The organism is Methylobacterium oryzihabitans (genome assembly GCF_004004555.2).
Classification (GTDB): Bacteria; Pseudomonadota; Alphaproteobacteria; order Rhizobiales; family Beijerinckiaceae; genus Methylobacterium; species Methylobacterium oryzihabitans.
The window spans coordinates 56,852-105,274 of the sequence record NZ_SACP01000020.1; the positions used below are offsets into that span (position 1 = coordinate 56,852).

A 48,423-nucleotide genomic window follows, 5' to 3' on the forward strand; every position below is an offset into this window, starting at 1 on the left:
GCGCCGTCGAGACCGAGACCAGCACCGCGACGAGGACCAGCACCTGGGTCAGGGTGCGCCGGTGGTCGACCCCGAGCGCGACCGCGCAGTCGCGGCCGAGCAGCAGCACGTCGAGCCGCGGCACGAGCCGCCGGACCGCGAGGCAGGCGGCCAGGACGACGAGGGCGGCGAGGGCCAGCAGCTCCGGCCGGACAGTGTTGAAGCTGGCGAAGAGGCCGCTCTGGAGCACGACGAACTGGTTCGGGTCGATCATCCGTTGCAGGAACTGCGACAGGCTGCGGAAGAACACCCCGCACACGACGCCGACGAGCAGCAGCCGGTGCAGGCCGTGCCCGCCCCGGTCCAGGAGCCCGCGGTAGAGCAGGAGCGCGAACAGCACCATCGCGCCGGTCTCGGCGAGGAAGCGCAGCCGCGGGTCGCCGAAGCCGCCGGCCCCGAACCCGAAGACCAGTCCGGTCTGGATCAGGCGGTAGAGCTCGTCGAAGCCCATGATGGCGGGGGTCAGGATGCGGTTGCCCGACACCGTCTGGAACAGCACGGTCGCGGTGGCGACGGCGCAGCCGACGAGCAGCATCGAGGCGACCCTGGTGCCGCGGAACGGCAGCACGAAGCCCCAGCGGCCGTTGGCCCCGACCGTCATGTAGGCCAGCACCGCCGCGGCGGCCGCGAGGGCGAGCAGCGCCAGCACCCAGCCGGGGCCGGGCCGCGCGGACAGGTCACGCACGGCGGGCATCCCCGCGCAGCAGGAGCGTCAGGAACAGGCCGCTGCCGACGACCCCCATCACGGTGCCGACCGGGATCTCGAACGGATAGCGGACGAGCCGGCCGAGCACGTCGCAGAGGAGCAGGAGCCCGGCGCCCGAGGCCGCCACCAGCGGCAGGGTCCGGCGCAGGTTGTCGCCGGCCGCGAGGGCGACGAGGTTCGGCACGACGAGGCCGAGGAACGGGATCGTGCCGACCGTCGCGATCGTCACGGCGGTGATCGTCGACACGATGGCGAGCGCCAGCGCGACGACGCGGCGGTAGTCGAGCCCGAGATTGACCGCGGCGTCGCGGCCGAGGCCCGCGATGGTGAGGCGGTCGGCGAGCCCGTAGGCGAGGAGCGTCAGGACCGCGGCGAGCCAGAGCAGCTCATAGCGCCCGCGCAGCACGGTCGAGACGTCGCCCGCCTGCCAGGTCGCGAGGAACTGCAGCATGTCGGTGCGGTAGGCGATGAAGGTCGAGGCCGCCCCGACCACGCCGCCCAGCATGATTCCGACCAGCGGGACGGTGAGCCGGGCGCGCAGCGGTATCGCGCGCAGCACCCGCAGGAACAGGGCGGTCCCGGCCAGTGCGCAGGCGGTCGCCGCGAGCATCTTCACGACGACCGGAGCCCCGGGCGCCAGCAGGGTCACGAGCAGCATGCCGAGCGTCGCCGATTCCGCGGTCCCGGCGGTCGAGGGCTCGACGAAGCGGTTCTGCGCCACGAGCTGCATGATGACGCCGGCGACCGCCATGCCGGCGCCGGCGAGGATCAGCGCGAGGGTGCGGGGGATCCGGCTCGCCGCCAGCACCTCGGCGCCGGTCAGGTCGCCGACGCCGACGAGGAGGCTGGCGGCGGCGAGCGCGAGCAGGGCGAGGCCCGCGAGGGCGCCGCCGGCGCGCCGGCCAGCCCGGAGGGGACGGTCCGGCATCGTCACCGGGCGCCGTCGAGGGCCGCCGCGGCGCCGTCGAGGGCCGCCGCGACCCCGTCGACGGTGGTCCGGAGCGCGTTCAGCCCTCCGGCGGCGAGGTACCAGGCGGCGGCGTCGACGTAGACGACCCGTCCCTGGCGCCACGCCGTCGTCTGCCGCACCAGCGCGTTGTCGAGGAGCTGGCGTGCCGGCTGGCCCTGGGCGCCGATCGCGGCGTCCCGGTCGAGCACGAACAGCCAGTCGGGATTGGTCCTGGCGACGAACTCGAACGAGATCGGCTGGCCGTGGATGCCGGCGCCGAGGCCCGGCGCCGCCGGCCGGAAGCCGAGGGCGCCGTGCAGCAGCCCGAAGCGCGAGCCGGGGCCGAAGGCGCTCAGGCGCCCGCCGGTCGAGAGGACGAACAGCGCCGTGCCGGCCTTCTCGGCCCGGGCCCGCACCGCCGCGATGTCGGCCTCGATCCGGGCGAGCCGCGCGTCGGCCTCCGTCTCCTTGCCGAACAGGCGGGCCAGGGTCCGGATGTTGCGGATCTCGCTGCCGAGCGGGTCGGCGGCGTCGCTCGACAGGTCGATGGTCGGGGCCATTCTGGCGAGGGCGTCGTAGCGCGGCCCCGAGCGGCCGCCGACGACGATCAGGTCGGGCTCGGCCTCGTTGACGGCCTCGTAGTCCGGCTCCCACAGCGTGCCCATCCTGCGGTAGGCGGGCCCGTTGTAGCGGGCGAGGGAGGGGGGCTTGGCCCCGCCCGCGACCCCGAAGACCGGCACGCCGAGGGCGTCGAGGGTGTCGAGCGCAGCGAGGTCGAACACGACGACGCGCCTGGGCACCCCGGGCAGCACGGTCTGCCCCCGGGCATGCGACACCGTGATCTCGGCCGCCGCGGGCGCGGCGCCGAGCAGGGCCGCCAGGAGGGCCGCGGCGGCGAGCCGGACGGTCCCGGACGACAGGACGCGACGGGTCATGCCGTGCCACCCGGCCGGTCGTCGGCGGAGCGGTCCGGGGCGGCCTGCGCCGCCGCCGTCGTCGCGGGGCTCCACACGATCTCCAGCGTCTCGCGGAACGCGAACCGTTCGAGATGGCGCACGAGGACGCCCTGGAAGTCGGGCAGGCTGGCCGCGTCGTCGGTGGCGAGGTCGATCGTCAGGGCCTCCGGGCCGGCGGCGAGCCGCGCCTCCCCGAGCGGCAGCGCGATCCGGCCGTGAGTCGGATCGAACTCGGTCTCGAACGTGTGCGACCAGTGCTTGCAGAGCTGCTGCAGGTAGCGGCTCGCATGGGCGGTGCCGACGACGGCGCGGGTCCGGATCAGGGGGGCCTCCATGGTGGCTCGGAACCGGCGGCTCAGAAATCGACCGTCGCGGAAACGATGACGGTGCGCGGCGCGCCGACCGCCAGGAAGCCGCGGGCGGCCGAGGCCCAGTACGAGTTGTCGAAGATGTTCTCGACGATCGCCCGCATCACCACCGGCTTCCCGTTCACGCCCTCGAAGGTGTAGCGCAGGCCGGCATCGAACCGCGTCCAATCGGGCACCGACTGGGTGTTGGCCTGATTGTAGAACTGCCCGCTGGTGTAGATGGCGCGGCCGGTCAGGGTCAGGCCCGGCGCCAGCCACGGCGGCAGGTCGACCTCGCCGTAGAGGTTGAAGGCCACGTCGGGGACGCCGGGCGCGACGTTGCCGTCGAACTGGCGGTTCAGCGTCCTGGCCAGGCGCCCGTCGATGAAGGTGACGCCGCCGATGAGCCGCACGCCCTCGACCGGCTCGCCGAAGGCCGAGAGTTCGAGGCCGCGGTTGCGCTGCAGGCCGCTGACCGAGAACACGTTGGTGCGGGAATCGGTGAAGGCGTTGGGCTGCTCGATCTGGAACAGCGAGGCGGTGAGCGCGACGGTGCCGAAATCGTACTTGGCGCCGATCTCCTGCTGCCGGCTGACGACGGGCGGGAACACCTGGTTGGCGTTGACCGCCGTGACCGGCGGCGCCGGCCCGGGTTCGAGCGCCTCGATGTAGTTGCCGTAGAACGACAGGTTGTCGACCGGGCGGAACACCGCCGCGATCGCCGGGCTGAACCGGCCGCGCACGTAGGTCGAGGCGAGGTTGCCCAGCGTCGGCCCGGGGCGGGTGTTGTAGCTCTGCTGGTCGATCTCCTGGAACCGCCCGCCGAGCGTCAGCAGGAAGCGGTCGTCGCCGAGCGACAGGGTGTCGGCGATGCCGACGCTGCGCGCGCTCAGTTCCGCGAACAGGGGCCGGTCGTTGGAGCGCGGCAGCAGCAGCGTGTTCACCGAGCCGCGGGGCAGGTGGACCGGATCGTAGATGTTGGTCTGGAAGATCGGCAGGACCGGTGCGGTGAAGCCGCCGCGGTAGTTGCGGTTGTTGGCCTCGACCGCCGAGACGGTGAGGAAGTGGCCGAGGAAGCCGGTCCGGAACGTCGAGCGCAGGCCGACCTCGCCGGTCATCCCCTGGATCTCCTGGGGCTGGATGGCGAGCGTGTTGGTCGCCGCGCCGTTCACGCCGGTGACCCGGTAGGACGAGGTGAGGAAGTCCTCGTTGTAGCGGCTGACGCCGCCGGCGGCGTAGACCGTGGTGTCGGGCAGCACGTCGTACTCGACCCGGCCCGCCGCCATGTTGTAGCGGCTGTCGATGTATTCGAGCGAGCTGGCGGTGTTCAGGCGGTTGTTCGGCGCCCGCGGCACCGGGATGTTCGGCGCGACGGCGTTGAACAGCGACGTCGGCGCGGTGATGTTCTGGCTGTTGTGGACGAGGTCGAGCGAGGCGCGCAGGCGCTCGCCGCGGTAGTCGAGGCCGAGCGTCGCGACGCCGACCTCGATCGCGTTCTTGTCGAGCGGCGTGTTGCCGTTGCGGTACGAGCCGTTGAAGCGCACGCCCCATTCCTTCGACGCGCCGAAGCGGCGGCCGATATCGGCATGGGTCCAGATCTGCGAGTCGCTGAGGTAGGTGGTGGTGAGCCGCGTCAGCGGCTCGTCGTAGGCGCGCTTGGGGATGAGGTTGATGGTGCCGCCGACGCGGCCGGTGCCGCCGTTGAGGAGCGCGGTCGGCCCCTTCAGGATCTCGACCCGCTCGATGCCCTCGGTGAAGACGCGCCGCGGGTTGGCGAGGTAGAACAGGCCGTCGAAGCCGACGTCGAGGTTCACGACGGTGAAGCCGCGGATGAAGAACGAGTCGCGCTCGCTGAACGGCGGCGCGTCGTTGCGCACCGACGAGTCGTTCAGCACCACGTCGGCGAGGGAGCGCGACTGCTGGTCGTTGATGAGCTTCTCGGTGTAGCTGGTGACGTTGAACGGCGTCGTCAGCACCGAGCGGTTGCCGAGGAAGCCGATGCGGGCCCCCGTCGCGACCTGACCGCCGGCATAGGGCGGCGGCGGCTGGCCCACGGTTCCGGTCGGCGGCGGCAAGCCCGCGGCGACCGGGCCGGTCGGCCGGCCCGCGACCACGACCTCGTCGAGGGCCACCGTGCCGTCCCGCTGCGGACCGAGCTGGACGTAGCGCGGGTTCACCAGGGTGACAGTGGACGGGCTCACCGGGCGATAGGTCAGGCCGGTCCCCTCCAGGATCCGGCCCAGGGCCTCGAGCGGCGGGAACTCGCCCTCCACCCCGGTCGTGGTCAGGGCGTCGGTCATGTCGGTCGGATAGACCAGCTTGACCCGGGCCTGCTCGGTGAAGCGGACCAGCGCCGGTTCGAGCCGTCCGTTCGGGATCGACAGCGCGACGGTGTCGGCGCCCGCCCCGGAGGCGGCGCGCGGGGCCGCCCGGTCCTGTGCCGCGTGGTCCTGGGCCGCCGCCGGCATCATCGCCAGCAGCGACGCGCCGGCCAGGGCCATCCCTGCCAGCCGTCCACCCGCAAAACCACGCTCCCGCGCCGCCATCCGACCACCCCGTCCCTCTGCTCGCAAGGGGCGGCGCATCGCGCGCTCTCGTCCCCTCACCGCTTCAGATCAACGGGGCGCCGATCTCCTGACGTCGGATCGGGCACGATCGCGGATTTTTTTCACGCCGGCCCGACCAGGGCGACGAGCGGGGTGATCCGCACGACGCGCACGCCGAGGCTCGCCGCGATCGCATCGAGGGCCTCGTCGGTGTGGCGCGGGTCGAAGGCGCCGGTGACGCGCCGCTCGCCGAGTGCCGCGTCGAGCAGGAGGATGCGTCCGCTCCGGTAGCGCCCGAGTTCGGCGAGGACGTCGGACAGGCGCTCGCCGGAGAAGATCAGGCGCCCGTCGCGCCAGGCCATGGCGCGGCCGACATCCGCCTTGACGACGGAGACGGCGTCGCCGTCCTGGCGGCGGACCGCCTCGCCGGCCGCGACCTCCAGGTGCCGGCCCGCGGCGGTGACGTCGACGCGTCCCTCGGCGACGCCCACCGGCTTCCCGGCGGCGTCGGCGCGCACGAAGAAGACCGTGCCGACCGCCCGGACGCTCAGTCCGCCCCCCTCTACGACGAAGGGCCGGGCCGGGTCGGGCGCCACGTCGAACACCGCCTCGCCGCGCAGGAGCGCGACCCGGCGCTCCGTCCCGGTGAAGCGGAGGGCGAGGGCGGTCCCGGTGTTCAGGTCGACCCGGCTGCCGTCGGCCAGGGTCGCGTGCCGGATGTCGCCGGTCCCGCTCCACAGGTCGCTGCGCAGCCAGTCGGTCAGGCCGAACTGATGGGCGAGGACCGCCCCCAGCACGGCCGCGGCGGCGAGGCAGGCGGGTGCCTTCGGGATCCGGCGCCGGCGGGCGTCGGGCACGCGGCCGAGCCTGTGCCACAGCGCGTCCAGCTCCGCATAGGCCTCGGCATGGCCCGGGTCGGCGGCGAGCCAGGCGTCGAACGCCGCATGGTCGCGCTCGGTCGCGTCGGACGAGGACAGGCGCGCGACCCAGCCGGCGGCGGCCTCGTAGACCGGATCCTCGCCGTCCGGATCGTGCGCATCGGTGCCGTCGCTGCCGGCCACGGTCGGGCTCCCTGCGGGTCCCCTCGCGGACCGGACGGACCGAGGATGCACCCCTGCGCTCTCAGATCAACGAGGCGTCGAACTCCTGACGTCGATCCTCAGGCCGGATCGCCGCACCGGCGGCGGCAATGCAGGAGGGCCTTGATGAGGTGCTTCTCGACCATGTTGCGGCTGATGTTCAGCCGCGCCGCCGCCTCGCCGTTGGAGAGCCCGTCGATGCGCACGAGAAGGAAGACCTCCCGGCAGCGCGGGGGCAGCGCGTCGACGGCCGCCGCGAGCCGCCGGAGTTCCTGCCGGGCGATCGCCTGCCGCTCCGGGAGCGCGTAGCCGTCGGCGAGGGCGGCCCAGTCGGCGTCGCTCACCGGCTGGAAGATCGTCCCCTCCAGCCGCCGCCGGTTGCGCATCCGGCGCGCGACGTTGTGGGCGATCTGGAACAGGAAGGCGGAGGGCTGCTCGACCGTCGTGCGCGACAGCGCCGCGAGCATCAGCAGGTAGGTCTCCTGATGGGCGTCGGCGGCGTCGGCCGGGTTGTCGAGCAGGCGCGTGAGAAAACGCCGGAGCTTCACGCCGTCGCAGCGATGCAGCGCATCGATCGATATGGGCTGCATGCCCCGACTCCGAACCCCTCTCGACTGTCTCAGGACGAAACCACCTCGAGTACGAGCGCGCAAGCACCATATCCCTGAAAGTCAGGATCCATATTTTGTATAATTATAAACTGAGCACACCAACACAGGGTCAAACCCCCTGTGTCGTCATCGAAATACCTTGTCCGGCCGACCGGCCACGCCGATGACGCGGGGCGAGCCGGATCGTCGACTTTCCCGCACCATGGCAAGGCTGCAACACCGACGATCCTCGATCATCGCATCCGGCCGGGCCGGCACGTCCCCACTGCCTCAGTTCAGCGCCTGGCTCGCCAGGGCGTAGCTGACCGGCCCGTCCGGCGCCGGGGCCGGCCAGGACCGGCCGAGGGACATCGTGGTCAGGGTGTCGAACACGGCGAGGCCCGACCGGGCCAGGAACGCCGCGAACGGGCCGTCCGCTTGCCGGGTGTCGAGGCGCAGGAACCGCCCGGCCTGCGCCTCGACGTGGGGCCGGCCGACCGCAATCGCGTCCGCGTCGCACGCGGCGACGAGGGGGCCGACGACCTGCCCGCGGCCGAACGGCCGGCGCAGGGCATACGCCTCGATGCGGCCGGCGCGCGCCAGCACGGTTCCGGCCCCGGCCGCGAGCAGGTGCGCCAGCAGGGCGGGCCGCGGCGCGCCGAACGCCCGGGCGTCGAGCCGCACCAGGGCGTCGAGGTCGGCGGGCTCCGCCGCCCGCAGCGTCGCGCCGGGCGGCAAGGGCGCGTCCTCCGGCGGCAGCGCCCGGCCCTGGCGCTGGTACAGCGTCGCCTCGTCGACGAAGCCGAGGGACTGGTACAGGCGGTGGGCCTCGCGCGTCGCGTTGAGCCCGAAGGCCCGCGGGCCGGCCGCCGCGAGCACCTCGTCCATGAGCCAGCGCCCGGCGCCGTGGGCCTGGAGGCGCGGCGAGGTGATGACCATGCCGATTGTCGCGAAGCCGTCGGAATAGGGAAACCACATCGCCGAGCCGACGGCGCGGCCGATCTCGTCGACCGCGGCGATGCCCCGGCCGGCCGCGAGCAGCGTGCGCCAGTCCGGGACGCGGTGCGGCCAGCGCACGCCGACCGACAGCGCGTGCAGTTGCTTCGGATCGACCCCGGCGATGTCGACCGTCCGCAGCAGGAAGCTGTCGAGCACAAGGGTCCTGATCGGCGGCATCGCGCGCTCGGCCTCGGAAATCCGCAATCGCCACGGGCGGCCCGCGCCCGGCGGGACGGAGGCGTGGCAGACCGGGATCGTAGCCCATCCCCGGCGACAGACTGCGCTCGATCGGTGCCGTTTCGCGGTACTTTCCACCGCGGCCGGCCCCGCGACCGGCCCCATCGGCCGGCGCGTGCCTGGAGAAGGCGGGAGAACAGCGCGATCTGCCGCCCCGCCGCGCGGCTTCGGTCCATCCTGCCGCCCGCCGGCCGCCATTGTCGCGCGGTGCCGCCCGACGAAGGGACCCGTGCCGAGATGACCCTGCTGCTCACCCTGGACGCGGCGCGCGCCGCGGTCTTCGCCGAGGCGGTCGCCCGCGCGCTTCCCGACCAGCGCGTCGCGATCGGACGGGACGCCTGCGACCCCGGCGAGGTCCGCTACCTCATGACCTGGACGCTGCCGGAGGACATCGCGCGCTTCACGCGGCTGGAGGCGCTGTTCTGCATCGGGGCGGGCGTCGACCAGATGAACCTCGACCGGCTGCCGCCCGGGCTCAAGGTCGTGCGGATGGTCGAGGAAGGCATCGTCCGCATGATGCAGGAATACGTGACCCTCGGCGTCCTGGCGCTGCACCGCGACCTGCCCGGCTACCTCGCGCAGCAGGCGGCGGAGACGTGGCGGGCGCGACCGGTGCGGCAGGCGGCGCAACGCCGCGTCGGCGTGCTCGGCCTCGGCGCCCTCGGGCAGGCGGTCCTGGAGCGGCTGGCGCCGTTCGGCTTCCCGCTCGCGGGCTGGAGCCGCTCGCCCCGCGCGATCCCGGGCGTGGCGTGCCACCACGGGCGCGACGGGCTGGCGGCGTTCCTCGCCGGGACCGACATCCTGGTCTGCCTGCTGCCGCTCACCGCCGAGACCCGCGGATTCCTCGGGGCCGAGCTGTTCGCGGCCCTGCCGGCCGGCGCCGGCCTCGTCCATGCCGGCCGCGGCGCGCAGCTCGATGCCGGGGCGCTGATCGCCGCCCTCGATGCGGACCACCTCGCCGGCGCCGTCGTCGACGTCACCGAGCCCGAGCCGCTGCCGGCCGGGCATCCGCTGTGGCGCCACCCGAAGGTGCTGCTCACGCCGCACGTCGCGAGCGTGACCCAGGCCGAGACCGCCGCCGTCACGCTCGTCGAGAACCTCCGGCGCCTCGCCGCGGGCCATGACCCGATCGGCCTCGTCGACCGCGCCCGCGGCTACTGATCCGCGCCCCGCAAGGCCCCCTTCCCCAAGGACCTCTCCCCCAAGGAACCCTCCTCCATGTCGCTCCTGATCCGCCTCGACCCAGCCCCGACCGCCGCGCCGAAGGAGACCCGGGCCGATCCCGCCCGCCTCGTCTCGGGCGATCCCGCATTCAGGACGTGGGCGCAGGACGAGTCCCGCGGCGGCGCGGTGCGCACCGGGATCTGGGAGGCGACGCCGGGCGAGACGCGCTCGATCAAGGGCGAGACGTTCGAGTTCTGCCACATCCTGCAGGGCGTGGTGGAGATCGCCGAGGACGGCGGCGACACGCGCACCTTCCGGGCCGGCGACAGCTTCGTGATGAAGCCCGGCTTCACCGGCCTGTGGCGGACGATCGAGACCGTCCGCAAGATCTACGTCGTGGTGTCCTGACCGTCCGCGAGCGCGCCATGCCCCCGAGCCCCGACGCCACGAACCCCGACACCAGGAGCTTCGACCCCGACCGCCTCGCCCTGCCGTCCGGGCACTTCATCGCCGGGCGGTTCGTGCCGGCGCGGGGCGGGATCCCGCTGCACCGCCCCTCGGACGGCGCGGCCTTCGCCGATTGCCCGGTGGCGGAGCCCGCCCTCGTCGACGAGGCGGTGGCCGCGGCGGCCAAGGCCGTGCGCGAGAGCGGCTGGGGCGAGCGGCCCCCGCGCGAGCGCGTCCGGGCGCTCCACCGCTGGGCCGACCTGATCGAGGAGAAGGCCGGGGTCCTGGCGCCGGTGGAGGCCGTCGCCTCGACGCGGCCCGTGGGCCAGCTCGCCGCCGGCGACGTCGCGGTGACCGCCGAGCAGATCCGCTTCTTCGCCGAGTTCGCCGACAAGGAGACCGACGACCTCGTCCCGACCGGCGCGGGCAGCCTCGGCCTCGTGATGAGCGAGCCCTACGGCGTCGTCGGGGCGATCACGCCGTGGAACTTCCCGCTGTCGATGGCCGGCTGGAAGCTCGGCCCGGCGCTGGCCGCCGGCAACGCCGTGGTGCTCAAGCCCTCCGAGATGACGCCGTTCTCGACCCTGCTGCTGGCCGCCCTGTCGGTCGAGGCGGGGCTCCCGGCCGGGCTGGTCAACGTCGTGCTCGGCGACGGGCCGACCACCGGCACCGCGCTGACCGGCCATCCCGGCATCGGCAAGGTCAGCTTCACCGGCTCGACCGCGGCCGGGACCGCGATCATGACGAACGTCGCCCGCACCGGCGTCAAGCCGATGACGCTCGAACTCGGCGGCAAGAGCCCGCAGCTCGTCTTCGCCGATGCCGACCTCGCCCTCGCGGCTCGGGCGGTGGCCGGGAGCCTGCTCGCCAATGCCGGGCAGGCCTGCGTCGCCGGCACCCGGCTGATCGTGGCCGAGGCGGTCGCCGACGCCCTGGTCGAGGCGATCGGCGCACATTGCGCGGGGATCCGCCCCGGCCCGACCTGGGACGCCGCCACCACCTACGCGCCGATCATCTCGGAGCGCCAGATCGCGCGGATCGAGGCGATCGTCGGCGCGGCGCTCGCGGCCGGGGCCGAGTGCGTGCGGGGCGGGACCCGGCTCGACCGGCCCGGCACCTTCTACGCTCCGACGATCCTGCGCCGGGTCGGGACCGACTCGCCGGCCGTGCGCGAGGAGATCTTCGGGCCGGTGCTGACGGTGCAGACCTTCCGGGACGAGGACGAGGCGCTGGCGCTCGCCGAGCACCCGACCTACGGCCTCGCCGCCGGCCTGTTCACCCGCGACCTGTCGCGGGCCCTGCGGGTGACGCGGGCGCTCCAGGCCGGGACGGTGTGGGTGAACCGCTACGGCCGCTCGCGCGACCATATCCTGCCGACCGGCGGCTACAAGCAGTCCGGCATCGGCAAGGATCTCGGCCGCGAGGCGTACCTCGCCAACCGGCGCAGCAAGAGCGTGCTGGTCGACCTGTGATACGGTCTTCGGACGATTCGTTCCGAAAACCGTATCACCAGCCCGCGCGGCGCCTGAGCGAAGCCGATTTTCGCATCGCGAAGCGATCGATCGAAAATCGTATGACGGGGGCCCGGCCGGCGCCCGCTCTCCGGGAGCGGGCCGGCGCCTACCGGAACCGGTCGAGCAGGCCGTAATAGAGCCCGACCATCGGCAGGAACCACGGCTTGCCGTGATGGCCCGGGATCGCCGGCCACGCCATCGCGGCCAGCGGGTTGCGGTCGGCGCGGCCGAGCAGGATGTCGGCCATGACCACGCCCATATGGGTCGAGAGCTGCGCGCCGTGGCCCGAATAGCCCATGGCGAAGTGCACCCCGTCGACCACGCCGGCGCGGGGAAAGCGGTCCTTGGTCATGTCGACGAGGCCGCCCCAGCAATAGTCGATCTCGATGCCCGCCAGATGCGGGAAGGTCCGGGCGAGGCTCGCGCGCAGGATCGCGCCGCTCCTGGCGTCGGAGCGCTGGTCGGTGCTCGCCGAGAACCGCGCCCGGCCGCCGAAGATCAGCCGGTCGTCCGGCGCGAGCCGGAAGTAGTTGCCGATGTTGAGCGAGGTCACGTAGGTGCGGTGGCCCGGCACGGTCGCGGCCACCTCCGCCGCGGTGAGCGGGCGGGTCGCGACGATGAAGCTGCCGACCGGCACGATCCGGCGGCGGAAATAGTCGAACGGCTTGCCGGTGTAGGCGCCGGTGGCGAGCAGCACCTCCCGCGCCGTCACGCTGCCGCGCGGCGTCGTCAGGGTGTGGCGGTCGGCCCCGCGCCGGTGCCCGGTGACCGGCGCCCCCTCGTGGATCGTCGCGCCGTGCCGCACCGCGGCGTCGCCGAGGCCGGTGACGAACCGGCCCATGTGCATCATCGCGCTCTTCTTCGAGAGCATGCCGCCGTGGAACCCGTTCGAGCCGATCTCGCCCGCGAGGTCGGCCTTGCGCAGCAGGGCGGTGTCCGGGTCGACCTCGGCATGGACCGCCTCGAAGTTGCGGGCGATCGCGTCGAGATGCGCGGGCTTCGACGCGAGCTTGAGCTTGCCCGAGCGGCGGAAGGCGCAGTCGATGCCCTCCTCGGCGACGAGCGCCTCGATCGTGTCGACGGCGGCGTCGAGCGCCCGGTAGAGCGCCTTCGCGCGCTCGGCCCCGAGTTCGGCCTTCGCCGCGAGGTAACCGTGGGCGAGGCCGTTGTTGAGGTGGCCGCCGTTGCGCCCGGAGGCGCCGGCTCCCACCGTCGCGCCCTCCAGCACGACCACGCTGGCCCCCGCCCGGGCGAGGTGCCGGGCGGCGGAGAGGCCGGTGAAGCCGCCGCCGACCACGGCGACGTCGTAGTGACCCTCGACCGGGCCGGCCGCCGCGCCGGTGAAGCGCGGCGCGGTGTCGTGCCAGTAGGACGCGAAGCGCATGGGGGCGAGCCTCAGAGACCGACGATTCCGGGAAGGTCCGCGATGCTCTTGATCTCGGTGTAGCCGTAATACGGGTTGGCCGGCTCGTGGCCGCGATTGACCCACACCTTGTTGGTGATGCCGAGGTCGTGGGCCGACATCAGGTCGTAGCGGAACGACGACGAGCAGTGCAGCACGTCCTCGGGATTGCAGCCGAGCTGATCGAACATGTACTCGAACGCCCGGAACCGCGGCTTGTAGGCCCCGGCCGCCTGGGCGGTGAAGACCGCGTGGAACGGCGCGCCGAGCTTGGCGACGTTGTGGTGGATCTGCTCCTCCATGGCGTTGGAGAGGATCACCAGCGGGATCTCCCGCGCCACCTTGGCGAGGCCCTCCGGCACGTCCGGATGCGGGCCCCAGCCCGGCACCCGCTCGTAGATCGCGCGGGCGTCCTCGGGCCGGAAGGCGACGCCGTTCTTGCGGCAGGTCCGCTCGACGGCGTTGTGGATCACCGCGTCGTAGGGCTTCCAGTCGCCGAGGATCTCGTCGAGGCGGTAGGCGGCGAAGTTCCTGATGAACTGCGCCATCCGGGGAGCGTCGAGCTCGGCGCCGTAGATGTCCTGCGCCGCCTCGGCCATCTGGAAGCGGGTCAGCGTGCCGTAGCAGTCGAAGGTGATGAATTTCGGCCGAAACGTGCTCATCGCGCGGATCCTCGCACCGGCCCCCGGCGGGCGCCCTCTTGCCCGGCGATGATAGGAAGGCCGGTCCGGCGGGATCGGCGCAATCCCGCGCGGGGGGAAGCAGAATCTTCCGTATCGCGGCGCCCGGCCGGCAGGGCGTTGTGCCGGAGCAGCGGGCGTTCCGTTCCTGGCACCCGGCCGGCGCGGACGCTCCGGCATAAGATGCGGCGGCTCCGCCGGCGAACGGCGCAAGATGTCGTGGCCGCCGCGAAGTCGCGACCATCCGCTTGCGCACCGCCTCTACTCCTGTCGGCGAGGCGGCGTGGACGGGCGGGACCGGGATGGCGGGGATCGAGTTGCGGGACTTCGCGCCCGGGCACCTGGACGAGGCGGCCGCCCTGTCGCGGGCCGCCGGCTGGCCGCACCGCCGCGAGGATTGGGCGCTCGTCCTGTCGCTCAGCCGCGGCAGCGTCCTGCTCGACGGCGACCGGGTCGCCGGGACCGCCCTGACGACGCCCTACGGCGACGGCGACGCGACGATCAACATGGTGATCGTCGACGAGGCGCTGCGCGGGCGCGGCCTCGGCCGCCGGCTGATGGATGCGGCGCTGGCCGCCGCCGGCGATCGCGCCTGCCGCCTTGTCGCCACCGAGGACGGCCTGCCGCTCTACGAGAAACTCGGGTTCCGGGCGACCGGCGCGGTGGTGCAGTCGCAGGGCGAGGCCCGGCCGCACGACGCGATCCCGGCGGGCGAGGTGGCCTGGGCGGAGGCGCCCCCGGTCGCCGACCTCGTCGCCCTCGACCGCGCCGCCTGCGGCATGGACCGCGCGGCGCTGATCGGCCGCCTCGCGCAGGTCGGCCGGGTCGCGCTGCTCCGGCGCGGCGGGGCGGTGCGGGGCTTCGCGGTGCTGCGCCGGTTCGGCCGCGGCGAGGTGATCGGCCCGGTCGTCGCCGCGGGCCCCGACGACGCCCGGGCGCTGATCGGCTTCGTGATCGCCACCCGCCCCGGCGCCTTCCTGCGCATCGACACGCCGCGGGAGCGGGATCTCGCTTCCTGGCTCGCCGGACACGGCCTCGTTCCGGCCGGCGGCGGCATCGCCATGCGGCGGGGCGGCGACATCCCGCCGGTCGCACAAGTCCACACCTCCGCGTCCGCCGCGCAGGCCCATACCTTCGCGCTCGCCGCGCAGGCTCTCGGCTGACCCCCCCCGACACCCGGAGAGCGCCATGCTCAGCAACTCCCTGATCGAACTCGACCGCGCCCACCTCGTGCATCCGGTCGCCTCCTATCGTGGCCACGAGCGGATGGGCGTGCGGGTGCTGCGCTCGGCCAAGGGCGCCACCGTCACCGACGATGCCGGCCGCACCCTCGTCGACGGCTTCGCCGGCCTGTGGTGCGTCAATGCCGGCTACGGCCACGACAGCATCGTCGAGGCCGCTGCCCGGCAGATGCGCGAACTGCCCTACGCCACCGGCTATTTCGGCCTCGGCTCGGAGCCGGCGATCCGGCTCGCCGCCGCGCTGGCGGAGCGCGCCCCGGGCGACCTCAACCACGTCTACTTCACCCTGGGCGGCTCGGACGCGGTCGACACCACGGTCCGGCTGATCCGCAACTTCCAGACCGTGCGCGGCCAGCCAGGCAAGGACCAGTTCATCTCCCTCGAGCAGGGCTATCACGGCTCCTCGACGGTCGGCGCCGGCCTGACCGCGCTGCCCGCCTTCCACGCTAATTTCGGCCTGCCGTTCGACTGGCAGCACAAGATCCCGTCGCACTACGCCTACCGCAACCCGGCCGGCAGCGACCCCGACGCGATCATCGCCGCCTCCCTCGCCGCCCTGCGGGCGAAGGTCGAGGCGGTCGGCGGGCCCGGGCGCGTCGCGGCGTTCTACGCCGAGCCGATCCAGGGCTCGGGCGGCGTCCTGGTGCCGCCGCGCGGCTGGATGAAGGCGATGCGCGACCTGTGCGCCGACCTCGACATCCTGTTCGTCGCCGACGAGGTCATCACCGGCTTCGGCCGCACCGGCCCGCTCTTCGCCTGCACCGAGGACGAGGTCGTCCCCGACCTGATGACCACCGCCAAGGGCCTCACCTCCGGCTACGTGCCGATGGGCGCGGTGTTCCTGTCGGACCGGGTCTACGACACCATCGCGGACGGCGCCGGCGAGGCCGCGGTCGGCCACGGCTACACCTACTCGGCCCACCCGGTCAGCGCGGCGGTCGGGCTCGAGGTGCTGCGCCTGTACGAGGACGGCCTGCTCGCCAACGGCCGGCGCGCCGGGGAACGCCTGATGGCGGGCCTGCGCGACCTCGCCGACCATCCGCTCGTCGGCGACGTGCGCGGGCGCGGGCTGCTCGCCGCGGTGGAGCTGGTGGTCGACAAGGCGCGCAAGACCCCGCTGCCGGCCGCCGCCGACCCGGCCCGGCGCATCTTCGACCGCGCCTGGAGCAACGGCCTCGTCATCCGGGCCTTCGGCAACGGCGTCCTCGGCTACGCGCCGCCCCTGTGCTGCACCGACGCCGAGATCGACGCGATCGTGGAGAGGACCCGCCGGATCCTGGACCAGACCCTGGAGGATGCCGACGTGCGGGCCGCGATGGCGTGAGGTCAGGTCTGCCTCGCCAAGATTTGCCTCGCCAAGATTTGCCTCGCGAAGAGGCAGATACCGTGCTGCCCATCCGATTCGCAATTTTGTGCCGCCGGGACGCCGTCTTCGGTAGTTCCCGTCGGCGCGCTCTGCGACAGTAACGGCGGGGCGGCGGCCGCCCGCAACCGAGGAGCAGGATCGTGGCCAAGCCCCTGAGCGCGTACCGCTATCTCACCTTCGACGTCGTCGGCACGCTGATCGACTTCGAGGGCGGCATCACGGATGGCCTCGCGGCGATCGCGGCCGAGGCCGGCACCACGATCGACGGCGAGGCGGCGCTCGCGCTCTACCGCGCCGCCCGCTCCGCGCCCGAGGCCGGGCTGTTTCCCGACGACCTCGTGCGGGTCTACCGGGTGATCGCGCCGGAACTCGGCCTGCCCGCCGGCGACGCCCACGGTGAGCGGCTGCGGGACTCGGCCCGGACCTGGGCACCGTTCCCCGACAGCGTCGCGGCGCTGGCGCGGCTCGCCGAGGGCGCCCGCCTGATCGCGATGACCAACGCCCGGCGCTGGGCGTTCACGCATTTCGCGCAAAGCCTCGGCGACCCGTTCCACGCCGGCTTCACGGCGGACGACACCGGCACCGAGAAGCCCGACCCGGCCTTCTTCGAGACCGTCCTCGCCTTCATCGAGGCGGAGGGCGGCGCGCGCGCCGACGTCCTGCACGTCGCCCAGAGCCAGTACCACGACATCGGCGTGTCGCGCCGCCTCGGCCTCGACAATTGCTGGATCCAGCGCCGGCACGCCCGGCCCGGCTACGGCGGCACGATCGAGCCCGAACAGTTCACCGAGCCCGACTTCCGCTTCACCTCCCTGGCCGGGCTCGCCGACGCGGTGGCGGCGGCCCGGTCGGCCTGAAAATCCCGCACCGGACTTGCGCTGGGCACGTCCGCCGGGCGTCGTGACGGACCGTCCCTTGCGGCACGGCCCGTTTCCGCCAAGCATGTCCCCTCACGCCAAGCCTGTCTCCTACCGCGAGGCATGTCCCTCCACCCCGTCATCCCGAGGAGATGTCGATGACCGATCGATCCGTCACCAACTGGACATCCCTCGACGACGCGAGGATCGAGGACGCGATCCGTCGCGGCGCCTCCCGCCGCGAGCTCCTGCGCGGCCTGATGCTCGGCGGCGTCGCCGCCTCGGCCGGCGCCGGGATCCTCGGCCGCGCCTCGGCCGCCCTCGCCCAGGCCCCGCGCTCCGGCGGCTCGCTCAAGGCGGCGGGCTGGTCGTCGTCCACCGCCGACACCCTCGACCCGGCCAAGGCGTCGCTCTCAACCGACTACGTGCGCTGCTCGGCCTTCTACAACCGCCTGACCTTCCTCGACGCCTCGGGCACCGCCCAGATGGAACTCGCCGAGGCGTTCGACACCAAGGACGCCAAGGTCTGGACGGTGCGGCTGCGCAAGGGCGTCACCTTCCACGACGGCAAGCCGCTGAAGGCGGCCGACGTGATCTACTCGCTCAGGCGCCACCTCGACCCCGCGGTCGGCTCGAAGGCGAACGCGCTCGGCAAGCAGATGTCCGGCTTCTCGGCGCCCGACGACCTCACGGTCGAGATCACGCTCGCCAACCCCAACGCCGACCTGCCGACGATCCTCGCCACCCACCACTTCATGATCGTGGCGGACGGCACCACCAGCTTCACCAAGGCCAACGGCACCGGCGCCTTCACCTGCGAGGTGTTCGAGCCCGGCGTGCGCTCGATCGGCCGCCGGAACAAGAACTACTGGAAGGCGAACGCGCCCTACCTCGACTCGTTCGAGTTCTTCGCGATCCCCGACGACTCGGCCCGGGTCAACGCCCTGCTCGCGGGCGACATCCAGCTCGCGGCCTCGATCAACCCGCGCTCGATGCGGCTGGTCGAGGGCCAGCCGGGCGTGACCCTGTCGAAGACGACCTCGGGCAACTACACCGACTTCAACATGCGCCTCGACCTGTCGCCCGGCGACAAGGCCGGCTTCGTCGAGGGCATGAAGCACCTGTTCAACCGCCAGTTGATCCAGAAATCGGCCCTGCGCGGGCTGGCCGAGATCGCCAACGACCAGCCGGTCTCGCCGGCCAACCGCTACCACAACCCCGAGCTGAAGCCGCGGGCCTACGACCCCGAGAAGGCGAAGTTCCTGCTCGGCAAGTCCGGCCTGCTCGGCCAGACCATCCCGGTCATCACCTCGGAGGCGGCCGGCGGCGCGGTCGACATGGCGACCGTGCTCCAGCAGGCGGCGGCCGGGATCGGCCTGAAGCTCGACGTGCAGCGGGTGCCCTCGGACGGGTACTGGTCGAACTACTGGCTCAAGGCACCGGTCCATTTCGGCAACGTCAACCCGCGCCCGACGCCCGACATCATGTTCTCGCTGTTCTACGCCTCCGACGCGCCCTGGAACGAGAGCCGCTTCAAGTCCGAGGCCTTCGACCGGATGCTGGTCGAGGCGCGCGGCTCGCTCGACGAGGGCAAGCGCAAGACGATCTACGGCGAGATGCAGACGATGATCGCCAACGAGGCCGGCACCGCGATCCCGGTCTACATCTCGAACGTCGACGCGATCTCGACCAAGCTGAAGGGGCTGCAGCCCAACCCGCTCGGCGGCATGATGGGCTACGCCTTCGCCGAGTACGTCTGGCTCGACGCCTGAGAAGCCCCCGGCGTGCCGGCTCCCCGCGGGCACGCCCCCTCCCTGCCCGGCCGTTCCGCGCGCCCCGAGGGCCCCGATGAAGAGCCAGATCGCCTACCTCGTGCTCAACCGGATGGCGGCGGCGCTCGTCACCCTGCTGGTCGTGTCGTTCACGATCTTCTTCGCCACCGCGATGCTGCCGGGGGACGTCGCCGAGGTGCTGCTCGGGCAGGCGGCGACGCCGGAGGCGGTGGCGGGCCTGCGCACGGCGATGCATCTCGACGAGCCGGCGATCCTGCGGTTCCTGCGCTGGATCGGCGGCCTCGCCACCGGCGACCTCGGCACCTCCTACGCCAACGCGATTCCCGTGGCCAAGCTCATCGGCGGGCGCCTCGCCAACACCCTCAAGCTCGCCGCGGTGACCGCCGTGGTCTCGGTGCCGGTCGCCCTCGGCCTCGGCATCCTGGCGGCGGTGCTGCGCGGAACGCTGTTCGACCGCGTCGTCACCGCGCTGACCATCGGGGTCATCTCGGTGCCGGAATTCATGATCGCGACCTCGGCGGTGCTGCTGTTCTCGGTCTACCTCAAGTGGCTGCCGGCCTTGTCCTTCGCCAACGAGGTGCAGTCGCTCGGGCAGCTCCTGCGGGTCTTCGTCATGCCGGTGCTGACGCTGAGCTTCGTCATCTCGGCCCAGATGATCCGCATGACCCGGGCCGCGGTGGTCGAGGCGCTGGACAAGCCCTATGCCGAGATGGCGCTGCTCAAGGGCGCCTCGCGCACCCGGGTCGTGCTCCGGCACGCCCTGCCGAACGCGCTGGGGCCGATCGTCAACGCGGTCGCGCTGTCGCTGTCGTACCTCCTCGGCGGCGTCATCATCGTCGAGACGATCTTCAACTATCCGGGCATCGCCAAGCTGATGGTCGACGCGGTCTCGACCCGCGACCTGCCGCTGATCCAGACCTGCGCGATGATCTTCTGCCTCGGCTACCTCCTGCTGATCACGATCGCCGACATCGTGGCGATCGTGTCGAACCCGAGGCTGCGCTGACCATGGCCGCCACACTCCGCTCCCGTCTGCGCCTCGGCTACGCCCTCAACCCGGTCGGGGTCGTCGGGTTCTGCATCGTCGCGTTCTGGGCCGTGATGGCGCTGGCGGCGCCGCTGATCGCCCCCCATCCGGTCGGCGAGATCGTCGACTTCGACTATTTCGGTCCGATGACGCGGGAGTTCTGGCTCGGCACCGACTATCTCGGCCGCGACATGCTCTCGCGCATCCTGATGGGCGCGCGCTACACCGTCGGCATCTCGCTGGCCGCCGTCGCGCTCGCCTGCTTCACCGGCGTCACCCTCGGCATGACCGCGGCGGTGACCGGGGGCTGGTTCGACACGGTGCTCAGCCGCTTCCTCGACGCCCTGAACTCGATCCCGAGCAAGCTGTTCGGCCTCGTGGTGGTGGCCGGCATCGGCTCCTCGATCCCGGTCCTGATCGCGACACTGGCGGTGATCTACACGCCGGGCGCCTACCGGTTCGCCCGGGCGCTCGCGGTCAACGTCAACACGATGGACTTCGTCACCGTCGCGCGGGTGCGCGGCGAGGGGACCGGCCACATCATCGGCTCCGAGATCCTGCCCAACATCATCGGCCCGGTCCTGGCCGATCTCGGGCTGCGCTTCGTCTTCGTGGTGCTGCTGCTGTCGGGCCTGTCGTTCCTCGGCCTCGGCGTGCAGCCGCCCGACGCCGACTGGGGCGCGATGGTGCGCGAGAACATCGGCGGCCTGCCGTTCGGCGCGCCGGCGGTGGTCGTGCCCTCGCTGGCGATCGCGAGCCTGACGATCAGCGTCAACATGCTGATCGACAACCTCCCCCGCCGCATCCGGGACCGGAGCGCCTGATGGCCCACCTCGTCGAGATCCGCGGCCTGCGCGTGGAGGCGAAGACCGATTCCGGCCGCCGGATCGAGATCATCCGCGGCGTCGACCTCGACGTCGCCGACGGCGAGATCCTCGCCCTGATCGGCGAGAGCGGCTCGGGCAAGACCACCATCGCCCTGTCGCTGCTCGGCTACACCCGCGCCGGCTGCCGGATCGCCGGCGGCTCGGTGACGGTCGACGGCCGCGACATGGCGGCCCTGCCGGAGGCGGAGCGCGCCGCGCTTCGCGGCACGATGGTGGCTTACATCCCCCAGAGCGCGGCCGCGGCGTTCAACCCGTCCCGGACGGTCATGGAGCAGGTGATCGAGGTCGCGCGCATCCACGACCTCATGCCGCCCGACGCGGCCCGCGCCCGTGCCGTCGAGCTGTTCCGCGCCCTGGCGCTGCCGGAGCCCGAGACGATCGGGGCGCGCTACCCGCACCAGGTCTCGGGCGGCCAGCTCCAGCGCCTGTCGGCCGCGATGGCGCTGATCGGCGCGCCCAAGCTCGTGATCTTCGACGAGCCGACCACCGCCCTCGACGTCACCACCCAGATCGAGGTGCTGCGCGCCTTCAAGGCGGTGATGAAGGAGAGCCGGGCCGCGGGCGTCTACGTCTCGCACGACCTCGCGGTCGTGGCGCAGATCGCCGACCGGATCGCGGTGCTGAAGGGCGGCGAGGTGCAGGAGGTCGGCGCCACCGGGCAGATCCTGGCGCGGCCGACCCATCCCTACACCCGCGCGCTCCTCGACGCGGTCGAGCCCTCGGCCGGCGCCGCGCGGCCGGCGGAGGCGGCCGGCCCCGGCCCGCTCCTTGAGGTGACCGAGGTGGTGGCGGGCTACGGCCGGATCGGGCCGGACGGGATGCCGCTGGTGCCGGCGATCCGCCGGGTGAGCCTGACGGTCGAGCGCGGCCGCAACCTCGGCATCATCGGCGAGTCCGGCTGCGGCAAGTCGACCCTCGCGCGGGTCATCGCCGGCATCCTGCCGCCGGTCTCGGGCCGCATCGCCCTCGACGGCACGCCGCTCGCCCCCGCCGCGGCCCAGCGCCCGCGCGACGCCCTGCGCCGGCTCCAGATCGTGTTCCAGCTCGCCGACACCGCGCTCAACCCGGCGAAGGCAGTCGGCGAGATCCTCGGCCGGCCGCTGACCTTCTACCACGGCCAGCGCGGCCGGGCCCGCGAGGCCCGCATCGACCGGCTCCTCGACATGGTCCGGCTGCCGCGGGCGCTGAAGACCCGGCTGCCCGGCGAGCTGTCGGGCGGGCAGAAGCAGCGGGTGAACCTCGCCCGCGCCCTCGCGGCGGAGCCGGAGCTGGTCATCTGCGACGAGATCACCTCGGCCCTCGACAGCGTCGTGGCGGCGGCGATCATCGAGTTGCTCGGCGAATTGCAGCGCGAGCTCGGCCTGTCCTACATCTTCATCAGCCACGACCTCGCGATGGTGCAGTCGATCTGCGACCGCATCGCGGTGATGGTTGCCGGCGAGAAGATCGAGGAGCTGGCGCCCGGGGATTTCGGCGCGCCGGGCACCCATCCCTATTCGCGCCTCCTGCACGCCTCGATGCCGAAGCTCGACCCCGGCTGGCTCGACGGCCTCGGCCGCGATGCCGCCGTGGAGTGGCCGGTGCGGGCCGGGGCGGCGTCGTAGGGTCGCCTCCCCGCCGGCGGCGCGGCCCCTATAAGCCTCGGAACGACGACGCCAGGAGAGCGACGATGCCGGCAGGTCATCCCGATCCGGATCCGGTGGGTCCCGGACAGGAGAGCGTGTGGGACTATCCGCGCCCGCCGCGCCTGGAACCGGTGCCCGAGCGCCTGCGCGTCGTCTTCGACGGCGTCGTCATCGCCGACACGGTGCGGGGCTTCCGGGTCCTGGAGACCTCGCACCCGCCGACCTACTACCTGCCGCCCGGCGACATCGCGCCCGGCGCGATCGTGCCGGCCGGGGCGGGCAGCGTGTGCGAGTGGAAGGGCCGCGCGGCGTATTTCGACGTGGTCGGGCCGCGGCGGCGGGCGTCGCGGGTGGCCTGGGCCTATCCAAACCCGACCCGGGCCTTCGCCGGCCTCGCCGGCCATGTCGCGTTCTATGCCGGGCCGATGGATGCCTGCCTCGTCGGCGAGGAGCGCGCGACCCCGCAGCCGGGCGGGTTCTACGGCGGCTGGATCACCCGCCGCGTCGTCGGCCCGTTCAAGGGCGAGCCCGGCACGATGGGGTGGTAGGGGGCTCCTGAGCGAGGTCGATTTCCATATCGCGAAGCGATTGCGCAGCAATCGCCGAGCGATCAGTCGGAAACCTTGTGAGATCCCACGACCGCCCGGTGCGGGTTGGCGAACCGGGGACCCGCGCGGAGGTGGGACGGCGTGGCCGCGGACCGCCTTCGTCCGGGTCCGCAGACGGTGCCGCTCAGGCCCGCCGGAGCGCCGAGAGCGCCCGGAACGGCGCGGCGAGCAGGCTGAGCACCGCGCCTCCCACCAGAACCAGGATCACCGAGAGGGCAATGGCGAGGAGGCTGACGACGCGCATCGGGAACGCTTTCGCACTGGAGAGCAGGATGCGCGGCACTCAACGCCCCGAAGGTGGCGGGAGTGAGGGCGACGAAGCCCGGGGCTGCGGCGGAACGCCCTCATCGCAGGGCCGCGAGGGCGGCATGGATGAGGGTCGCGCCGCCCACCGGCGCCATCAGCAGGAGTACCACGTTGATGGCGATGATCCACAGGAACACCAGTTCCTGGCGCCTGGTCAGCCGCGGCCGGCGCTCCGGCGGCTCCCAGGACGGCTTCCATCCACCCTCGGCGTACATCGGCGCCTCCGTCCGGTTCGCGCATCCATCGCTGTCATCGGTCGTCGGCCGCGAGGGTTCGCGGGCGGATGCGTGTTTCCCCGCGGCGCGGCGTCGTGACGCCGGTCAGGAGCCGGACGGCAGGATCGCGGCGTAGCCCGCCTCGCCGTCCTCGCCGGCATGGGCGAGGAACAGCGCCGCGAGGGTGCCGGGCTGGGCCTGCCGCCCCTCCCATTCCGCTTCGGACACCATCACCACCGCCTCCCGCGGCGTGCGGGTGATCCGCTGCGGCTCGCCGGCGAGGGCGCGCTCGACCAGGGCGGACAACTCCGCCCGCGCCTTGTGCAGCGGGTGGGACGGCAGCGCGGCCGGTTTCATCGGGAACCTCGGGCGTCGGATCCACCACCCTAGCCGAGCCGCCGCGCCGCTTCCACGCGGCATCGCGGCGCCGGGTCGTCGCGGCGCCGGTCCGTCGCGGACGACGACCGGACGCGCTATGGCCGGCGCGCTGCCGCGGCGGCAGAGGCCGGAGGACGGCGCCATGGTTCCCGATCTCGTGATCTTCGACTGCGACGGCGTGCTCATCGACAGCGAGGTCCTGGCCGCGCAGGTCCATGCCGAGGCGCTCGCCCGGCTCGGCTGCCGCATCGGGGCCGCCGAGCTGATCCGCCGCTTCACCGGCGTGCCCGACCGCGAGATGGTTCCGGTGATCGAGCGGGAATGGGGCCGGAGCCTGCCGCCGGACTACGACGAGGGCGTCAAGGCGACGATCGCCGCGCGCTTCGCGACCGACCTGCAGCCGATTCCCCACGTCCGCGCGGCGCTCGACCGGATCGACCGGCCGGTCTGCGTCGCGTCGAGCAGCAGCCCGGAGAAGCTGCGGCTCGGGCTCGGCCTGACCGGGCTCCACGAGCTGTTCGCGCCCCACGTCTTCAGCGCGTCCCAGGTGCGGCGCGGCAAGCCCGCCCCGGACCTGTTCCTGTTCGCCGCCGAGCGCATGGGCGGGGTCGCGCCGGCGCGCTGCCTCGTGGTCGAGGACAGCGTCGCGGGCGTCACCGCGGCCCGGGCCGCCGGCATGCCGGTGGTCGGCTTCACCGGCGCCGGCCATTGCGGCCCCGACCACGCCGACACGCTGCGCGCGGCCGGCGCCGACCGCGTCATCGACGACCTGCGCCGCCTGCCGGCCCTGATCGACCCGGCCGCCGGTCTCACGGGGTGACGACGATCGCCCCCACCACCTCGCGCGCCTCGGCCGCCGCGTGCGCCGCCACGATGTCGTCGAGGGCGAAGCGCCGGCCGACATCAACCCGGACGTGGCCGCGCGCGATGGCGTCGAACAGGTCGGCGGCGTTGGCGCGCAGGAGCGCCGGATCGGCGTTGTGCGGGAACACCGAGGGGCGGGTCAGGAACAGGCAGCCTTTCTTGTTGAGCACTTCCGGGTCGACCGCCGGCGCCGGCCCCGAGGCCGCGCCGTAGGACACCACCAGCCCGAACGGCGCCGCGCAATCGAGCGAGGCGAGCAGCGTGTCCTTGCCGACCGCGTCGTAGACCACCCGCGCCTTGCGCCCGCCGGTCGCCTCCAGGAACGCCTTCGGCCAGTCGGAATCGGTGATGTCCACCACCGCCGTGCAGCCGGCGGCGAGCGCCGCCTCGCGCTTGTGCGGCGAGCCGGTGGTGCCGACGACGGTCGCGCCGAGCGCGGTCGCCCAGCGCGCCAGGATCTGGCCGACGCCGCCGGCCGCCGAGTGGACCAGCAGCAGGTCGCCGGCCTGGACCGCATGGGTGCGGCGCAGCAGGTACTGTGCGGTCAGGCCCTTGAACAGCAGGCTCGCGGCCGCCTCGTCGGAGACGGAGTCGGGCAGCGGCACGAGCTTGTCGGCCGGCACGATGCGCCGGTCGGCATAGGCGCCGACGCCCGCGTTCATCGTCGCGACCCGGTCGCCCTGCGCGAAGCCGGACACGCCCGGGCCCACCGCCTCGACCACGCCCGCCGCCTCGAAGCCGAGCCCGGTCGGCAGCGGCAGAGGGTAGATGCCCTTGCGCTGGTAGACGTCGATGAAGTTGAAGCCGATCGCGGTGTGGCGGATCCGGACCTCCCCGGTCCCAGGCTCCGGCAGGTCCCCGGTCTCGACGATCATCACCCCCGGGGCGCCGAACTCCCGGATCACGACGCGGCGTTGGGTCGGCATCGGTGTCCTGTCCTCCGTGCGGCGGGCGCCGCCATCGCCGATATGGCGCCCCGCGGCGCCGTGATAAATCGGCATCCGCGCACATCACTCGAAACCGGTGGTTTCCAATCGATGGACCGTCTCGCCAGCATGACGATCTTCGCCCGGGCGGTGGAGGCCGGCTCGTTCTCGGCGGCGGCCGACGCCCTCGCCCTGTCGCCGCAGGCGGTCGGCAAGCATGTGCGGCTGCTCGAGGAGCATCTCGGCGTCAGGCTCCTGCGCCGCACCACCCGCCGGCAGAGCCTCACCGAGACCGGGCGCCGCTTCTACGAGCGCGTGCGCACCATCCTGGCCGAGGTCGAGGCGGCCGAGGCCCTCGCGGCGGAGAGCCGGGCCGAGCCGCGGGGCGAGTTGCGGGTCAACGCCCCGGTGACGTTCGGGGCCTACGAGCTGGCGCCGGCCCTGCCGGACTACCTCGCGGCCTGCCCGGAGGTGTCGGTCGATCTCACCCTGTCGGACCGCATCGTCGACCTCGTCGACGAGGGCTACGACGCGCTGATCCGCGTCGGCCCGCTCGCCGACAGCGGCCTCGTCGCCCGGCCACTGCGGCCGCACGTCCTCGTCCTGTGCGCCGCCCCGGCCTATCTCGACCGGCGCGGCGTGCCGGCGCGGCCCGCCGACCTGCGCGGGCACGAATGCCTCGGCTTCGCCCACGGCACCACCCGCGGTCCCTGGACCTTCCCGGGCCCAGACGGGCCCGAGACCGTCGCGGTCACCGGGCGCTTCCGGGTCAATAACGGGCAGGCGCTCCTGAGCGCGGCGCTCGCCGGCCTCGGCATCCTGCTGCAGCCCGAGCCGCTGGTGCGCGACGCGCTCGCCGCCGGACGGCTGGTGCGCCTGCTGCCGGACCACGCGCCGCCGCCGCGCCCGATGCACGTCCTCCACGCCCCCGAGCGGCGGATCACCCCGAAGCTGCGCTCGTTCCTCGACTTCCTGGCGGCGCGGTTCGGCGGTTGACCGCGGGCCTTGCCCCGGCGCGCCGGAGGGCGCATCCCGGCACCGCGAGGTCCTCGCCCTGAGAATCCTGTCATGAGCTTCCTGCCCGACGCCCCGGCGCTCGCCGCCTACCTTCTCGCCTGCCTCGTGCTGTGGATCACGCCCGGGCCGGACATGAGCCTGACGCTCGCCCGCACCATCGGCGGCGGCCGCCGGGCCGGCATCGCCACCGTGCTCGGCACCAGCGTCGGCACCCTGTGCCACACCCTCGCGGCGGCCTTCGGCATCTCGGCGCTCATCGCCGCCTCGGCGGCCGCCTTCACGGTGCTGAAGGTGGTCGGCGCGCTCTATCTCGGCTGGCTCGCCATCGACGCGATCCGCCGCGGCTCCGCCCTCACCGTGCGCGCCGAGCGGGTGCAGGGCAGCCTGCGCCGCACCTTCTGGGTCGCGGCCGGCGTCAACCTCACCAACCCGAAGGTGGTGCTGTTCTTCATCACCTTCCTGCCGCAATTCGTGCGCGCCGACGCCGCCGACCCCGCCGGCCAGCTCCTGTTCCTCGGCCTCACCTTCGTGGTGCTGAACCTGCCGCTTGGCCTGCTGCTGGTCTTCGGCGCCGAGCGGATCACCGGCGCGCTCACCGCCCGGCCGCGGATCATGCGGGCGATCGATTGGACCTTCGCCGGCCTGTTCGGCGCCTTCGCGGCCCGGATCCTGATGACGAGCCGGTGAGGCGCGGCCGGTCGCGAGACGGTCAGGCCGTCTCCAGAGCGCGCTGCACCGCCTCCGGGTCGCGGCTGATGACCGTGAGATACGCCCGGGTCGAGGCATCCGGCTTGACCCGGCCCTGTTCGAGGTCACGCAGCGTTCCGAGCGGAAAGCCGAAGCGACGGGCAAATCCTTCCTGTGTGAGGTTCAGCGCCTTGCGGATCGACCGGATGTCGATCTCGGCGGCCGCGTGGATGCGGTAGCTGCCCGGCTCCGCCTCGCCCTTCGCGATGGCGACGGCTTCCTTGGCGGATCGGACGAGACGGCTTCCGAACGACGTCATGGTGTGCCTCTCCAAGCTCGGTATCAGGATGATGTCGGAGGTCGGGTATGGTCCCTCGCGCCTGCACCTTTCCTGTAGGCATCGGCGATCTGGCCCAATGTCGCTCGCAGGATGTTGCGCTCGGCTTGAGTGAGGTCTGCGCGCTGGCCTTTCGAGATCAGGGCGAGCAGGAACACCGGCACGTCCTCGGCCGCGTAGTATGTGATGACGCGATATCCACCCGACTTTCCCTGTTTTCTTCTGGGAAAGCGCACCTTGCGGGCACCGCCGGTCCCAGGGATCAGGTCACCGGCCAGTGGGTCCGCCGCGATCACCGCCGTCATGAACGCCACCTCGTCGTCCTCGACGCCGGCTGCCTTCGCATCCGCGAGAAACGTCGGGGTCTGGACCACCGTCTGCATTGCCGCAGAGTACGGACTTTCCGTACCTAAGTCGATCCCTCAGGCATGCGGCAAACCGTTTTCACTCACCGCCGCGCCGGCACCCACATCCGCGCCTCGCCCCGTCCCGCGAAGCGCCCGGCGAGCAGCCAGTAGACCAGCCCCGACACCGCGCCGGCGGCGAACAGCAGCCCCGCCACCCGGGTCTCGCCGGCGCTGAGCGGGCCGGCGGCGCCGTCGCCGCGCGAGGCGCGCATCAGCCAGGGCAGGCAGGCGGTGAGCAGGCCGGTGGCGCCGGCGTACCAGACGAGGGAGCGCCAGCGCAGCACCTCGCCCACCACCGCGTTGAGGGCCGGCGGCACCGCCAGCAGCAGCAGCACCGCCCGGCCGGCGCCGAGCAGCGCGTCGAGCATGCCGGGATCCGGCGGGTAGCCGGCGGCGAGCTCCGACAGCACCGAATCGATGGCGTAGAGCCCGAGCCGACCGAGCAGCTCGCGCAGGCCCGCATCCATCAGCGTGCCGAGGCCGAGCATCGCCGTCCCGGCCGGAATCGCGAGCAGCAGGGCGAAGCCCATCACCAGGAGACGGCCGAACAGGCGCATCGTGACAAAACCGATCCGTCCGCAGGGGCGCCGCCCCTGCACCCCGCCAGAGGACGTGACGTCCTCCGGACTCCCTCAATCGTCGTCGTGGCCGGCGCCGTAGACGCCCTCGGCGCCGATGCCGTCCTCCAGCATCAGCCGGGCCCGGGCGCGCAGCTTCTCGGTCTCGCTCTTGAGCTGGCCGCAGGCCGCCAGGATGTCCCGGCCCCGCGGCGTGCGCACCGGCGAGGCGTAGCCGGCATTGAACACGATCTCGGAGAACCGTTCGATCCGGTCCCAGTCCGAGCATTCATACTGGGAGCCGGGCCAGGGGTTGAACGGGATCAGGTTGATCTTGGCCGGGATGCCCTTGAGCAGCCGCACCAGTTCCCGCGCCTCGGCGTCGGAATCGTTGACGCCCTTGAGCATCACGTACTCGAAGGTGATGCGCCGGGCGTTCGACACGCCCGGATAGTCCCGGCACGCCTGGAGCAGATCCTTGATCGGATACTTTCGGTTGAGCGGCACCAGCTCGTTGCGCAGGTCGTCGCGCACCGCGTGCAGCGAGATCGCCAGCATCGCGTTGGCGTCGATGCCGAGCCGCTCGAATTGCGGCACCACGCCGGAGGTCGAGACCGTGATGCGCCGGCGCGACAGCCCGAGGCCCTCGTGGTCGCTCATCACCCCGATCGCGTCGATGACGTTGTCGACGTTGTAGAGCGGCTCGCCCATGCCCATGAACACGATGTTCGACACGAAGCGCGAGCCGTCGACCGGCACGAAGGCGCCCTTCGGCGGCGTCTGGCCGGGCCAGTCGCCGAGCCGGTCACGGGCCACGACGAGCTGCGAGACGATCTCCTGCGTCGACAGGTTGCGCACCAGACGCTGCGTGCCGGTGTGGCAGAACGAGCAGGTCAGGGTGCAGCCGACCTGAGACGACACGCACAGCGTGCCGCGGTCGTTGGCCGGGATGTAGACGCACTCGATCTCGGCGCCGCGGTTGTGGTCGTGCCGCCCGGTCGGCGGCATCCGCAGGAGCCACTTGCGGGTGCCGTCGCGCGACACCTGCTCGCTCACCACCTCCGGCCGGTCGAGGGTGTGGACCTCCGCGAGCTGGGCCTTGAGCACCTTGCTCACGTTGGTCATCGCGCCGAAATCCGCCGCGCCGCGCACGTTGATCCAGTGCCAGAGCTGGCCCGCCCGCATCCGCTGCTCGCGCTCCGGCACGCCGAGGGCCGCAAGACGCTCCTTCAGCGCCGCGCGGGTCAGGCCGACCAGCGAGCCGCCAGGCGTCATCGCCTCGGGGCGCACCTCGGGCGTCTTCTCGATCGCGCCGAGGGAATCGGAAACGGCGCGGGGCTCGCGCCGGGCGGTGTCGGTCGACGCCGTCGCCATGGAACGGAAGAACCTTCGGGTCGTGCGGGGTGTGGTCCCCCCGCATATAGGCGGTTTGCGGCCGAAACGCGAACCCGCCCGGCCGCGCCCCTTACTTGCACTCCTCGCGGGTCCGCTTCATCGCCTCGCCGAAGCCGTCGAGGCTGTACTCGTCGGTCGAGACGTTGCCGCGCAGCGACGCCGCCTTGACGGTGAGCTTCTTGACCTTGCCCATCTCGGCCACGACCCGGCCCTCCTCGGCCGGGTTCTGGAGCCAGGCATTGGTGCCCTTGACCACCAGGGCGTAGCGGGCCGAACCGAGGGTCATCACCGGGTCGTTGGCCGCCGACTGCGCCGGGGCCGCCGGAGCGGCGCCCGTCGCCGCCGCGGTCGTGGCCGCCGCCGCCTGGGCGCTGCCGGGCTTGGGCGCGAAGCCGAGCATCACCGCGACCTCGTTGGCCACCTTGTCGCCCTTGCGCACGGTGACGAACAGGTAGGCCGGGTCGCGCTTGAGGCTCTTCGGCAGCCGGGTCTCGGGCTGGCTGATCGCGTAGCACAGCCGGTTCCTGCCCTCGCCGGCCGCGAAGACGTTCCAGTCGCCGTAGGTGCCGATCGGGCTCGCCTGGAGGCTCGCCGGCGCGGCGTCCTCCTTCTTGGCCTTCGTGCGGGCGAGGGCGGGAGAGGCGACCAGGGCGGACGCGGCGGCGAGGAGGAGTACGCGAATCATGCGGGCATCCTAACCGGTTTCGACCCGAAGGCGATGGAGCGCCCCGGGGAGCGTCGCCGTGCCATGCCGGAAATCGCGGCCGGGCGAAAGACTTGCTGGCGAAAGAGTTGGAGGCGCGCCCGACCGGTGCGACTGCGCGAATTGCTGCACCGCACGAATGACCGGGCATCGCGGCTGGGGCATGGTCGGGCCCGAGGAAACGCCGAAGGGAGCCGACGAGGCCGCATGTCCGCCCTGCCCGAGACCATTCCGGTGCGCGAGGCGCACCGCTTTCCCACCGAGGCGCTCGACGCCTTCCTGGCCGCGCAGGGCCTCGGCGGCCTGAAGGAGCTGCGCCAGATGCGCGGCGGGCAGTCGAACCCGACCTTCCTGGTCGAGACGCCGGAGGGCGAGTACGTCCTGCGCAAGCAGCCGCCCGGCAAGCTCCTGCCCTCGGCCCACGCGGTCGACCGCGAGTTCCGGGTGCTGAACGCCCTGCGCCGGACCGACGTGCCGGTGCCGGCGGCGGTGGCGTTCTGCGCCGACCCGGCGGTGATCGGCACCCCGTTCTACCTCATGGAGCGCCTGCGCGGCCGGGTGTTCTGGGATCCGGCCCTGCCCGACCTGCCGAAGGAGGAGCGGGCCGGGATCTATTTCGGGATGAACGAGGCGCTGGCGCGGCTGCACCGGGTCGACCCGGCGACGATCGGGCTGTCCGATTTCGGCAAGGCCGGCAACTACTTCAAGCGCCAGACCGACCGCTGGTCGTCGCAATGGTCCGCCTCGAAGACCCGCGACAACCCGTCGATCGACCGCCTCGCGGAGTGGCTGCCGGCCCACATCCCCGACAGCGACGAGACCCGGATCTGCCACGGCGACTTCCGCCTCGACAACATGATCTTCCACCCGAGCGAGCCGCGGGTGATCGGCATCATCGACTGGGAGCTGGCGACCCTCGGGCACCCGCTCGCCGACCTCGCCTACAACTGCATCGCCTACAACACCGCCCCGACCGCCTATCGCGGCCTGTACGGGCGCGACCTCGCCGAACTCGGCATTCCGAGCCAGGACGACTACGTGCGGCGCTATTGCGAGCGCACCGGGCGCCCGGACGGCATCACGCCGTTCCACCTCGCCTTCGCGCTGTTCCGCCTCGCGGTGATCCTCGAAGGCGTGCTCGCCCGGGCCAAGGCCGGCAATGCGTCGAGCGACGAGGCGAGCGAGAAGGGCGCGCTCGGCGTCGTGCTCGCCGACCGCGCCTGGGAGATCGCCCGCGGACAGTGATCGTTGCCGGCAAAGTTTGTTGCTTTGCCGGCAATCGATGCTCAGGCGGCCTGTCGCAGCCGGCGGCGCAGGCGCATCGCGCCGTAGATCGTGGCGAGGTGCAGCCGGGCCGAGCGGACCGGGACCGCCTCGCGCTCGGCCCGCACCGCCGCGATGGCGTCGAGTGCCGCCGCGACGGACCGGTGCAGGTCCGCGGGCTGTTGCGGTTGGTCGTGCATCGTGCCCCCTGTGCCTTGTCGTTGGGGACAGGAAGCCCGACGAATCCGGCACCGGCGGGGCCGGACCGTGGCAGCGTGGCCGTAAGGGGTTGCGCGCCATCGTTTTTTGGTCGGTAGCGGTCGCGAAAGCGGCCCCCTTTCCCGGGCGACTGAAACGCCGTGGAAGGAGATCCGGGATCCAGCACAAGGAGTCGCGAAGCGTCCGTCGCGAGCGACAGTGCCGGCGGATGGAGCCGCGTCGCGGCACATCCTGCGCTGGATCCCGGGTCGCATTCCGCTGACGCTGCATGCGCGCAGATCCGGAACGGACCCGGGAAAGGGGGCGCCATCCTCGATCATAGCGGTCCCGGTCACAGCGAGCCCCCCGGCCACGGACGACGTCCCCCGATGCCCCGCGTGGACATCGCGCCGGCCGCCCCGTACAGCCGGGCGCGTGCGCACCTCCCTCCCCTCCCCCGTCCGATGCGGCCGCTTCGCGCGCTGATCCGGCTGCTCGAGCCGCGCGACCGCCGCCGGCTCGGCCTCATCGGCCTCGGCCTGCTCGCCGCCGCCGCGACCGAACTCGTCGGCGTCGCCTCGGTCGTGCCGTTCCTGACCCTGGTCGGCGATCCGGGCGCGGCGGCGCGGATCCCGCTCCTGGCGGCGCTGCGCGACGGGATCGGCGCGCCGGACGAGCGCGGCTTCCTCCTCGCCGCCGGCTTCGCGGCGCTCGCCGCCATCGCGGTCTCGACCGCGACCAACGCCGCGGTCACCTACGCGCAGTTGCTGTTCACCAACCTCGTCGGCTTCCGGCTGTCGCGGCGGCTGCTCGCCCGCTACCTCGCCCGCGACCGGCTGTTCTTCGCCCGCGCCAACAGCGCCGAACTGGCCAAGAACGTGCTCGCCGAGACCGACCGTCTCGTCGTCGGGGTGCTCACCCCGGCTTCGGTGCTGGTGACGCGGCTCCTCACCGCGGTCGCGATCGTCGCGTTCCTGATCGCCTACGAGCCGCGCCTCGCGCTGATCCTCGGCGCCGGCTTCGGCAGCCTCTACGTCGCGCTGTTCCTCGTGGTGCGCCGCCGCCTCGCCGTGCTCGGCGCCCGGGCGAGCCGGGGCAACGAGGCGCGGTTCCGGGTCGTCGCCGAGTGCTTCGGGGCGCTGACCGAACTCCGGCTCTACGGCCGGGTGCGGAGCTTCGCCGCCGCCTACGACGCCCCGGCCGAGAGCCTCGCGCGCGCCACCGCCGCCGGGCTGCTGATCGGCCAGATGCCGCGCTTCGCCATCGAGGCGCTGGCCTTCGGCGGCGTCATCGCGGTGGTGCTCTACGCGCTCGGCCGCGGCGGCGACACCGCCGGTCTGCTGCCGCTGCTCGGCCTGTTCGCCTTCTCGGGCTACCGCCTGCTGCCGGCGTTCCAGAACATCTTCCTCGCCGTGGCGCAGATCCGCTACAACCTGCCGGCCGCCCGGATCGTCGCCGGGGAACTGGCCGGCGAGCGCCCGGACCCGCCGCGCCCGGCCGCGAGGCTGCCGTTCCGCGACGCGATCCGCCTCGAACGGGTCGCCTTCGCGTATGGCGACGAGGCGCCGGTGCTGCGCGGGATCGACCTCGCGATCCCGGCCCACCGCACCGTCGGCTTCGTCGGCCGCACCGGCTCGGGCAAGTCGACCCTGATCGGCCTGATCCTCGGGGTGCTGCGCCCGACCGCCGGGCGGATCACGGTCGACGGCGTCGCCCTCGACGCCGCGACGCTGCCGCTGTGGCAGAACCGCATCGGCTACGTGCCGCAGGACGTCTTCCTCATCGACGACAGCGTGAGCGCCAACATCGCGCTCGGCGTGCCGGCGGCCGAGATCGACCCGGCCGCGGTCGAGCGCGCCGCCCGCATCGCCGAGGTCCACGACGTGATCGCGGCCCTGCCGGAGGGTTACGCCACCCGGGTCGGCGAGCGTGGCACCCGGCTCAGCGGCGGCCAGCGCCAGCGGCTGGGCATCGCCCGGGCGCTCTACCACGACCCCGACGTGATCGTGTTCGACGAGGCGACGAGCGCCCTCGACCAGGAGACCGAGGCGGCGGTGATGACCGCGATCGACCGTCTCGCCGGCACCCGCACGATCCTGATGATCGCCCACCGCCTCGCCAGCCTGCACCGGGCCGACATCGTGCATGTCCTGGAGGGCGGCCGGGTCGTCGCCTCCGGCAGCCTCGCCGAGGTCGCGCCGCAGCTCGGCCCCGCCCGCACCGAAGAGGGAGACGTTCGATGACAGACACCGTCGAGATCCGCCACGGCGACACGGTCGCCCGCCTCGCGCTGGCCGGGGCCGAGCCGGTGTCGTGGCGCGTCGCCGGCACCGAGTACCTGTGGAGCGGCGACCCGGCGCACTGGAACCGCCACGCGCCCTGGCTCTTCCCGGTCGTCGGCGCCTCGGCGGACAGCGCCGTCACGGTGGACGGCCGCGCCTACCCGATGAACCAGCACGGCTTCGCCCGCGACAGTGTCTTCACGGTGGTGGAGCAGGCCCCCGACCGGGTCACCCTGCGGCTGACCGAGAACCCCGACACCCTCGCCCGCTACCCCTACCCGTTCGTCCTCGCCATCACGGCAGCGGTCCGCGACGGCACGCTGGCCTTCGACTGCGCCGTGACCAATCCGGGCGACCGCCCGCTGCCCTACGGGCTCGGCTTCCACCCGGCCTTCCCGTGGCCCTTCGCCGGCGGGGAGCGCGCGGCCGGCGCCGGCTACGCGGTGCGGTTCGAGTCGCCCGAGCGCCCCGCCGTCCCGAAGGTCGGACCCGGCGGGCTGCTGCTGCGCGACGAGCTGGCGGTGCCGCTCCAGGGCGACACGCTCCCCCTCGACCCCGCTTTGTTCGCCGAGGCGCTGGTGTTCCTGAACGCCCGCAGCCGGACCATGCGGTTCACCGCCCCCTCGGGCGCCGCGATCCGGCTGACGGCGGAGGACTTCCCCCACCTCGCGGTCTGGACCAAGCCGACGGCGCCGTTCCTGTCGCTCGAATGCTGGACCGGCCACGCCGACTGGGCGGGTTTCGCCGGCGACCTGACGGAGCGGGATTCGCAGCGCCTCCTCGCCCCCGGCGCCACCGCGCGGCACCGGGTGGAGCTGGCGTTCGAGGCGGGCGGTCGCTGACGGGGCTTCCGACGGATGGGGCCGCCTACTGAACCCTCCCCCCACCGCGGGGGAGGGTGCCCGGCGGAGGCCGGGCGGGAGAGGGGAACGCGACGCTGCTTCAGTTGGCGCTCGGCACCACGGTCACGACCTTTCCGGAAGCGTGGTTCCCCTCTCCCGGCCTGCTCCGCAGGCCACCCTCCCCCGCGGAGGGGGGAGGGTTCGAATCCGCGCAGTTGTTCCCCCGATCACCCCCGCCCGACCCGCGCCAGCAGCCGCTCGGCCCGCAGCAGGTGCGGCCGGTCGAGCATCTGGCCGTCGATCCCGACGACGCCGGTGCCGGGGTTGGCGGCGAAGGCCGCCACCACCGCCCGCGCCCGGGCGAGGTCCTCGTCCGAGGGCGTGAAGGCGGCGTTGATGACCGCGACCTGGGCCGGGTGGATCGCCATCTTGGCGACGAAGCCGTCGCGGCGGGCCTCGCGGCACTCGCGAGCGAGGCCGTCGAGGTCGCGGAAACCGGCATAAACCGTGTCGACCGCATCGACTTGCGCGGCGGTGGCGGCGAGCAGCATCAGGTCGCGGGCGAGGCGGAACGGCCCGGTCCAGGCGCCGGAGCCGTCGCGGTTGGTCTCGGCGCCGATGTCGGCGGAGAGGTCCTCCGCCCCCCAGGTCAGGCCGGCGAGGCGCGGGCTCGATCCGGGGAGGCTGTCGAGCGCGAACACCGCGCGGGCGGTCTCGGTGACGATCGGCAGGATGCGGGTGACGCCGTCCGGCAGCCCGATCTCGGCCTCGTGCACGGCGAGCGCCACGCTCAGGCGCCCCACGTCCGGGCCGCCGGCGGCCTTGGGCAGCACGATCCCGTCCGGCGCCTCGGGCATCACCGCCGCGAGGTCGTCGTCGGTGAGCCCGGTGTCGAAGGCGTTGACCCGGACGTAGAGGCGCGGACGCCCGGCCTCGCCGCGCACCCGCTTCAGGAAGGCGGCGGTGGTGGCGCGGGCCTCCGCCTTGGCGGTCGGCGCCACCGAATCCTCCAGGTCGAGGATCAGCGCGTCGGCCCCGGAGTCGAGCGCCTTGTCGAGCTTGCGCGGGGTGTCGCCGGGGGCGAACAGCAGCGAGCGCATCAGGCCCCCTCCCCCGCCGGGCGCCGGCGCATGAAGGCCTGCCGGCGGCACTCGGCCACCAGGGTGCCGTCCTGCTTGTAGGCGCGGTGGATGAAATCGACGATGCCGGCATCCGGCCGCGAGCGCGATTCGCGCTTGGCGGCGATCTCGGTCGTGACCCGGATCGTGTCGCCCTCGAACAGCGGCGCCGGGAACCGGGTGTCGGTCATGCCGAGATTGCCGATGGTGGTGCCGACCGTGGTGTCGTTGACCGAGATGCCGATCATCAGCCCGAGGGTGAACAGCGAGTTCATCAGCGGCCGGCCCCACTCGGTCTCGGTGGCGCAGAAATGCGCGTCGATGTGGAGCGGCTGCGGGTTGAGGGTGAGGTTCGAGAACAGCATGTTGTCCATCTGCGTCACCGTGCGGGTGAGGCGATGGTGCAGCACGGCGCCGATCTCGAAATCCTCGAAGTACAGGCCGCCGCGCGGGTGGGTCGAAGCCGGGATGGTGCTGCCGGTCATGCCGCGTCCTCCGTCGTCAGGGTGATGAGCCGGGCGCCCTCGGCGACCTGCTGGCCAGCCTCGGCCGCGACCTCGGCGACGGTGCCGTCCGCCGGGGCGGTGAGCGCGTGCTCCATCTTCATCGCCTCGACGATGGCGAGGCGCTGCCCGCGCACGACGGCGTCGCCGGGGTGCACCAGCACCGCGACGAGGCGGCCGTGCATCGGCGCCTTCACGACGCCGCCGGTCTCGCCGATGTGGTCGAGATCGACCGCGAACGGGTCCGGCGGCTCGACCGCGACCTGACGCCCGCCGGAGACGGCGAGCACCCCGCGCCCGGCCGCGACGAGCCGCACCGGGCCACGCCGGCCGCCCTCCCCGAACCCGACCTCGAGCGTGCCGCCGGGCCAGGACAGGACCGCCTCGTGCCGCTCGCCCTCGACCGTCACCGGCCAGGACTGGCTCCGGGGGGCGCCGAGCTGGAAGGCGTCGCCGGCATCCCACGGCGAGGCCGGCCCTGAGCCCGTCGGCCGCTCGCGGGCGACGAGGTGGGCGACCGCCGCGCGCACCGCGGCCGGGTCGGGCGTCGTGCCGCCGGTCAGCGCGTCGAGGTGGCGGTCGATGAAGCCGGTGTCGAAGCGGCCGGCGCGGAAGTCTTCCGCCTCGGCCAGCGCCTTGAGGAACGCCACGTTGGTCTTCGGACCGGCGACCAGCGTGCGGCCGAGCGCCCCGGCGAGGCGGTCGAGAGCCTCGTCGCGGGTGGCGCCGTGGGCGATCACCTTGGCGATCATCGGGTCGTAGAACGGCGTCACCGCGCCGCCCTCGCGCACCCCGGTATCGACCCGGATTCCCTCGCCCTCGGGCAGGTCGAGAGCGCGCAGGCGCCCGGTCGAGGGCAGGAAACCCGCCGCCGGGTCCTCGGCGTAGAGCCGCGCCTCGACGGCGTGGCCGTGGATCGCGATCGCGTCCTGGGTCAGCGGCAGCGCCTCGCCCGAGGCGACGCGGAACTGCCACTCGACGAGGTCCTGCCCGGTGATCGCCTCCGTCACCGGGTGCTCGACCTGGAGCCGGGTGTTCATCTCCATGAACCAGAACCCGTCGGCGCGCAGGCCCTCGCGGCCGTCGGCGATGAACTCGACCGTGCCGGCGCCGACATAGCCGACCGCCTTGGCGGCCTCGACCGCGGCGCGGCCCATGGCGGCGCGGACGGTGTCGGGCATGCCGGGAGCCGGGGCCTCCTCGATCACCTTCTGGTGGCGGCGCTGGAGCGAGCAGTCGCGCTCGAACAGGTGGACGGCGTTGCCGTGCGCATCGCAAAACACCTGGATCTCGACGTGGCGCGGGGAGAGCACGTACTTCTCCACCAGCACTCGCGGGTCGCCGAAAGATCCTTGCGCCTCGCGCTGCGCGCCTTCGAGGGCGTTCGCAAAGTCCTCGGGGCGCTCGACCCGGCGCATGCCCTTGCCGCCGCCGCCCGCCACCGCCTTGATGAGGACCGGGTAGCCGATCTCGGCCGCCTGCCCGGCGAGGAAGTCCGGCTCCTGGCGGGCGCCGTGATAGCCCGGCACCACCGGCACGCCGGCCCCGGCGACGAGCGCCTTGGCGGCATCCTTCAGCCCCATGGCGCGGATGGCGGAGGCCGGCGGGCCGACGAAGACGATGCCGGCTGCCGCGCAGGCGTCGGCGAAGTCCGGCCGCTCCGACAGGAAGCCGTAGCCCGGATGGATGCAGTCGGCACCGGTGCGCGTCGCGACGTCGAGGATGCGCTCGACCCGCAGGTACGAGTCGGCAGCCGGCGCCGGTCCGATCGGGTGGGCCTCGTCGGCGAGCGCGACGTGGAGCGCGTCGCGGTCGGCCTCGGAGAAGACCGCGATGGTGCGCAGCCCGAGGCGGCGGGCGGTGCGGATCACCCGGCAGGCGATCTCGCCGCGGTTGGCGATGAGGACGGAGGAGAGGCGACGGGCGGTCATCGGGTCCCTTCGCGGTGCGGCGGGGCGGGATACGGAACGGGCGCGGGGAACCCCTCTCCCGAATGGGAGTGGGGCAGGGGTGAGGGTGGAGACGGTCCCGGAAGAAGCTCAAGGATCGAGCTGCGCAGCTCGACGGTTCAGGTTCATTACGGAAACCGCGCCACCCTCACCCCCAACCCCTCTCCCACCCGGGAGAGGGGGGATCGTGTCACATCCGGAACAGGCCGAACTTCGTCTCCGGCACCGGCGCGTTGAGGCAGGCGGAGAGCGACAGCGCGAGCACCCGGCGGGTCTCTTCGGGCAGGATGATGCCGTCGTCCCACAGCCGGGCGGTGGCGTAGTAGGGCGAGCCCTCCTCCTCGAACCCGGCGCGGATCGGCGCCTTGAACGCCTCCTCCTCGTCCGGGCTCCAGGCACCGCCGCCGGCCTCGATGTTGTCGCGCTTGACGGTGGCGAGCACGCTCGCCGCCTGCTCGGCGCCCATCACCGAGATGCGCGAGTTCGGCCACGCGAACAGGAAGCGCGGCGAATAGGCCCGGCCGCACATGCCGTAATTGCCCGCCCCGTAGGAGCCGCCGACGATCACGGTGAGCTTCGGCACCGCGGCGGTGGCGACCGCCGTGACCAGCTTGGCGCCGTTCTTGGCGATGCCGCCGGCCTCGACCTCGCGCCCGACCATGAAGCCGGAGATGTTCTGGAGAAAGACCAGCGGGATGCGGCGCTGGCAGCACAGCTCGATGAAGTGCGCCCCTTTCAGCGCGCTCTCCGAGTACAGGATGCCGTTGTTGGCCAGGATCCCGACCGGCATGCCGTGCAGCCGGGCGAAACCGGTGACCAGCGTGGTGCCGTAGAGCCGCTTGAACTCGTCGAACTCCGAGCCGTCGACGAGGCGGGCGATGACCTCGCGGGCGTCGTACTGCTTGCGCAGGTCGGTCGGCACGATCGCGTCGAGGTCGTCGACAGCGTAGGCCGGATCGAGGGCCTCCGCGATGTCGAGGTCGGGCGCCTTGACGGTGTTGAGGGTGCCGACGATGCGGCGCAGGATCGCGAGCGCGTGGGGATCGTCGGTGGCGTAGTGGTCGGCGACGCCCGAGAGCCGGGCGTGGACGTCGGCACCGCCGAGATCCTCGGCCGTCACCACCTCGCCGGTCGCCGCCTTCACGAGCGGCGGGCCGCCGAGGAAGATCGTGCCCTGGCGGCGCACGATCACGCTCTCGTCGGACATCGCCGGCACGTAGGCGCCGCCGGCCGTGCAGGAGCCCATCACGCAGGCGATCTGCGGGATGCCGGCGGCCGACATCTGCGCCTGGTTGTAGAAGATCCGGCCGAAATGCTCGCGGTCGGGAAACACCTCGGTCTGCTGCGGCAGGTTGGCGCCGCCGGAATCGACGAGGTAGAGGCAGGGCAGGCGGTTCTGGAGCGCGATCTCCTGCGCCCGCAGGTGCTTCTTGACCGTCAGCGGGTAGTAGGTGCCGCCCTTGATGGTGGCGTCGTTGCAGACGATCATCACCTCGCGGCCGGCGACCCGGCCGATGCCGGCGATGACGCCGGCGGCGTGGATGTCGCCGCCGTAGAGGTCGAGGGCGGCGAGCCCCCCGATCTCCAGGAACGGCGAGCCCGGATCGAGCAGCCGCAGCACCCGGTCGCGGGGCAGCAGCTTGCCGCGGGCGACGTGGCGCTCGCGGGACCGCGGCGGGCCGCCGGCCGCCGCGGCGGCGCGGCGCTCCTGCAACTGGCCGCGCAGGTCGGCCCAGGCGGCGCGGTTCTGCGCCGCCGCCTCGGAGGCGAGGTCGGCGCTGGTGGGGATGACCGGCATCGGGCGCCTCAGGCCGACTTGTTGAAGAGTTCGCGGCCGATCAGCATCCGTCGGATCTCGCTGGTGCCGGCGCCGATCTCGTAGAGCTTGGCGTCGCGCAGGAGCCGCCCGGTCGGGTAGTCGTTGATGTAGCCGTTGCCGCCGAGGAGCTGGATCGCGTCGAGGGCGCACTGCGTCGCCCGCTCGGCGGCGTAGAGGATCGCGCCGGCGGCGTCCTCGCGGGTGGTCTCGCCGCGGTCGCAGGCTTGCGCCACCGCGTAGACGTAGGCCTTGGCGGCGTTGGTCGCGACGTACATGTCGGCGAGCTTGCCCTGGACGAGCTGGAACTCGCCGATCGACTGGCCGAACTGCTTGCGCTCGTGGACGTAGGGCATCACCACGTCGAGGCAGGCCTGCATGATGCCGAGCGGCCCGGCCGCCAGCACCGCGCGCTCGTAGTCGAGCCCCGACATCAGCACGTTGACGCCGCGCCCGACCTCGCCGAGCACGTTCTCCTCCGCCACCTCGCACTCCTCGAACACCAGCTCGCAGGTGTCCGAGCCGCGCATGCCGAGCTTGTCGAGCTTCTGGGCGGTGGAAAAGCCCTTCTGGCCCTTCTCGATGATGAAGGCGGTGATGCCCCGCGGTCCCGCCGCCGGGTCGGTCTTGGCGTAGACCACCAGGGTCTCGGCGACCGGGCCGTTGGTGATCCACATCTTCGAGCCGGTCAGCACGTAGCGGTCGCCGCGCTTCTCGGCCTTGGTCCGCATCGACACCACGTCCGATCCCGAGCCCGGCTCCGACATCGCCAAGGCGCCGACGTGCTCGCCGGAGATGAGTTTCGGCAGGTATTTCCGCTTCTGGGCGGGCGAGCCGTTGCGGCGGAGCTGGTTGACGCATAAATTCGAGTGCGCGCCGTAGGACAGCCCGACCGAGGCCGAGGCCCGCGACACCTCCTCCATCGCCACGCAATGCTCGAGGTAGCCGAGGCCGAGCCCGCCATACTCTTCCTCGACCGTGATGCCGTGCAGGCCGAGCGCGCCCATCTCCGGCCAGAGGTCGATCGGGAAGGTGTTGGTGCGGTCGATCTCCTCGGCCCGCGGGGCGATGCGGTCCTGGGAGAAGCTGCGCACGCTCTCCCGGATGGCCTCGGCCGTCTCGCCGAGGCCGAAATTGAACGCGCGCGCGGCGTTGGGGATCATGGCGTGTCCTCCCGGCGGATTTTCACCGAGGTATACGAACGATTGTTTTTTAAGGCAAGGAGGGATTGTTCCTCTCGTCCGGGAGCCGGCAGAGCCTCAGCGGGCCGGGTTCGGCCAGGAAGACTGATCGACCGGCAGTTCGCCGTGCGGGTCGTGAACAGCGATCCGGTCGGCCGGCGTGAGATTGGCCGGAAACAGGACGAGGTTGATGCCACCCACCCGGCGCGTCGAGGGAAACAACAAGCCGCGGCGTCCGGCAGTGATCAGATCGTCGGCCAAGGACCACGAGGGCGGAGTCCGTCGCTCGATGCGGGCGATGTATTTCCAGTCGGCATTCCAACCGCTCCATACCGCGGCCCAGGACGCGGGATCGAACCCGCTCGAGAAGTCGGCGACGTCATCGGCCCTGACCCAATAGGCCGCGAGGGTCGCGGGAGGCGCGATGGAGGCGCCCTGCCGGATCTCGGCCAGGGCCGTTTCCGGTTCCGTGCTGAGGTAGACCGCCTCGATCCCGGGACGGTTGAAGCGCCCCCCATTGACCGCGGCACCGGCCCCGCTGAGCGGCTGGTGCGACCACCGCGGCGTGAGGAAGCGGTAGAATACCCGTTCGGTCTCGAACCGGGTGACGATCACCCGGTCGCTCCATTACCGAGATCTTCGAGATAGGCCAGGACGGCCTCGAGGTGGCCGTCCGACACGAGGTCCGCCGCGGTCCTGTTGCGGTAGTCGGCGATCGGCTCGTTCATGAACCAGTACAGGGCCTTGTCGATGTCCCGGGTGAACTGGCTCGCCGCCACGATGACCTTGATCATCTCGCGCAGGCGGATCTGCAGCGCCTCCGCACCCGGATTGGTGCGCAGCGTGTTGCGGTGGACGCCGGCCATGCGGGCCAGGGTGTCCTTACTGAGCCCCAGCCGCCGCGCGAAGCGCTCCGAGGAGATATAGGGGGTTCGGGGCTCCCGAAGCTCGTCCATGAACTGCGACAGGAGGACCGTCGACCCGTCCGCCCGCAGGGCTGCGCCAGCACTCATGCGACCGTCCTCCGCACATCACACGCATCAAATATGCACATTCCACGCACGATGCGCCAGGGCTCCTCAAGCCCGCAGCGGCGATCGATCGCCCCACAAGCCCGCAGACGACCGCCGCCCGGCATGGTAGCGTCCTCAAAACGACCGGCGCCCAGGCCCGGACCGGGAGGACGATCGAACGATGACGCAGCCCTGCCGCGCGCGTGCCCGACGCTGCGGAACTCTGTCATCCGCACCGCGGACGCCCTCCCCGACCGGCCCGGCTCCCCGCGCGGAGCGGTAACGCACCGGATCCGGCGCGGGACGACGGACGCGATCCGGACCGTCGCGCCCCCACACGCATTTCCTATTCGACACTCCCGGAGGCTCCCATGGCAGTCACCAAGTTCGGCATCGGCCAGCCGATGCGGCGGGTCGAGGACCTGCGCCTGATCACCGGCGAGGGCCGCTACGGCGACGACCACGCGCCGGAGGGCTGCCTCCACGCGGCCGTGCTGCGCAGCCCGCACGCCCATGCGGCGTTCCGCATCACCGACCTCGACGCCGCCCGGGCGATGCCCGGCGTCCGCCTCGTGCTCGCCGCCGAGGACGTCGCGGGCCTCAACCCGATCAAGTGCCAGGCGCCGATCCCGAACGCCGACGGCAGCCAGGGCCACGTCGCCCACATTCCGGTGCTGGCCAGGGACACCGTGAAGCATGTCGGCGACGCCGTCGCCTTCGTGGTCGCCGATACCCTGGCGCAAGCCCGCGACGCCGTCGAGGCGATCGGCGTGGACTACGACGTGCGGCCGGCGGTGGTCGGCATCCGCCACGCCCTCCAGGGCGGCGCGCCGGCGGTCTGGGACGAGGCGGCGAACAACCTCGCCTTCGACGCCCGCATGGGCGACGAGGCCGCGGTCGAGGCCGCCTTCGCCAAGGCCGACCGGGTGGTGCGGGTCGAGGTCGAGAACCAGCGCCTCGTGACGAACTACATGGAGACCCGCAGCGTGGTCGCCGAACACGACGGCGCCGGCGGGTTCACGCTCACCATCCCGAGCCAGGGCGTCCATGGCCTCCAGAAGACCATCGCGGGCGTGCTCGGCGTGGGCAAGGAGACGGTCCGCGTCGTCACCGGCGACGTCGGCGGCGGCTTCGGCACCAAGACCTTCACCTACCGCGAATATCCGCTCGCCGCCGAGGCGGCGCGCCGGCTCGGGCGGCCGGTGAAGTGGGTGTCGGAGCGCGGCGAGCACTTCCTCGCCTGCACCCAGGGGCGCGACAACCTCTCGGTCGGCGAGGTCGCCCTCGACGCCGACGGCCGCTTCCTCGCCATGCGCTTCGACGTGGTCGGCGACCTCGGCGCCTACCTGTCGCAATACGGCCCCTACATCCCGTATCTCGGCGCCACGATGCTCACCGGCGTCTACCGCACCCCGGTGATGTTCGCCCGGGTGCGCGGCGTCTACACCAACACCGTCCCGGTGGACGCCTATCGCGGCGCCGGGCGGCCGGAGGCGGCCTACCTCGTCGAGCGGCTGGTCGACCGGGCGGCGCGCGAGGCCGGGCTGTCGCAGGCGGAGATCCGCCGGCGCAACTTCATCCCGCCGGACGCGATGCCCTACACGACGCCGATCGGCGACCGCACCTACGACACCGGCGACTTCGCGGCCCATATGGGCCGCGCCGTCGAGGCGTCGGACTGGGCCGGCTTCGACGCCCGCCTCGCCGAATCCCGCGCCGCCGGCCGCCTGCGCGGCATCGGGCTCGCCACCTACATCGAGTGCACCGCCTGGGGCGAGGGCGAGGACGTGAAGGTCACCCTCGACAAGGACGGCGGCGCCACCGTCTATGTCGGCACCCAGTCGAACGGCCAGGGCCACGCCACCGCCTACGCGCAGTTCGTGGCCGAGCAGCTCGACCTGCCCCTCGACCGGATCCGGATGGTCCAGGGCGACACCGCACAGGTCGCCACCGGGGCCGGCACCGGCGGCTCGCGCTCGATCCCGGTCGGTGGCATCTCGGTCGACGCCGCCTCGAAGAACCTCGCGAAAAAACTCAAGGAGCTCGCCTCCGAGGAGCTGGAGGCCGGAATCGGCGACCTCGAGATCGCCGAGGGCGCGGTGCGGGTCGCCGGCACCGACCGGGCGATCGACTTCGCGGCGCTCGCCGCCCTGCCGCGCGCCACCGAGGCGATGCTGACCGGCAACGGCGACTTCGTGCCGCCGAGCGCCACCTACCCCAACGGCACCCACGTCGCCGAGATCGAGATCGATCCCGAGACCGGCATCACCAGCATCGCGCGCTACACCGTGTGCGACGATTTCGGCACCACGGTGAACCCGCTCCTGCTGGCGGGCCAGGTGCATGGCGGCGTGGCGCAGGGCATCGGGCAGGCGCTGCACGAGCGCACGGTCTACGATTCCGAGGGCCAGCTCCTGACCGCGAGCTTCATGGACTACGCCATGCCGCGGGCCGCCGACGTGCCGTTCTTCCACTTCGAGACGAAGAACGTGCCCTCGACCACCAACCCGCTCGGGATCAAGGGCGCCGGCGAGGCGGGCTCGATCGGCTCGTGCCCGGCGGTGATGAACGCGGTGGTCGATGCCCTCGACCGCGCCGTCGGGGTGCGCGACGTCGACATGCCGGCGACCCCCGCCAGCCTGTTCGCGATCCTCAACCCGACCCGCCTCGCGGCGGAGTGAGGCCCCGGGGGACCCGCCGGGGATGCGTCCCCGGCATGGCCCCCGCGCCCCGGTCCTGCTGGCCCGGGCGCCGGGATGCTCTACCGTGCGGCCGCGGCGCCGCCCGAGACCGGGCGCCCGGCCGCGGAGGCCCGCCCGATGACCCGCGACAGCGCCGCGCCGGCCACAGCCCCGATCGGGGCGGAGGAGACCGACGCGTACTGGCGCCGCAACCTCGCCGTGTGCGTGTTCGGCTCGTTCACGACCCTCGTGGCGATGACGTTGCTGCTGCCGTTCCTGCCGCTCTACGTCGAGGAACTCGGCGTGACCGGTCAGGCCGCGATCGTGCAATGGTCGGGCGTCGCCTTCGGGGCGACGTTCTTCAGCGCCGCCCTGGTCGCCCCGCTCTGGGGCCGCTTCGCCGACCTCTACGGCCGCAAGCTGATCCTGCTGCGGGCGAGCCTCGCGATGGCGATCGTGATGTCGCTGATCGGCATGGCCCAGGACGTCTACCAGCTCGTCGGCCTGCGGCTGCTCGCCGGGCTGCTCGGCGGCTACTCCTCCGGCGCCACGGTGCTGATCGCGACCCAGACCCCGAAGGCGCGCTCCGGCTGGGCGCTCGGCATCCTCGCCTCCGGGGTGATGGCCGGCAACCTCGTCGGGCCCCTCGCCGGCGGCGTCCTGCCGCCGATCATCGGCATCCGGGCGACCTTCCTGGCCGCCGGCGGCGTCATCTTCGTCGCCTTTCTCGCCACGCTTCTGCTGATCCGCGAGGAGCGCCGCCCGACCAGGGCCGAGCGGCGGGCCAATCCCGGCTGGGCGGCGATCCCCGACAAGCGCCCGGTCCTGGCGCTGCTCGCCACCGGCACGCTGCTGATGCTCGCTGTGATGTCGATCGAGCCGATCATCACGGTCTACGTCGCCGAACTCGTCACCGACCCGGCGCGCGTCACGATGGTGGCGGGCCTCGCGATGTCGGCGACCGCGCTCGGCAGCATCCTGGCGGCGCCGCGGCTCGGGCGGCTCGCCGACCGGATCGGGCCGTGGCGGGTGATCGCCGGCGGGCTCGCCGCCTCCGCGCTGCTGCTGGTGCCGCAGGCACTGGTGACCGAGGGCTGGCAGCTCGTGGTCCTGCGCTTCCTGATGGGCCTGTCGCTCGGCGGGCTGCTGCCCTGCCTCGCCAGCGCCCTGCGCCACAGCGTGCCCGACCGCGTCGCCGGCACGGTGCTCGGCTACTCGACCTCGGCGCAGTATGCCGGGCAGGTGATCGGCCCGCTGCTCGGCGGCTTCGCCGGCGGCCATCTCGGCATGCGCTCGGTGTTCCTCGCCACCGCGATCCTGATGGCGCTCGGCGCCGCCGGCACGGTGCTGGCGCGCCCGCGCGCCGAGTCCCTCGTGGGAGAGAGCACCCGGTGACCCCCGAGAGCAACACCGCCGCCGTCGAGACCGCCACGGCTCCGCGGCGACTCAAGCTCGCCATCGGCGACCCCTCCGGCGGGACGCTGGCCGCGATCGAGTTCGGGCCGCCGGACCGGCCGGTGGCGGCGGTGTTCCTGCACGCCAACGGCTTCAACGCCCTCGCCTACCGCTTCCTGCTGGCGCCGCTCGCCGGCGGGCACCGGATCCTCGCCTACGACCAGCGCGGCCACGGCGGCACCACCCTGCCGGCCGAGCCCGCGGGGCGGCGGGGCTGGGACGACGTCGCGGGCGACCTCGTGGCCCTGCTCGACCGCCTCGACGGACCGCCGGTCGTCCTCGTCGGCCACTCGATGGGCGCGACCCAGTCGCTCCTCGCCGCCCGGCTGCGGCCGCGGCGGGTGTGCCGGCTGGTGCTGCTCGACCCGGTGATTCTGGAGCGCCGCACGACGCTCGCCGCCCGCCTGCCCTGGCTGCCGGGCTGGCTGCGGCCGCACTCGGCCCTCGCCGAGGGGGCGCTGCGCCGCCGGGCGGCGTTCCCCTCCCGCGACGCGGCCGTCGCGGCCTATCGCGGCCGCGGCGCGTTCAAGCGCTGGCCCGACGAGGCCCTGGCCGACTACGTCGCCGACGGCTTCCACGACCGCCCGGACGGCAGCGTCGCCCTCGCCTGTTCGGGAGCCTGGGAGGCGTCGAACTACCGGGCGCAGGGGCACGACGCCCGCGGCGCCCTGCGCCGCCTCCCCTGCCCGGCCGCGATCCTGCGGGCCGAGCACGGCAGCACCTGCCGGGTGTCCGCCGGCCGCCCGGGCCGCCTCACCGTCGAGACCGTGCCGGGCACGACCCACTTCCTGCCCTTCGAGCGGCCCGACCGGGTCCGCGCGGCGATCGCGGCGGCCTTCGACGAGGCCGTCTCCGACCGGCCTCAGAATCCGGTTGACCGGACCTCCCCGAGCCCCTAGAGCGTTTCCACCTCAGGAGACGTGGCCGAGCGGCTGAAGGCACTCGTTTGCTAAATGAGCAAGCCTCGAAAGGGGCTTCGAGGGTTCGAATCCCTCCGTCTCCGCCACTCATGTGGCTTAAGAAACTGTCATGAATTGCTGAATTGGGACGGCTGTGGTGGCGAGCCACGTTCCAGCCCACATTTTTAAGTCGCTTGTACCGTGTTGTAACGGATGCTGCTGGACGATGCAGCTTCGCGCGACGGCTAGCAGCCTGTCGGGTTGGGGCTTGATTTCACGGCTGGCGCAGGAGCGCGCGTGTCGAGGTGTGGCGGCGGGTCAGCCTGGTCCGAGTTCCGGTTGATGAGCAGCCAGGCTGGACATCAAGAGGAT

Annotated in this window: 46 protein-coding genes and 1 tRNA gene (1 of these 47 running past the window's edge); 21 read left to right on the top strand and 26 right to left on the bottom strand. The window is 72.8% G+C overall.

Annotation, left to right across the window (positions count from 1 at the left end):
* From EOE48_RS19105 to EOE48_RS19140, 8 genes are all read right to left on the bottom strand, one after another.
* A protein-coding gene (locus tag EOE48_RS19105) for an iron chelate uptake ABC transporter family permease subunit (RefSeq protein WP_484213851.1) crosses the window boundary here: on the bottom strand, window positions 1-724 show its 5' portion. The gene continues 239 nt to the left of window position 1, outside the view; the window shows 724 of its 963 coding nt (coding positions 1-724); it begins with the start codon at window positions 722-724; the stop codon falls past the left edge of the window.
* Window positions 717-1,673 carry an ABC transporter permease gene (locus tag EOE48_RS19110; protein WP_127732087.1) on the bottom strand — a complete coding sequence of 319 codons (957 nt, stop codon included), beginning with the start codon at window positions 1,671-1,673 and terminating at the stop codon, window positions 717-719. The genes EOE48_RS19105 and EOE48_RS19110 overlap by 8 nt, the downstream gene beginning before the upstream one ends.
* Window positions 1,674-1,675: 2 nt before the next feature.
* Entirely contained in the window at window positions 1,676-2,629 is a 954-nt protein-coding gene (locus EOE48_RS19115; protein ID WP_127732089.1) for a siderophore ABC transporter substrate-binding protein, read from the bottom strand.
* Complete coding sequence (locus EOE48_RS19120) at window positions 2,626-2,985, bottom strand: DUF2218 domain-containing protein (protein WP_425463677.1); 360 nt, start codon at window positions 2,983-2,985, stop codon at window positions 2,626-2,628. The genes EOE48_RS19115 and EOE48_RS19120 overlap by 4 nt, the downstream gene beginning before the upstream one ends.
* A gap of 20 nt (window positions 2,986-3,005) precedes the next feature.
* Window positions 3,006-5,507 (bottom strand): TonB-dependent receptor, encoded by a 2,502-nt coding sequence (locus EOE48_RS19125; RefSeq protein ID WP_127732177.1) that lies wholly within the window; start codon window positions 5,505-5,507, stop codon window positions 3,006-3,008.
* Window positions 5,508-5,665: 158 nt separating this feature from the next.
* Window positions 5,666-6,604 (bottom strand): FecR family protein, encoded by a 939-nt coding sequence (locus tag EOE48_RS19130; protein ID WP_127732091.1) that lies wholly within the window; start codon window positions 6,602-6,604, stop codon window positions 5,666-5,668.
* Between the two features lie 98 nt (window positions 6,605-6,702).
* Window positions 6,703-7,212, bottom strand: a complete 510-nt coding sequence (locus EOE48_RS19135; protein WP_127732093.1) for an RNA polymerase sigma factor — start codon at window positions 7,210-7,212, stop codon at window positions 6,703-6,705.
* 291 nt (window positions 7,213-7,503) lie between these two features.
* Complete coding sequence (locus tag EOE48_RS19140) at window positions 7,504-8,388, bottom strand: GNAT family N-acetyltransferase (protein ID WP_127732095.1); 885 nt, start codon at window positions 8,386-8,388, stop codon at window positions 7,504-7,506.
* A 297-nt stretch (window positions 8,389-8,685) separates the two neighbouring features.
* Here EOE48_RS19140 and EOE48_RS19145 point away from each other — a divergent pair, with 297 nt between their 5' ends.
* The 3 genes from EOE48_RS19145 to EOE48_RS19155 are packed head-to-tail and all read left to right on the top strand — an operon-like array spanning window position 8,686 to window position 11,531.
* Entirely contained in the window at window positions 8,686-9,609 is a 924-nt protein-coding gene (locus tag EOE48_RS19145) for a 2-hydroxyacid dehydrogenase (RefSeq protein WP_127732097.1), read from the top strand.
* Between the two features lie 57 nt (window positions 9,610-9,666).
* On the top strand, window positions 9,667-10,020 hold the full coding sequence (locus EOE48_RS19150; protein ID WP_127732099.1) for a cupin domain-containing protein: 354 nt from the start codon (window positions 9,667-9,669) through the stop codon (window positions 10,018-10,020).
* A 17-nt stretch (window positions 10,021-10,037) separates the two neighbouring features.
* Window positions 10,038-11,531, top strand: a complete 1,494-nt coding sequence (locus EOE48_RS19155; RefSeq protein WP_127732101.1) for an aldehyde dehydrogenase family protein — start codon at window positions 10,038-10,040, stop codon at window positions 11,529-11,531.
* A gap of 148 nt (window positions 11,532-11,679) precedes the next feature.
* Here the strand turns inward: EOE48_RS19155 and EOE48_RS19160 are convergent, their stop codons facing one another.
* Together EOE48_RS19160 and EOE48_RS19165 are read right to left on the bottom strand one after the other, a co-directional pair.
* Entirely contained in the window at window positions 11,680-12,957 is a 1,278-nt protein-coding gene (locus EOE48_RS19160; RefSeq protein WP_127732103.1) for an NAD(P)/FAD-dependent oxidoreductase, read from the bottom strand.
* Window positions 12,958-12,968: 11 nt separating this feature from the next.
* Entirely contained in the window at window positions 12,969-13,637 is a 669-nt protein-coding gene (locus EOE48_RS19165) for a haloacid dehalogenase type II (RefSeq protein ID WP_127732105.1), read from the bottom strand.
* 320 nt (window positions 13,638-13,957) lie between these two features.
* Here EOE48_RS19165 and EOE48_RS19170 point away from each other — a divergent pair, with 320 nt between their 5' ends.
* The 8 genes from EOE48_RS19170 to EOE48_RS19205 all read left to right on the top strand — a co-directional run bounded on the left by EOE48_RS19170 (window position 13,958) and on the right by EOE48_RS19205 (window position 22,999).
* On the top strand, window positions 13,958-14,818 hold the full coding sequence (locus EOE48_RS19170) for a GNAT family N-acetyltransferase (protein ID WP_127732179.1): 861 nt from the start codon (window positions 13,958-13,960) through the stop codon (window positions 14,816-14,818).
* 25 nt (window positions 14,819-14,843) lie between these two features.
* Window positions 14,844-16,220, top strand: a complete 1,377-nt coding sequence (locus tag EOE48_RS19175) for an aspartate aminotransferase family protein (protein ID WP_127732107.1) — start codon at window positions 14,844-14,846, stop codon at window positions 16,218-16,220.
* Window positions 16,221-16,402: 182 nt separating this feature from the next.
* Entirely contained in the window at window positions 16,403-17,119 is a 717-nt protein-coding gene (locus EOE48_RS19180) for an HAD-IA family hydrolase (protein ID WP_127732109.1), read from the top strand.
* A gap of 158 nt (window positions 17,120-17,277) precedes the next feature.
* Window positions 17,278-18,891 carry an ABC transporter substrate-binding protein gene (locus EOE48_RS19185; RefSeq protein ID WP_127732111.1) on the top strand — a complete coding sequence of 538 codons (1,614 nt, stop codon included), beginning with the start codon at window positions 17,278-17,280 and terminating at the stop codon, window positions 18,889-18,891.
* Window positions 18,892-18,967: 76 nt separating this feature from the next.
* Window positions 18,968-19,918, top strand: a complete 951-nt coding sequence (locus EOE48_RS19190) for an ABC transporter permease (RefSeq protein WP_127732113.1) — start codon at window positions 18,968-18,970, stop codon at window positions 19,916-19,918.
* A 2-nt stretch (window positions 19,919-19,920) separates the two neighbouring features.
* Entirely contained in the window at window positions 19,921-20,763 is an 843-nt protein-coding gene (locus EOE48_RS19195; protein ID WP_127732115.1) for an ABC transporter permease, read from the top strand.
* On the top strand, window positions 20,763-22,430 hold the full coding sequence (locus EOE48_RS19200; protein WP_127732117.1) for an ABC transporter ATP-binding protein: 1,668 nt from the start codon (window positions 20,763-20,765) through the stop codon (window positions 22,428-22,430). Before EOE48_RS19195 ends, EOE48_RS19200 begins: the two co-directional genes overlap by 1 nt.
* Before the next feature lie 65 nt (window positions 22,431-22,495).
* Window positions 22,496-22,999 carry a DUF427 domain-containing protein gene (locus EOE48_RS19205; RefSeq protein WP_127732119.1) on the top strand — a complete coding sequence of 168 codons (504 nt, stop codon included), beginning with the start codon at window positions 22,496-22,498 and terminating at the stop codon, window positions 22,997-22,999.
* Window positions 23,000-23,403: 404 nt separating this feature from the next.
* On the opposite strand, the gene EOE48_RS29275 is transcribed toward EOE48_RS19205, so the two are convergent.
* Both EOE48_RS29275 and EOE48_RS19210 read right to left on the bottom strand, forming a co-directional pair.
* On the bottom strand, window positions 23,404-23,580 hold the full coding sequence (locus EOE48_RS29275; protein ID WP_187371480.1) for a hypothetical protein: 177 nt from the start codon (window positions 23,578-23,580) through the stop codon (window positions 23,404-23,406).
* Window positions 23,581-23,685: 105 nt separating this feature from the next.
* Complete coding sequence (locus EOE48_RS19210) at window positions 23,686-23,937, bottom strand: type II toxin-antitoxin system prevent-host-death family antitoxin (RefSeq protein ID WP_127732121.1); 252 nt, start codon at window positions 23,935-23,937, stop codon at window positions 23,686-23,688.
* Between the two features lie 163 nt (window positions 23,938-24,100).
* Between EOE48_RS19210 and EOE48_RS19215 the strand changes: the two genes are divergently transcribed.
* Window positions 24,101-24,778, top strand: coding sequence for an HAD family hydrolase (locus EOE48_RS19215; RefSeq protein ID WP_127732123.1), 678 nt, complete (start codon window positions 24,101-24,103; stop codon window positions 24,776-24,778).
* Here the strand turns inward: EOE48_RS19215 and EOE48_RS19220 are convergent.
* Window positions 24,768-25,748 carry a quinone oxidoreductase family protein gene (locus tag EOE48_RS19220; RefSeq protein WP_127732125.1) on the bottom strand — a complete coding sequence of 327 codons (981 nt, stop codon included), beginning with the start codon at window positions 25,746-25,748 and terminating at the stop codon, window positions 24,768-24,770. The genes EOE48_RS19215 and EOE48_RS19220 overlap by 11 nt on opposite strands.
* A gap of 111 nt (window positions 25,749-25,859) precedes the next feature.
* On the opposite strand from EOE48_RS19220, the gene EOE48_RS19225 reads away from it, so the two are divergent.
* Window positions 25,860-26,744 (top strand): LysR substrate-binding domain-containing protein, encoded by an 885-nt coding sequence (locus tag EOE48_RS19225; RefSeq protein WP_127732127.1) that lies wholly within the window; start codon window positions 25,860-25,862, stop codon window positions 26,742-26,744.
* 72 nt (window positions 26,745-26,816) lie between these two features.
* Window positions 26,817-27,452, top strand: coding sequence for a LysE family translocator (locus EOE48_RS19230; RefSeq protein ID WP_127732129.1), 636 nt, complete (start codon window positions 26,817-26,819; stop codon window positions 27,450-27,452).
* 22 nt (window positions 27,453-27,474) lie between these two features.
* Here EOE48_RS19230 and EOE48_RS19235 read toward each other — a convergent pair whose 3' ends face one another.
* From EOE48_RS19235 to EOE48_RS19255, 5 genes are all read right to left on the bottom strand, one after another.
* Window positions 27,475-27,771: a helix-turn-helix domain-containing protein gene (locus tag EOE48_RS19235; protein WP_127732131.1), complete on the bottom strand. Its 297-nt coding sequence runs from the start codon at window positions 27,769-27,771 to the stop codon at window positions 27,475-27,477.
* A gap of 23 nt (window positions 27,772-27,794) precedes the next feature.
* Window positions 27,795-28,172 (bottom strand): type II toxin-antitoxin system RelE/ParE family toxin, encoded by a 378-nt coding sequence (locus EOE48_RS19240; RefSeq protein ID WP_127732133.1) that lies wholly within the window; start codon window positions 28,170-28,172, stop codon window positions 27,795-27,797.
* Between the two features lie 65 nt (window positions 28,173-28,237).
* On the bottom strand, window positions 28,238-28,753 hold the full coding sequence (locus EOE48_RS19245; protein ID WP_127732135.1) for a hypothetical protein: 516 nt from the start codon (window positions 28,751-28,753) through the stop codon (window positions 28,238-28,240).
* A gap of 75 nt (window positions 28,754-28,828) precedes the next feature.
* Entirely contained in the window at window positions 28,829-30,127 is a 1,299-nt protein-coding gene (rlmN, locus tag EOE48_RS19250; RefSeq protein ID WP_127732137.1) for a dual-specificity RNA methyltransferase RlmN, read from the bottom strand.
* A gap of 91 nt (window positions 30,128-30,218) precedes the next feature.
* On the bottom strand, window positions 30,219-30,833 hold the full coding sequence (locus EOE48_RS19255; protein WP_127732139.1) for a hypothetical protein: 615 nt from the start codon (window positions 30,831-30,833) through the stop codon (window positions 30,219-30,221).
* Between the two features lie 225 nt (window positions 30,834-31,058).
* Here EOE48_RS19255 and EOE48_RS19260 point away from each other — a divergent pair, with 225 nt between their 5' ends.
* Window positions 31,059-32,096: a phosphotransferase gene (locus tag EOE48_RS19260; protein WP_127732141.1), complete on the top strand. Its 1,038-nt coding sequence runs from the start codon at window positions 31,059-31,061 to the stop codon at window positions 32,094-32,096.
* Between the two features lie 41 nt (window positions 32,097-32,137).
* On the opposite strand, the gene EOE48_RS29280 is transcribed toward EOE48_RS19260, so the two are convergent.
* Entirely contained in the window at window positions 32,138-32,314 is a 177-nt protein-coding gene (locus EOE48_RS29280) for a hypothetical protein (RefSeq protein ID WP_187371481.1), read from the bottom strand.
* Between the two features lie 462 nt (window positions 32,315-32,776).
* On the opposite strand from EOE48_RS29280, the gene EOE48_RS19265 reads away from it, so the two are divergent.
* Both EOE48_RS19265 and EOE48_RS19270 read left to right on the top strand, forming a co-directional pair.
* A complete protein-coding gene (locus EOE48_RS19265; protein ID WP_127732143.1) occupies window positions 32,777-34,555 on the top strand; it encodes an ABC transporter ATP-binding protein in 1,779 nt (592 codons plus the stop codon).
* The gene (locus EOE48_RS19270; RefSeq protein ID WP_127732145.1) at window positions 34,552-35,436 is read left to right on the top strand and encodes an aldose 1-epimerase family protein; all 885 of its coding nucleotides are present in this window, start codon (window positions 34,552-34,554) and stop codon (window positions 35,434-35,436) included. The genes EOE48_RS19265 and EOE48_RS19270 overlap by 4 nt, the downstream gene beginning before the upstream one ends.
* A gap of 227 nt (window positions 35,437-35,663) precedes the next feature.
* On the opposite strand, the gene EOE48_RS19275 is transcribed toward EOE48_RS19270, so the two are convergent.
* The 7 genes from EOE48_RS19275 to EOE48_RS19305 all read right to left on the bottom strand — a co-directional run bounded on the left by EOE48_RS19275 (window position 35,664) and on the right by EOE48_RS19305 (window position 43,016).
* Window positions 35,664-36,536: an HpcH/HpaI aldolase/citrate lyase family protein gene (locus tag EOE48_RS19275; protein WP_127732147.1), complete on the bottom strand. Its 873-nt coding sequence runs from the start codon at window positions 36,534-36,536 to the stop codon at window positions 35,664-35,666.
* Window positions 36,536-37,039, bottom strand: coding sequence for a MaoC family dehydratase (locus EOE48_RS19280; protein WP_127732149.1), 504 nt, complete (start codon window positions 37,037-37,039; stop codon window positions 36,536-36,538). The genes EOE48_RS19275 and EOE48_RS19280 overlap by 1 nt, the downstream gene beginning before the upstream one ends.
* Window positions 37,036-38,988 (bottom strand): acetyl-CoA carboxylase biotin carboxylase subunit, encoded by a 1,953-nt coding sequence (locus EOE48_RS19285; RefSeq protein WP_127732151.1) that lies wholly within the window; start codon window positions 38,986-38,988, stop codon window positions 37,036-37,038. Before EOE48_RS19285 ends, EOE48_RS19280 begins: the two co-directional genes overlap by 4 nt.
* Before the next feature lie 208 nt (window positions 38,989-39,196).
* Window positions 39,197-40,804 (bottom strand): carboxyl transferase domain-containing protein, encoded by a 1,608-nt coding sequence (locus EOE48_RS19290; RefSeq protein WP_127732153.1) that lies wholly within the window; start codon window positions 40,802-40,804, stop codon window positions 39,197-39,199.
* Between the two features lie 8 nt (window positions 40,805-40,812).
* Entirely contained in the window at window positions 40,813-41,985 is a 1,173-nt protein-coding gene (locus tag EOE48_RS19295; RefSeq protein WP_127732155.1) for an isovaleryl-CoA dehydrogenase, read from the bottom strand.
* A 96-nt stretch (window positions 41,986-42,081) separates the two neighbouring features.
* Window positions 42,082-42,618, bottom strand: a complete 537-nt coding sequence (locus EOE48_RS19300; RefSeq protein WP_127732157.1) for an RES family NAD+ phosphorylase — start codon at window positions 42,616-42,618, stop codon at window positions 42,082-42,084.
* Entirely contained in the window at window positions 42,615-43,016 is a 402-nt protein-coding gene (locus EOE48_RS19305) for a hypothetical protein (protein WP_127732159.1), read from the bottom strand. Before EOE48_RS19305 ends, EOE48_RS19300 begins: the two co-directional genes overlap by 4 nt.
* Before the next feature lie 371 nt (window positions 43,017-43,387).
* On the opposite strand from EOE48_RS19305, the gene EOE48_RS19310 reads away from it, so the two are divergent.
* From EOE48_RS19310 to EOE48_RS19325, 4 genes are all read left to right on the top strand, one after another.
* Entirely contained in the window at window positions 43,388-45,697 is a 2,310-nt protein-coding gene (locus EOE48_RS19310) for a xanthine dehydrogenase family protein molybdopterin-binding subunit (RefSeq protein WP_127732161.1), read from the top strand.
* 138 nt (window positions 45,698-45,835) lie between these two features.
* Window positions 45,836-47,092: an MFS transporter gene (locus EOE48_RS19315; protein ID WP_127732163.1), complete on the top strand. Its 1,257-nt coding sequence runs from the start codon at window positions 45,836-45,838 to the stop codon at window positions 47,090-47,092.
* A complete protein-coding gene (locus EOE48_RS19320) occupies window positions 47,089-48,051 on the top strand; it encodes an alpha/beta fold hydrolase (RefSeq protein ID WP_127732165.1) in 963 nt (320 codons plus the stop codon). Before EOE48_RS19315 ends, EOE48_RS19320 begins: the two co-directional genes overlap by 4 nt.
* A gap of 15 nt (window positions 48,052-48,066) precedes the next feature.
* Window positions 48,067-48,158 (top strand) — tRNA-Ser (locus EOE48_RS19325).
* The last annotated feature ends 265 nt before the right edge of the window (window positions 48,159-48,423 follow it).

Excerpts from the sequence above, each read along its gene's own strand:
- EOE48_RS19110 (WP_127732087.1), bottom strand. The coding sequence starts at position 1,673 with ATGCCGGACCGTCCCCTCCGGGCTGGCCGGCGCGCCGGCGGCGCCCTC.
- EOE48_RS19115 (WP_127732089.1), bottom strand. The coding sequence starts at position 2,629 with ATGACCCGTCGCGTCCTGTCGTCCGGGACCGTCCGGCTCGCCGCCGCG.
- EOE48_RS19120 (WP_425463677.1), bottom strand. The coding sequence starts at position 2,985 with ATGGAGGCCCCCCTGATCCGGACCCGCGCCGTCGTCGGCACCGCCCAT.
- EOE48_RS19135 (WP_127732093.1), bottom strand. The coding sequence starts at position 7,212 with ATGCAGCCCATATCGATCGATGCGCTGCATCGCTGCGACGGCGTGAAG.
- EOE48_RS19140 (WP_127732095.1), bottom strand. The coding sequence starts at position 8,388 with ATGCCGCCGATCAGGACCCTTGTGCTCGACAGCTTCCTGCTGCGGACG.
- EOE48_RS19145 (WP_127732097.1), top strand. The coding sequence starts at position 8,686 with ATGACCCTGCTGCTCACCCTGGACGCGGCGCGCGCCGCGGTCTTCGCC.
- EOE48_RS19150 (WP_127732099.1), top strand. The coding sequence starts at position 9,667 with ATGTCGCTCCTGATCCGCCTCGACCCAGCCCCGACCGCCGCGCCGAAG.
- EOE48_RS19155 (WP_127732101.1), top strand. The coding sequence starts at position 10,038 with ATGCCCCCGAGCCCCGACGCCACGAACCCCGACACCAGGAGCTTCGAC.
- EOE48_RS19160 (WP_127732103.1), bottom strand. The coding sequence starts at position 12,957 with ATGCGCTTCGCGTCCTACTGGCACGACACCGCGCCGCGCTTCACCGGC.
- EOE48_RS19165 (WP_127732105.1), bottom strand. The coding sequence starts at position 13,637 with ATGAGCACGTTTCGGCCGAAATTCATCACCTTCGACTGCTACGGCACG.
- EOE48_RS19170 (WP_127732179.1), top strand. The coding sequence starts at position 13,958 with ATGGCGGGGATCGAGTTGCGGGACTTCGCGCCCGGGCACCTGGACGAG.
- EOE48_RS19175 (WP_127732107.1), top strand. The coding sequence starts at position 14,844 with ATGCTCAGCAACTCCCTGATCGAACTCGACCGCGCCCACCTCGTGCAT.
- EOE48_RS19185 (WP_127732111.1), top strand. The coding sequence starts at position 17,278 with ATGACCGATCGATCCGTCACCAACTGGACATCCCTCGACGACGCGAGG.
- EOE48_RS19190 (WP_127732113.1), top strand. The coding sequence starts at position 18,968 with ATGAAGAGCCAGATCGCCTACCTCGTGCTCAACCGGATGGCGGCGGCG.
- EOE48_RS19195 (WP_127732115.1), top strand. The coding sequence starts at position 19,921 with ATGGCCGCCACACTCCGCTCCCGTCTGCGCCTCGGCTACGCCCTCAAC.
- EOE48_RS19200 (WP_127732117.1), top strand. The coding sequence starts at position 20,763 with ATGGCCCACCTCGTCGAGATCCGCGGCCTGCGCGTGGAGGCGAAGACC.
- EOE48_RS19205 (WP_127732119.1), top strand. The coding sequence starts at position 22,496 with ATGCCGGCAGGTCATCCCGATCCGGATCCGGTGGGTCCCGGACAGGAG.
- EOE48_RS29275 (WP_187371480.1), bottom strand. The coding sequence starts at position 23,580 with ATGTACGCCGAGGGTGGATGGAAGCCGTCCTGGGAGCCGCCGGAGCGC.
- EOE48_RS19210 (WP_127732121.1), bottom strand. The coding sequence starts at position 23,937 with ATGAAACCGGCCGCGCTGCCGTCCCACCCGCTGCACAAGGCGCGGGCG.
- EOE48_RS19215 (WP_127732123.1), top strand. The coding sequence starts at position 24,101 with ATGGTTCCCGATCTCGTGATCTTCGACTGCGACGGCGTGCTCATCGAC.
- EOE48_RS19220 (WP_127732125.1), bottom strand. The coding sequence starts at position 25,748 with ATGCCGACCCAACGCCGCGTCGTGATCCGGGAGTTCGGCGCCCCGGGG.
- EOE48_RS19225 (WP_127732127.1), top strand. The coding sequence starts at position 25,860 with ATGGACCGTCTCGCCAGCATGACGATCTTCGCCCGGGCGGTGGAGGCC.
- EOE48_RS19230 (WP_127732129.1), top strand. The coding sequence starts at position 26,817 with ATGAGCTTCCTGCCCGACGCCCCGGCGCTCGCCGCCTACCTTCTCGCC.
- EOE48_RS19235 (WP_127732131.1), bottom strand. The coding sequence starts at position 27,771 with ATGACGTCGTTCGGAAGCCGTCTCGTCCGATCCGCCAAGGAAGCCGTC.
- EOE48_RS19240 (WP_127732133.1), bottom strand. The coding sequence starts at position 28,172 with ATGCAGACGGTGGTCCAGACCCCGACGTTTCTCGCGGATGCGAAGGCA.
- EOE48_RS19245 (WP_127732135.1), bottom strand. The coding sequence starts at position 28,753 with ATGCGCCTGTTCGGCCGTCTCCTGGTGATGGGCTTCGCCCTGCTGCTC.
- rlmN (WP_127732137.1), bottom strand. The coding sequence starts at position 30,127 with ATGGCGACGGCGTCGACCGACACCGCCCGGCGCGAGCCCCGCGCCGTT.
- EOE48_RS19255 (WP_127732139.1), bottom strand. The coding sequence starts at position 30,833 with ATGATTCGCGTACTCCTCCTCGCCGCCGCGTCCGCCCTGGTCGCCTCT.
- EOE48_RS19260 (WP_127732141.1), top strand. The coding sequence starts at position 31,059 with ATGTCCGCCCTGCCCGAGACCATTCCGGTGCGCGAGGCGCACCGCTTT.
- EOE48_RS29280 (WP_187371481.1), bottom strand. The coding sequence starts at position 32,314 with ATGCACGACCAACCGCAACAGCCCGCGGACCTGCACCGGTCCGTCGCG.
- EOE48_RS19265 (WP_127732143.1), top strand. The coding sequence starts at position 32,777 with ATGCGGCCGCTTCGCGCGCTGATCCGGCTGCTCGAGCCGCGCGACCGC.
- EOE48_RS19270 (WP_127732145.1), top strand. The coding sequence starts at position 34,552 with ATGACAGACACCGTCGAGATCCGCCACGGCGACACGGTCGCCCGCCTC.
- EOE48_RS19275 (WP_127732147.1), bottom strand. The coding sequence starts at position 36,536 with ATGCGCTCGCTGCTGTTCGCCCCCGGCGACACCCCGCGCAAGCTCGAC.
- EOE48_RS19280 (WP_127732149.1), bottom strand. The coding sequence starts at position 37,039 with ATGACCGGCAGCACCATCCCGGCTTCGACCCACCCGCGCGGCGGCCTG.
- EOE48_RS19285 (WP_127732151.1), bottom strand. The coding sequence starts at position 38,988 with ATGACCGCCCGTCGCCTCTCCTCCGTCCTCATCGCCAACCGCGGCGAG.
- EOE48_RS19290 (WP_127732153.1), bottom strand. The coding sequence starts at position 40,804 with ATGCCGGTCATCCCCACCAGCGCCGACCTCGCCTCCGAGGCGGCGGCG.
- EOE48_RS19295 (WP_127732155.1), bottom strand. The coding sequence starts at position 41,985 with ATGATCCCCAACGCCGCGCGCGCGTTCAATTTCGGCCTCGGCGAGACG.
- EOE48_RS19305 (WP_127732159.1), bottom strand. The coding sequence starts at position 43,016 with ATGAGTGCTGGCGCAGCCCTGCGGGCGGACGGGTCGACGGTCCTCCTG.
- EOE48_RS19310 (WP_127732161.1), top strand. The coding sequence starts at position 43,388 with ATGGCAGTCACCAAGTTCGGCATCGGCCAGCCGATGCGGCGGGTCGAG.
- EOE48_RS19315 (WP_127732163.1), top strand. The coding sequence starts at position 45,836 with ATGACCCGCGACAGCGCCGCGCCGGCCACAGCCCCGATCGGGGCGGAG.